Annotated in this window: 39 protein-coding genes; 22 read left to right on the top strand and 17 right to left on the bottom strand. The window is 45.9% G+C overall.

Going from position 1 to position 45,359, the window contains the following annotated elements; genetic code table 11:
• The 7 genes from JGK07_RS22165 to JGK07_RS22135 all read right to left on the bottom strand — a co-directional run.
• Positions 1 to 257 (bottom strand): hypothetical protein (locus tag JGK07_RS22165; protein ID WP_293225518.1); only part of this gene is annotated, 257 nt, incomplete at its 3' end.
• Between the two features lie 15 nt (positions 258 to 272).
• Positions 273 to 1,373 carry a saccharopine dehydrogenase NADP-binding domain-containing protein gene (locus JGK07_RS22160; protein ID WP_293225520.1) on the bottom strand — a complete coding sequence of 367 codons (1,101 nt, stop codon included), beginning with the start codon at positions 1,371 to 1,373 and terminating at the stop codon, positions 273 to 275.
• Between the two features lie 109 nt (positions 1,374 to 1,482).
• Positions 1,483 to 3,285, bottom strand: coding sequence for a hypothetical protein (locus JGK07_RS22155; RefSeq protein ID WP_293186004.1), 1,803 nt, complete (start codon positions 3,283 to 3,285; stop codon positions 1,483 to 1,485).
• Between the two features lie 27 nt (positions 3,286 to 3,312).
• Positions 3,313 to 3,519 (bottom strand): YgiT-type zinc finger protein, encoded by a 207-nt coding sequence (locus JGK07_RS22150; RefSeq protein ID WP_293186002.1) that lies wholly within the window; start codon positions 3,517 to 3,519, stop codon positions 3,313 to 3,315.
• Between the two features lie 140 nt (positions 3,520 to 3,659).
• The gene (gene crtO, locus JGK07_RS22145) at positions 3,660 to 5,354 is read right to left on the bottom strand and encodes a beta-carotene ketolase CrtO (RefSeq protein ID WP_293186000.1); all 1,695 of its coding nucleotides are present in this window, start codon (positions 5,352 to 5,354) and stop codon (positions 3,660 to 3,662) included.
• A 370-nt stretch (positions 5,355 to 5,724) separates the two neighbouring features.
• Positions 5,725 to 6,504 (bottom strand): class I SAM-dependent methyltransferase, encoded by a 780-nt coding sequence (locus tag JGK07_RS22140; RefSeq protein ID WP_293185998.1) that lies wholly within the window; start codon positions 6,502 to 6,504, stop codon positions 5,725 to 5,727.
• 192 nt (positions 6,505 to 6,696) lie between these two features.
• Positions 6,697 to 9,474, bottom strand: coding sequence for a COR domain-containing protein (locus JGK07_RS22135; protein WP_293291047.1), 2,778 nt, complete (start codon positions 9,472 to 9,474; stop codon positions 6,697 to 6,699).
• Between the two features lie 675 nt (positions 9,475 to 10,149).
• On the opposite strand from JGK07_RS22135, the gene JGK07_RS22130 reads away from it, so the two are divergent.
• The 3 genes from JGK07_RS22130 to JGK07_RS22120 all read left to right on the top strand — a co-directional run bounded on the left by JGK07_RS22130 (position 10,150) and on the right by JGK07_RS22120 (position 11,893).
• Entirely contained in the window at positions 10,150 to 10,596 is a 447-nt protein-coding gene (locus JGK07_RS22130) for a transposase (protein ID WP_293193289.1), read from the top strand.
• 559 nt (positions 10,597 to 11,155) lie between these two features.
• Entirely contained in the window at positions 11,156 to 11,326 is a 171-nt protein-coding gene (locus JGK07_RS33265) for a hypothetical protein (protein WP_325315344.1), read from the top strand.
• A 192-nt stretch (positions 11,327 to 11,518) separates the two neighbouring features.
• Positions 11,519 to 11,893: a signal peptidase I gene (locus tag JGK07_RS22120; protein WP_293185993.1), complete on the top strand. Its 375-nt coding sequence runs from the start codon at positions 11,519 to 11,521 to the stop codon at positions 11,891 to 11,893.
• On the opposite strand, the gene galK is transcribed toward JGK07_RS22120, so the two are convergent.
• Complete coding sequence (galK, locus tag JGK07_RS22115) at positions 11,883 to 12,962, bottom strand: galactokinase (RefSeq protein WP_293185992.1); 1,080 nt, start codon at positions 12,960 to 12,962, stop codon at positions 11,883 to 11,885. The two genes, JGK07_RS22120 and galK, sit on opposite strands and share 11 nt — an antisense overlap.
• Before the next feature lie 243 nt (positions 12,963 to 13,205).
• Here galK and rsmA point away from each other — a divergent pair, with 243 nt between their 5' ends.
• Positions 13,206 to 14,027, top strand: a complete 822-nt coding sequence (rsmA, locus tag JGK07_RS22110) for a 16S rRNA (adenine(1518)-N(6)/adenine(1519)-N(6))-dimethyltransferase RsmA (protein WP_293185990.1) — start codon at positions 13,206 to 13,208, stop codon at positions 14,025 to 14,027.
• 172 nt (positions 14,028 to 14,199) lie between these two features.
• On the opposite strand, the gene JGK07_RS22105 is transcribed toward rsmA, so the two are convergent.
• Positions 14,200 to 14,379 (bottom strand): hypothetical protein, encoded by a 180-nt coding sequence (locus tag JGK07_RS22105; protein WP_293185988.1) that lies wholly within the window; start codon positions 14,377 to 14,379, stop codon positions 14,200 to 14,202.
• Between the two features lie 93 nt (positions 14,380 to 14,472).
• Between JGK07_RS22105 and ispE the strand changes: the two genes are divergently transcribed.
• The 6 genes from ispE to JGK07_RS22075 all read left to right on the top strand — a co-directional run bounded on the left by ispE (position 14,473) and on the right by JGK07_RS22075 (position 18,926).
• Positions 14,473 to 15,450, top strand: a complete 978-nt coding sequence (ispE, locus tag JGK07_RS22100; protein WP_293147908.1) for a 4-(cytidine 5'-diphospho)-2-C-methyl-D-erythritol kinase — start codon at positions 14,473 to 14,475, stop codon at positions 15,448 to 15,450.
• A gap of 205 nt (positions 15,451 to 15,655) precedes the next feature.
• Positions 15,656 to 16,009 (top strand): DUF3082 domain-containing protein, encoded by a 354-nt coding sequence (locus JGK07_RS22095; RefSeq protein ID WP_293185987.1) that lies wholly within the window; start codon positions 15,656 to 15,658, stop codon positions 16,007 to 16,009.
• Between the two features lie 61 nt (positions 16,010 to 16,070).
• Entirely contained in the window at positions 16,071 to 16,697 is a 627-nt protein-coding gene (locus JGK07_RS22090; RefSeq protein ID WP_293185985.1) for a DUF488 family protein, read from the top strand.
• Positions 16,675 to 17,127, top strand: a complete 453-nt coding sequence (locus JGK07_RS22085) for a DUF488 family protein (protein ID WP_293185983.1) — start codon at positions 16,675 to 16,677, stop codon at positions 17,125 to 17,127. Before JGK07_RS22090 ends, JGK07_RS22085 begins: the two co-directional genes overlap by 23 nt.
• Positions 17,128 to 17,197: 70 nt before the next feature.
• Entirely contained in the window at positions 17,198 to 17,872 is a 675-nt protein-coding gene (locus tag JGK07_RS22080; RefSeq protein WP_293185982.1) for a hypothetical protein, read from the top strand.
• Between the two features lie 343 nt (positions 17,873 to 18,215).
• Complete coding sequence (locus JGK07_RS22075) at positions 18,216 to 18,926, top strand: hypothetical protein (RefSeq protein ID WP_293185981.1); 711 nt, start codon at positions 18,216 to 18,218, stop codon at positions 18,924 to 18,926.
• Between the two features lie 290 nt (positions 18,927 to 19,216).
• On the opposite strand, the gene JGK07_RS22070 is transcribed toward JGK07_RS22075, so the two are convergent.
• Together JGK07_RS22070 and JGK07_RS22065 are read right to left on the bottom strand one after the other, a co-directional pair.
• The gene (locus tag JGK07_RS22070) at positions 19,217 to 19,888 is read right to left on the bottom strand and encodes a Uma2 family endonuclease (protein WP_293185980.1); all 672 of its coding nucleotides are present in this window, start codon (positions 19,886 to 19,888) and stop codon (positions 19,217 to 19,219) included.
• Between the two features lie 238 nt (positions 19,889 to 20,126).
• Positions 20,127 to 20,693 carry a type II toxin-antitoxin system Phd/YefM family antitoxin gene (locus JGK07_RS22065; RefSeq protein WP_293185979.1) on the bottom strand — a complete coding sequence of 189 codons (567 nt, stop codon included), beginning with the start codon at positions 20,691 to 20,693 and terminating at the stop codon, positions 20,127 to 20,129.
• Positions 20,694 to 20,783: 90 nt separating this feature from the next.
• On the opposite strand from JGK07_RS22065, the gene metH reads away from it, so the two are divergent.
• Positions 20,784 to 24,398, top strand: coding sequence for a methionine synthase (metH, locus tag JGK07_RS22060; RefSeq protein WP_293225524.1), 3,615 nt, complete (start codon positions 20,784 to 20,786; stop codon positions 24,396 to 24,398).
• A 330-nt stretch (positions 24,399 to 24,728) separates the two neighbouring features.
• On the opposite strand, the gene JGK07_RS22055 is transcribed toward metH, so the two are convergent.
• Both JGK07_RS22055 and JGK07_RS22050 read right to left on the bottom strand, forming a co-directional pair.
• The gene (locus JGK07_RS22055; RefSeq protein ID WP_293185976.1) at positions 24,729 to 25,352 is read right to left on the bottom strand and encodes a hypothetical protein; all 624 of its coding nucleotides are present in this window, start codon (positions 25,350 to 25,352) and stop codon (positions 24,729 to 24,731) included.
• A gap of 253 nt (positions 25,353 to 25,605) precedes the next feature.
• Positions 25,606 to 25,932: a YbjQ family protein gene (locus tag JGK07_RS22050; protein WP_172184303.1), complete on the bottom strand. Its 327-nt coding sequence runs from the start codon at positions 25,930 to 25,932 to the stop codon at positions 25,606 to 25,608.
• A gap of 150 nt (positions 25,933 to 26,082) precedes the next feature.
• On the opposite strand from JGK07_RS22050, the gene JGK07_RS22045 reads away from it, so the two are divergent.
• Positions 26,083 to 27,183, top strand: a complete 1,101-nt coding sequence (locus JGK07_RS22045) for a tetratricopeptide repeat protein (RefSeq protein ID WP_293193293.1) — start codon at positions 26,083 to 26,085, stop codon at positions 27,181 to 27,183.
• A gap of 326 nt (positions 27,184 to 27,509) precedes the next feature.
• Here the strand turns inward: JGK07_RS22045 and JGK07_RS22040 are convergent, their stop codons facing one another.
• Together JGK07_RS22040 and JGK07_RS22035 are read right to left on the bottom strand one after the other, a co-directional pair.
• Entirely contained in the window at positions 27,510 to 27,746 is a 237-nt protein-coding gene (locus JGK07_RS22040; protein WP_293185835.1) for a hypothetical protein, read from the bottom strand.
• 220 nt (positions 27,747 to 27,966) lie between these two features.
• A complete protein-coding gene (locus tag JGK07_RS22035; RefSeq protein WP_293147923.1) occupies positions 27,967 to 28,179 on the bottom strand; it encodes a chlorophyll a/b-binding protein in 213 nt (70 codons plus the stop codon).
• 534 nt (positions 28,180 to 28,713) lie between these two features.
• On the opposite strand from JGK07_RS22035, the gene hflX reads away from it, so the two are divergent.
• Positions 28,714 to 30,360: a GTPase HflX gene (hflX, locus tag JGK07_RS22030; RefSeq protein ID WP_363319279.1), complete on the top strand. Its 1,647-nt coding sequence runs from the start codon at positions 28,714 to 28,716 to the stop codon at positions 30,358 to 30,360.
• 1,140 nt (positions 30,361 to 31,500) lie between these two features.
• Positions 31,501 to 32,103: a PEP-CTERM sorting domain-containing protein gene (locus tag JGK07_RS22025; RefSeq protein ID WP_293185837.1), complete on the top strand. Its 603-nt coding sequence runs from the start codon at positions 31,501 to 31,503 to the stop codon at positions 32,101 to 32,103.
• A 24-nt stretch (positions 32,104 to 32,127) separates the two neighbouring features.
• Here the strand turns inward: JGK07_RS22025 and JGK07_RS22020 are convergent, their stop codons facing one another.
• Positions 32,128 to 32,271: a hypothetical protein gene (locus tag JGK07_RS22020; RefSeq protein WP_293185838.1), complete on the bottom strand. Its 144-nt coding sequence runs from the start codon at positions 32,269 to 32,271 to the stop codon at positions 32,128 to 32,130.
• Between the two features lie 458 nt (positions 32,272 to 32,729).
• On the opposite strand from JGK07_RS22020, the gene grxC reads away from it, so the two are divergent.
• From grxC to JGK07_RS21980, 8 genes are all read left to right on the top strand, one after another.
• The gene (grxC, locus tag JGK07_RS22015) at positions 32,730 to 32,990 is read left to right on the top strand and encodes a glutaredoxin 3 (protein WP_293185839.1); all 261 of its coding nucleotides are present in this window, start codon (positions 32,730 to 32,732) and stop codon (positions 32,988 to 32,990) included.
• A 67-nt stretch (positions 32,991 to 33,057) separates the two neighbouring features.
• Positions 33,058 to 34,032, top strand: a complete 975-nt coding sequence (gene gshB, locus JGK07_RS22010; RefSeq protein WP_293185840.1) for a glutathione synthase — start codon at positions 33,058 to 33,060, stop codon at positions 34,030 to 34,032.
• Positions 34,033 to 34,465: 433 nt separating this feature from the next.
• Positions 34,466 to 35,584, top strand: a complete 1,119-nt coding sequence (locus JGK07_RS22005; RefSeq protein WP_293185842.1) for a Gfo/Idh/MocA family oxidoreductase — start codon at positions 34,466 to 34,468, stop codon at positions 35,582 to 35,584.
• 240 nt (positions 35,585 to 35,824) lie between these two features.
• Complete coding sequence (locus JGK07_RS22000; protein WP_293185844.1) at positions 35,825 to 37,663, top strand: CHAT domain-containing protein; 1,839 nt, start codon at positions 35,825 to 35,827, stop codon at positions 37,661 to 37,663.
• 160 nt (positions 37,664 to 37,823) lie between these two features.
• Positions 37,824 to 38,405 (top strand): hypothetical protein, encoded by a 582-nt coding sequence (locus JGK07_RS21995; protein ID WP_293147937.1) that lies wholly within the window; start codon positions 37,824 to 37,826, stop codon positions 38,403 to 38,405.
• A 929-nt stretch (positions 38,406 to 39,334) separates the two neighbouring features.
• The gene (locus JGK07_RS21990) at positions 39,335 to 40,570 is read left to right on the top strand and encodes a transposase (protein WP_293185846.1); all 1,236 of its coding nucleotides are present in this window, start codon (positions 39,335 to 39,337) and stop codon (positions 40,568 to 40,570) included.
• Between the two features lie 57 nt (positions 40,571 to 40,627).
• Positions 40,628 to 43,132: a glycosyltransferase gene (locus JGK07_RS21985; RefSeq protein WP_293185848.1), complete on the top strand. Its 2,505-nt coding sequence runs from the start codon at positions 40,628 to 40,630 to the stop codon at positions 43,130 to 43,132.
• Positions 43,133 to 43,373: 241 nt separating this feature from the next.
• A complete protein-coding gene (locus JGK07_RS21980) occupies positions 43,374 to 43,718 on the top strand; it encodes a hypothetical protein (protein ID WP_293185849.1) in 345 nt (114 codons plus the stop codon).
• 73 nt (positions 43,719 to 43,791) lie between these two features.
• Here JGK07_RS21980 and JGK07_RS21975 read toward each other — a convergent pair whose 3' ends face one another.
• On the bottom strand, positions 43,792 to 45,222 hold the full coding sequence (locus JGK07_RS21975; RefSeq protein ID WP_293193517.1) for an ABC transporter substrate-binding protein: 1,431 nt from the start codon (positions 45,220 to 45,222) through the stop codon (positions 43,792 to 43,794).
• Positions 45,223 to 45,359 lie beyond the last annotated feature (137 nt).

Here is a 45,359-nt window from a genome sequence, read left to right as displayed (position 1 = left end):
ATCTTGACTCCAGGCAAGTCTAATAGATAGTCTAAATAAAAGTCCATGACAGTAAATGTATTGTTTGTTACATTATACACCATAAAGTCAGGAGAGCCAGAAATCCTGAAATCCTTGTTCAACAAGGAGTCTCGCAAGACAAAAAGGTTTTTATCTTGTGCCAATCCGATCTGATTGCTATAGGTGGAACAGGCGTCTCGCCTGTCCTTCTTAGGTTCATCAAAAAAAGCCCCTTGACCAAACATCAAAACTTGCATAAATACCCGATCGAACTACAAGAAAACCTGCTCTATGTTGAGGTTTCGGTTCTGCATAGCTCCTTCAAACAGCTCAGTAGAAAGAGCCTGTTCTACCGACCAAACCCCCGGTTTTGTCAGTTTGCCCTCTAACATCAATTGAGCAATGCTGCCAGTACCGATGCCCGTTGCTGTGGCAGCATTCGGGTGTACCGCTGTCGATCGCACTTTTGCGGGTTGACCGTTTTTGATGCCGCTCACTTGCGATCGCACAGCCACGCCCACACCGCTAAAATTATTGGTAACAGCAGTCATCCCGTAGCTGACATAAGACAAAAACTCAATGACTGAATTATTTTTCAGCCAGCTATCCGGCCAGTATTTAGCAACAAACCAGGTAAGGTGATTGTAAAGGTCGGGAGAAGTGCCAAATTTAGTAATAACTGTTTTGACTGGGAAAGTTTCGGGCAAAGTAATTGCTTCCGGCATATCGAACCAGTAAACGCCTGTTTTGCCGTAGGGTGCTGGAAATTCTATCGTTTCGCGATCGGTGTAGGGTTTGATTTGCTGTAGTTTGCCATCAACCAAAACATCAAAAGGAGTTTGCAAACCCAAAAAAGTAGTACGCATGACGGTAACGCCAGCACCCCCAGAACCGCCGACAACATAACTCAAATGAATGTGTTCTGCGGTATCTAACTGCTCCACATCTCGGCGCACCATGCTGTTAGAAACCCCCGGAAAAATGCCCGTATTGATAATCGCTGTCACCCCGGCATTTTTAGCAAGTTCCCGGCAGTCTAAAGCTCTCCGAGTAAAACTGCGACTGTCGCTGACATCGGTATAATTAACACCTGCTTCGATGCAAGTTTTCAGCACGCCCGCATCTCGGTAGTGAAAAGGCCCGGCACAGTGCACGACGAGGTTAGAGGATGAAACCGCTTGGCGCAGAGCAGCACTGTCTGCTAAATCTAAAGCTAAATAGCGCGATCGATCCGACGGCAACTCTGCTGGAAGAGAGCCATTGGGATCGCGTCCGGTAACAGTAACTTCTGCGTCGGTGTGGGTAACAAGGTCTTGAGCAACGCTGTTGCCAATTCGTCCCCGACCGCCGACAATCAAAACTCGGTTTGTCATCGCTCAAAAAAGGGTAACGCTAATATAAGCTTCTCATTATTTGAGGCAGAATTTCCATCTACAAAAAGGAGGATTTATCTATTTTAGTTTTTCTGACTCATCAAAATTATTAGCTTTTTGTCAATTTCCTAATTTGAGAGTTCAGCTCTCGCAGTAATTCCAATTTCCTAAACTCATTCTCAATTGTTGAGACAATCTGAATAGCCTGAGAAAGCAGTTCCGCAGCTTGTGAGACTTGTCCGGTGCGAGACAAATTAGTAGCAATCACTTCTAAACTCGTAATTTTTAGATAAACATTCTCTAGAGAATGAGCTACTTCAACAGCTTCGGCAAACACTTCAGATGCTTTTTCCTGTTGTGCAGATTCCGCATAACTCAAGGCAACGTTTGCCAACGCCTGAGCTTTTTCATGCTTATCGTTAATTGTTCGGGCAATTGTGAATGCTTGGTCAAGCTGCCCCGCTTCAGCTACAGCGATGACATTCCTACCCAACCTGATTGATTGTAGATAATTCATATCATGTATTGTTTGAGCAAGCTGAACGGCTCGATCGTACTGCTTGGATGCAATCGCGCTTTCAACTTGCCAGCTCAACGCATAGGATGAAAGAGAGTCATCTGTTACCATTTCAGCAATTCTTATAGCTTGCTCGAATTTTCCGGCATCAGCATAATCGCAAGCACTCCAACCTAACATACAATTTCTGTAAGATTCATTTTCTATTGTTTGAATAATCTTTAACACCCGCTCTCGTTCTTCCGCCTTAGCAACAAAGTCAAAAATACATTCTAAAAAAATATCACATACTGAACTATCATTAATTTCATATATAGTCTGAATAACTTGAAAAGCTCGATCAAATTGTCCGATCTCAGCGCAACGATATGCAATTACTGATAATGCCTCGGTTTTGTTGAAATTATCATCTAGGCTGCCAGCAAATTGTATAGCTTGCTCAAATTTTTCTGCTTTAATGTAGCCGTCGGTGATGGCATTGAATGCTTCATATCGATCGTCATTATCTTCCGAGTATTCGATAGTTTCTGTAAGTTGCGTGGCCAGGTCAAATTCCCCAGATTCAGCATAATTTTTTATGATTTTAATCAGAGGAAAGGTTTTCCAATTATCGATTGTTGCCACAATTTTCAGCGCTTCATCAGATTGTCCTGCTTCGGCATATGCACTAGCTATCCCAGCCAGAGCTAATTCTTTCTGTTCGTTATCTATTATTATTTCAGCAATCTGGATTGCTTGCTTAAATTTCCCCGATCGAGCATATTTTTGGGCAAGCCGATTTAACACCAAGGCTTTGTCACAGTCATTTTCTACCAGTTGGGCAATCTCAAAAGCTGTATCTAGCTGTCCTAAATTTTCCTGGACATAGTAGGAAAGATGAGTTAACATCCAAGCTGGCTCTCGATCGTTTTTTATGACCCCAGCAATTCGGACAATCTGAGTCAATATTTCAGCAGCTTTGCTTGCTTGTTTGGCCTGACTGTAGCTGCAAGAAATATCGATCGAAGCCAGAGCTTTATAATAGTTAATTTCTATTGTTTGGGCAATACTGAGAGCTAAGTCAGCTTGTCCCGATGCTGCAACTTGAGACGCGATCGCACTTAACGCACAAGCTTGAAAATCCTCATCTTCTATGCCTCGTGCCACCCGAACAGCAGAACCGTAGTTTTCTACTTGAGCATAGCTGCGGATGAACGCATTTAACACTTGCTGTCTTACAGAAACTGAGCATTGAGGCAAAGCTTTAGGACTGTTATTCGGGAATGTTTGGGCTATCTGAAAAGCTCTCGCAAAATTTTCTTCGGCTTGCTCGATTTGTTCCAATTTGAGATGACTGTCGCCGATTTCAACCAACTCCAGAGCCTGAGAACGATCTTTTAAAAGTTGGGATGACATTACCTGCACTTCCTCTAGATTTGCTAACTACACAAAGTCATAAACTGGGACTTCCAGCGTGCGACTTGGCTGTTTTCCTTTCCAGATGATTTGCTGTAGTCGCTCTACAGTTTCTGGTGAGAAAAAACGCTCTCCTGTTTCTACACACAATCGGGCTGGCACATTTTCAATAATGATAAAATTTCCATCCATTTCAAGAGTATAGTTAACTCTTTGTTCAAGCTCGGGCGACATAACAGCTTACTGATTTTATTTTGATCTAAATTTTATCTAAAACTTAGTATTTAATTATACATAAAATTACCCTATTTTTCAACTAAGCTTACCAAAAGCAGTAAATCAATAAGGGCGGGGAATGCCCGCCCTCTTAGCTTCTAATTATTAATCCGAAACACCGACTTAGCCGTCGATTTCAGAGAATTAGCCGCATCGCTCAAGGTTTGCGCGATCGGCTGCTGCGAGTGCATGAACACGCGAGCAGTATTGCGTCCCGGCATCCCCGAAATCGAGCCGCCGGGGTGCGTGCCGGCACCGGTGAGGAACAAACCGTCGATCGGCGTTTTGTAATTCGCCAACTCGGGTAACGGACGGAAAAATATCATCTGATCCAGCGTCATGTCAACGTGGTAATAATTCCCCTTCAGCGCCCCCAAACGCTCTCCCAATTCCGCCGGACTTTCCACGCGGCGGCCGATAATTGAGTTCTTGATATTGGGTGCGTATTCTGCTAATTTGTCAATGCAGCGATCGGCAACTTTGTTTTTCAGCTCGTCCGTCCAACCCGTACCGTGCTGGCCGGTTCCTTCAGCATTTTCGATTTGGTAAGGAGCAAAAAATTCAATCCAAGCCGTATGGTGTCCGGGGGGAGCCATTGACGGGTCTCGTACCGTCGGAAACACGACATACATCGACGGATCGGAATCGGGGATTTTGCCGATCGCAGGCTGAGTATGAGCAATTTCCACGTGTTTCACCGAATCAGCAATCAAAACAGAACCCATTAAATATTCGTCTTTATGGTTCCAGCGATCGAACTTCGGTACTTCATTGAGAGCTAAATCTATTTTCAGAATTGTCTCATTGTTATTGACAATTTTGCGCTCCAATCTTTCCCGCAAATTCGGATCGGCACTGTCAACATCGCTATCATCCATCAAGTGCAGAAACAAACGCTTCGCATCAATATTAGAAATGACGCCTTTAGTAGCTCGATATTCTGTGCCGCCTGCAACTCTAACACCGACAGCGCGGCCATTATCAACTAATATTTTCTCGACGTGCTGGTCAGTAAGTATAACACCCGCATAGCTTTTCACTAAATTGACCAGCGCTTGCACCAATGCACCCGTTCCTCCGCGCGGCCTCGCCATCCCAGGATTGTGGCGCATTGCCATCATAATTGCGCCTACAGCAATGGTTTTTTGTGAAGGAGGCGCGCCCAACTCTGCGGCCAGTCTTGCCAAAGGTGCTTTCAAAAATTCCTCATCAAACCACTCGTTGAGAATGTCCTCAGCGCTGGTAATCATCGTGCGAATAAAGTCCAGCGTTTTGTCTGGAGAACCAATGACTGAAAATAAGTCTTTGAGTTTAGCAATATCGTAGTTGCCGGCAATATCTATTATAGACTTTGGCGGCGCGTTAAACATCGGAATCATCGCGCTTAAAGCGCGCTGCCAAAAATCTGTATATTCGGCATATTTTTTCGCATCGCGTTCGTTGTAGCGGGCAATTTCTGCACAAGTTTTTTCTACGGAACCGTGCGCCAAGAAATATTTGCCGTCTGGATGCGGACAAAACGCCACTGGATCGCAGTAAAGATATTCTAATCCGTATTTTTCCAGTTCTAACTCTTCTACAACTGGCCCTAAATGGATAAATTCGTGGTCGATCGCGCACAAGTTGAATTTAAAATCTGGTAATTCGGGAATCGCAGCTTCGGTAGTCGCGGCGCCACCGGGAACGGAACGTTTTTCTAACAAAAGAACGGTATATCCGGCTTTGAGGAGATAAGACGCACAGACAAGCCCGTTGTGACCTGCTCCTATGATAATCACGTCATACGTTTGCATAGATGAAGCTTTGGGATAGGATGTTTTTCTCATTTTACAAATGTTAACAACTTTGCGGGCTCTATCAATAGAAATAGATTCATCTTAAGAGATTAGTTTGAGCATCTTACAAAAGATGGAGTTCTTACCTAGTGCTGCTGTGCGATCGCCTTTATTTCTTCTTGAATTTACCAGAAAGAATTGGTTTAAAGCCGCAACCCCGATCGGGATAAATTAAAATCAGACTATTCATTACTCCAATCCTCTTCCTTCCAGGTAGAGGTAGCTGTCAACTGTCAACTGTCAACTGTCAACTGAACGAGCGATCGCCACGCCAATTTGCCCAGCATCATATCACAGAAATTTTCATTTATCGGTATTATATAAAAAATTAACAATCCGTAGGATTTCCCAGATAAACTATTGTTTTGTAAACCAATGAAACAAAGCCACGATCGCCACAGTAAGCTTGATAAAGTTCGGTTAAATCCGAGATAAGTTTCTGCAATGGAGGCCCGGAGTTCGGCATATAAGATGAGCTTTGTGCCCGCCCGATTAACCCTGCTAAATCTAAATCTTGTCTGTTAGCAAATTCGATCGATCGCACATCAGTAAAATCTGCACTCGCAAGCAAAGGTTCGATCGAGCGATCGTGCTTTTGGGCAGGATAGCTCTGGGAAGCGCTCTTAACAATTTGAGTGTAGCCCTCTGTCAGCGCATCCGTGCGATCGCGCAAATTCCAAACTACAGTCAACCTTCCCGATGGCTTGAGAATTCGCCGAAATTCTGGTAAAGTTAAAACAGGATTGAACCAATGGAAAGACTGGAAACACGCGACTAAATCGAGCGATCGGTCAGGCAAATTAGTGGCTTCGGAAGTTCCGTCTCTAAACTCTACCAAAGTATGAGGTGCGGCCGCTTGTCTCATCTCGGCATTGGGTTCGATCGCTAATACTCGAACCTCTCTTTCTGCTAGCAAACGGGAAGAAATTCCTGTACCTGCACCGATATCGGCTGCGGTTAACCGTGAAGGTTCCCCAAGTCCTGCTAAAATCGCATCGATCGCAGCGGCTGGATAACTCGGGCGGTATTTGACATAATCCGTAGCGCGATCGGAAAATCGACCTAGCGGATTCATCTCGTATAACGGCGGTTTGGAGTTATCAGTCATTAGTTATTAGTTATGTATGAGTTATGAGTTATCAGTCATTAGTTATTAGCCATCAGTAATCATACCAAATCCGGGTTTAGAGCGCCGTTTATTTTCTTAGTCCGCGAAGGCGGACTTCGTTTTTGTAGAAGCGATTTTAATCGCCGAATCATAGTTCGATCGTAGCGCGGAACGGGCGATCGGCGAACAATATTAATACTCACCTACAAACTGCTCGTGAACCCACAGGAATTCGCGCCGTCTGTTCTGCACCCGAACTAAGCCACCAAAGCCAGGATCTTTGGCTTTTAGCAGCGCGTGTAATTCTCGCAAAATCGAGCCTTTCGCCATGATTGCTGAGTCGCCCTGTTGCCAATCTGGGATGTCATTTTCGTCAGACAAATTAGTAGCTAAATCGCTACCTTTCAAGGTAGATTCGATGCTTTTTTGTCCTAAATCGAGTTCTTCTTCAATGCCTTTGTAGGTAGCTTCGTCTAGCATGAACTTGGTGGCAGAGGCTGCGACAGGTAAGACTAGACTCAGGGTTCCGGTCAAAATTTTGAGATAGGGGGCTGCTTTGGTAAACCATTGGCGCGATACTTCCAATTCATAAACTCCTTTCTGCTTATCGTGAGGATTTAAGGCGGGAAGCGGTTGACGAGAGTGTTCGCACCAGAGGGTTATTTGCAATTTTGTACTAATCCATTTTGGGCGATTGAAAAACTTGGGATCGACGGGCTTGAAACTAAACAGGCGCGGGCCATCTTTCGCTTCATCGGTGAGCATTTGCATCAGTGACGCAAATTCTTCATCGACTTTACTGAGAATGATTCGCTGATCCTGAGACAATGACTGATATCGTTCTTGATTTCGACTATCGAAAATCACTAAATCTTCGCGGATGATTTTTAGCTCGTCTTTGAACATATTTCGGAACTGCTGAATGCCGATTTCTTGAGATGGGGGTTGAGCAATCGGTGCGTTATTCAGCAAAGAATCGATGTTTTGCCATTTATTACAGAGTGAACATGGATAATCATGACGATTATCTTTTTTGCTTTCAATTAGTTTCTCTACTTCAAATAGCGCGTTTCCAGGCAGATTTTTACCACAAGGCGCAATACAAGGAACCATCACATTACATCGCAATCCTTCCCAGAAATTCTCGACTAGCCATTTAATCTCTGCCGTGAGATAAGACAAGAACCGTTCTGGATAAGCCGCCCGCACGGTGATTTTGACATCCGTATTAATATATTCCAGCAATGCCCGACCGTTGTAGTCGTCGTCAAGCATCAAACCGCGTTGCCAATGGATACTTTGTTCGTAATTGCATCGCCCCAGTGAGTATTTGTGCAAGCGCACAATTAACTGGTAAAACAATCCTTCTGCGACTGCAAGTTGTCCTCGATCGTCCACAATGCGGCAGATTTGCACTTGTTGTCTGTCTCCGGCTTCCGGTTGCTGTCCCCAATTGGGCAATTCCGGGCGTGTATCGGGTACGAGTTGAGCAATCAAACTGGTATTACTGGGTTTAGTTGGATCGAGTACCACGCGGTAGGACAAATCGAAGCGTTCCATCAGCTTGAGAAAGATGGGATGTAGTTCTTTCGGGTAGCCGTTTTCGCCTGGAAACGGGGGATTCCTCCATAATTCACCCAGATGCTCAAAGTCTACTAAACCGTTGCGGCGGCGGGTCGTTTCATCATCAAGTACGAAGCTAATTGCCTTGGCCAACCAGTCGGGTTTGAGGATGACAATATCTCGCAGTATTGGATCGTAATGGTAATGGATGATATGCCCCAAGGTATGGGAAATGCGAAGAAAAAGTTCTGCTTGTTCTTTATCGATTCCGTGTTTAGCGCAGATGGCAATAACTTCATCGTAGGGCAGATAGGCTTTGTCGTTTGTCTGCAAGATTTCCCGCACTCGCTGCCATTTGGCGGGAATCGAACGTCCCATTTCGGGAAGAGAGGCGGCGACATTAGCGATCGCACTTTTTAATTCTGCCACGCCGTTGCAGGAGTTCTGAGTGTCAGGTTTGCTGTCGATATGAAAGAAGCCAAGCACCGTATCGCAGCCGAATCGATCGCAAATTTCCTGTCTGTCAATGTCGGGTTGTCGCTGTCCGGGGCCGCCGTGGGTGGCGACTACTAGCACTTTGGCATCTGGTTCCCGATGCTTGATTAGGGTAATCCACTCTTTGACAAAGCCTTGCTGGGGGCCTTCCCGTGGCTTCCACACCACTAGATACACGGCTGGTGCACTGAAAAACAACTGGTGTGTGGGTCGATAAACCGGTTGACCGCCAAAATCCCAACCATTGAGGGATATTTCTGTGTCGGTTTCAGGATGGGTGACAATGACTGGCTTAATTTCAATGCCGTGAGTGGTGGGACGACTTTCTAGCCATTCGTCTTCTCGTAATGCTCCGAGGAGGCAACTTTTGCCTACCTCGCCTTCGCCGATTAAAATCAGCTTGGCTTCGTTCAGGGTGATTTGTGCTTCTGCCTTTGCTCGTAGGTATTGCAAAAGGGCTTTAGTGCCTTGTTCATAGGCGGCGGCGAGGTCAGAATTGAGAGGGTTGTTGTGGAGGTAGAGCAGTCGCAACTCGGTGAGGAAGACCATCGCTTCTGGTAGTTCCCTCAGTTGGTTACTGGAAAGGTAAAGCCCACGCAACTGGGTGAGGGAGGCGATCGCCTCTGGCAGTTTCGTCAGTTGGTTGTTGTGGAGGTAAAGCTGTTGTAATTCGGTGAGGGAGGCGATTGCCTCTGGCAGTTTTGTCAGTTGGTTGTTGTGAAGGTAAAGCTTTTCCAACTGAGTGAGGGAGGCGATCGCCTCTGGCAGTTTCGTCAGTTCCAGATCGCTAAGATTGAGTGTTTTTGCTCCCTCTCGCCGCGCTTTTCCAATGCGCTGATATGCTTTCCGATCGCCCTCAGTTCCTGACATTGCCAATTCCTTATTTTGATTTTTGTATATAAGTTCGATCATCGCCTTTTGAGATGAAAGGGCGATCTTGAGACATGATTTGATTTTGAATATTCCTTAATCTCACTACAAAATAACACGAATATTTTGGCGATTCGTGAGGTTTGAGTAAGGTTTTTGAATCTCGACGCGCCTAGTCCAAGAAACCGGGTTTCTACGGTAATTTACGCCTCCTCATGAGATTTTACGCAGAAACCCGGTTTCTGAGTCCCACGCGCTGAGTCCGAGAAACCGGGTTTCTACGAGAATTTACGCCTCCTCATGAGATGATCTGAAGAAACCCGGTTTCTGAATCTCGACGCGCCTAGTCCAAGAAACCGGGTTTCTACGACAATTTACGCCTCTTCACGAGATTTTCGCGAGAAACCCGGTTTCTGAGTCCCACGCGCTGAGTCCGAGAAACCGGGTTTCTACGAGAATTTTCGTATCTTCACGAGATTTTTCATAGAAACCCGGTTTCTGAGTTCCCGCGCTGAGCCCAAGAAACCGGGTTTCTGTGAGAATTTACGCCTCTTCACCAGATTTTTCGTAGAAACCCGGTTTCTGAGTTCCACGCGCTTAGTCCAAGAAACCGGGTTTCTGCGATAATTTAAACAACCTCACCAGATTTTTCGTAGAAACCCGGTTTCTGAGCCTCCCAGTTTCTGACTCCGGCTAGCCACTCACCTACCTTCTGATATGCCACGTCGCCAAGTTATCTTGCAAGCGGGTAATTACTACCATGTTTATAACCGAGGTAATAACCGTCAGTTGATATTTTTTGAACGAGAAAACTATATTTATTTTTTACGCCAATTAAGAAACCATCTGATTACTCATGGTGTCGATATTCTTGCTTATTGTTTGATACCGAACCACTATCATTTATTAGTTCACCTGAACACCAATCGTTTTTCCAACCTGATGCAGGCATTTACTCTGTCTTATACTAAGGCTATTAATAAACGCTATCAAAGAGTTGGTTCACTTTTTCAGGGACGGTTTGAGGCGATTCATGTGGGAGCATCTCAATTTTGTAAAAAGCATTTTTTTTATTATAGTGCTGTCCCCGCTCGCGTATTGTACAACTCGCGAGCGGGGACAGCACTATCTATATATAGCCTTTCTCAAAAAGATGAGGTATAACTGACAGCCCACACAACCCTTAAACCAAGAGGGCCCAAGCCCAACAACATCCGCGAATCTTTCTGAGAACCGCTATAAATGAAAAACTGAGATGCTCCCAGTTTCGATGGATCTGTTTGGGTTGCCCCTTTTGCTGCTGTTTTTCACGATTAATTGACCCGCCCAAAAACGGAAGTCCCCGCAGGGCTGTCGTGGGTATCCCAAGATTTTAGACCTTAGTTAGACCTCGCAGATTTATCTGTGGAGTAAATCTAAAATCTAAAACTGGTTCGATCGCGAAGTCGAAGAATCTAAAATCTAAAATCTAAAATCGACTGACGAGGTTTAAAGCAATCGAATCTACTTCGATCGCAAATTCTGACAAACAAAACCAAGCTAACACCAGCGATACCGAACGCTGGGCTTCGTTAATTGGTGGGCGAGCGCTGGTGCTGTTTGGTTTGTCGCAGCGTTCACTCAGAGGTGCTTTGCTGGCGGTTGCGGGCGGCAGTTTGGCGGCGCGCGGACTCGGGGTTGTGGAGGGTTTGCAGTCGGCTGCGGATGCGAATCAAAGGTAAAAGTGGCGATCGAATACAACCCTCCGGGCGGTGCGATCGGTGCGGGCGCTGCTAAACTATTTGGGGAAGATCCAGAACAGCAAATTGCTGACGATTTGCGCCACTTTAAGCAGTTTATGGAAGCTGGGGAAATAGCTACGACGGAAGGTCAATCTTCGGGCCGCAAGTTATAATTGCGATCGTGACATAAAGGTACGTTGTTGCGCTTGGGCGCTATGCTAGATCTATGAAAGAGCGCTGAAGCGCAACAACGTACCTAAAGATCGATTCCCAGAAGAGTGCCTGTTGTGTTTATGACTAAAGTTCTTACTACGAACCTTTGAGTTTGTGTTACTTAAAATATTTGTTTGTTAGATTATTAACTGATGCCACCTGAAGTGATTTTTGGAAATGCGGGTGCTGAAGGTGCAAGTCGCGGCGGTTGGTTTGCGGGTCACTTTATAATGCCCGAAGATGACGCGCGATCGACTTCTGCGTTAGAGGTAAAATGGGGCGTTCACTCGGCCGGAGATTGCAGGACTCAGTGGGCGGTAAATGCGGCAGCAACTACGCTTTCTATTCTGGTAAAAGGGCGGTTTCGCTTGCAATTTCCTTCGCAAGAAATCTTGCTGTGTTGTGAAGGAGATTATGCTCTCTGGCTGCCGGGAGTGCCTCATTATTGGTCGGCCGAGGAGGATTCGGTTATCGTGACTGTGCGGTGGCCTTCGGTGTCGGGAGATAGTTCTGCGATTAAGAATTAACTTGAACTTCGGGAACTAAAACGCGACCATTATAACCCGCGCGGTGGTAACGATCGATCGCCTCTGATGCAATAACATCGGCTTTCCCACTCTTAACCAGTGCAACACAAGCACCGCCAAAACCTCCGCCCGTCAGCCTCGCGCCGAAGACTCCGGGGATTGACTGCAAGATTGCCGCCAAGGCATCTACTGCAACCACCGAAACTTCGTAGTCGTCGCGCAAACTCGCATGGGAAGCATTCATTAAATCGCCGAAACGTTCGGCTGGCAAAGATTTTACAGCTTGCAGCACGCGGTTGTTTTCGGTGACTACGTGGCGCGATCGCCTTTTTAGGGGTTCTGGCAATACTTCCACTGCTTTGGGATCGCTGATATCCCTAAGGGCTTTAACTCCCAATATCCGGGCGGATTCTTCGCACTCAGCACGCCGCTGGTTGTAGCCACTTCCGGCTGCTAGGTTGTGGCTTTCACCGCTGTCAATGACTAAAATTTCTGTGCCTGTGGGAAAAGGTAGCGCGCGGTATTCGAGGCTGCGGGTGTCGATAAATAGCATCGTGTTGGTGTCTGCTAAACTCGACGCCATTTGATCCATGATGCCACAGTTCACCCCGGCATACCGGATTTCGGTTAGCTGTCCGATTTGAGCCAGCCGCACGTCGTCTAGGGGGAGGTTCAGCAGCGCGCGGATTGCTCTGAGGGTGGCTATTTCTAAAGCCGCGCTGCTGGACAAACCGGCGCCGATCGGCACATCGGAGGTAATGTAGAGATTTATTGGTGGTATTTTGTACCCTTCTTTTTCTAAAAGTCTGATGCAGCCACAGATATAACTGACGAATTTTTGCGGTATGGTATCGTCGTCTGAAAAATTTATGAGTTCGTCATATTCGGCTGAATAAAAATGGTGTCGGGTATCGCTGCTGAAGCCAATTTGTACTGTTGTGCGCTGCCCAATCGCAGTCGGAAGTACAAATCCATCGTTGTAGTCTGTGTGTTCGCCCAGCATATTTACTCTTCCGGGCGCGCTGGCTTGGGTTTGGGGTAATGTACCAAATACTCGTTGGAATTTCATTTTTGGGGAATTGGTAATTGGTAATTGGTAATTGGTAATTGGTAATTGGTAATTGGTAATTGGTAATTGGTAATTGGTAATTGGGAAGAAATAAACTTATTTTTTATCGTTAATTATTTTATGATGCCCAAGTTTTTTGCTGAATTCAACCCCTGTTTACAAAAATAAACATAACTTTAGCTTGGGAAAAAATATGGGGTTGTGATAGAATGGCAGGCTAAGATTTCTCGAAGAATTCAAAAAATGCGATCGACCAGACCCCGGAAACAGTTTGCTCAACATTGGCTCAAAAGCGAGAAAGCCTTAGATAAGATTGTCAAAGCGGCGAGTTTGTCGGGCGATCGCGTCCTGGAAATCGGGCCGGGCACTGGGATTCTGACTCGACCCTTGCTTGCTGCGGCTGAGTCTGTTGTTGCGGTGGAGATCGATCGAGATTTGTGCCTAAAACTCGCCAAGCAACTAGGCAAAAACGACAACTTTTTACTGCTACAAGGCGATTTTCTGGAAATGGATTTAGAGGCTGAACTAATCGCCTTTCCCAAATTCCAAGATCCCAATAAAGTTGTTGCCAACATTCCCTACAATATCACCGGCCCCATCCTGCAAAAACTGCTGGGAACGATATCTGTGCCGGTTGCGAAACCCTTCGATGCGATCGTCCTGTTGGTGCAGAAAGAAGTAGCCCAAAGGCTTTACGCTAAACCTGGTTCGACAGCTTTTGGCGCTTTGTCGGTGCGGGTGCAGTATTTAGCAGAATGCGAGTTAATTTGCGATGTGCCGTCTAGAGACTTTTATCCGCCGCCAAAAGTCGATTCCGCCGTGGTGCGGCTGCTGCCCCGAGTGATAGAAACGCCAGCAGTTAATCCGCGTTATTTAGAGACTTTAGTCAAGTTAGGATTTGGCAGCAAGCGCAAGATGCTGCGTAATAATTTAAAAGGATCTGTGGATTTAGATAAACTCGTTCAATTGTTAGAAAAGTTACAGATCAATCCTCAATCTCGCGCTGAAGATTTAAGCGTGGCGCAATGGGTAAATTTGAGCAATAATTTGTTTTCCGATGACTAGAATCCTTGCACTCCCAAGCTTTCTTATCTGGAAATAATCTGCGTTGCATCGTCGGTTGCATCTGTGGTTCGCCTATCAATCAAAGATTTATGCAATAAGTTTACTGATAACTGATGATTAATAACGTTCGCGAACTCTTGTTTACTCGCAAAACATGACTGATGAATAATGACTAATGACTTTCGCGTTTGGAAATAAAGTAAAGCAGTGTAATCGGGAGCGAGAAATAGGCGATCGCAATTATTGAATCTGAGGCTACGTGCAGCCAGACTAACTTGGTCTGCCATCGATAACAGCGCCCGTGGGGAATAAATGACCCCGAACTAAAAAAAGTTTTCCACATTTCCTGCATAATATTTCCTTTGAGTTGTGAGAAAATGTAGTCTGACTGGTGTCAATTAATTTCTTCAACCAGGGGTTTCTTTCACCCGCGGCTTAATCACCTATGCGTTCATATTCTCTGCTAGCTTCAGCAAAAATCAATCTGTATTTGGAGATAATAGGCGATCGCCCCGACGGATATCACGAACTGGCGATGGTGCTTCAAAGCATAGATTTGGCCGATCGAATTGACTTGCGCGCGATCGGAACGGACACGATCCGCGTGCGCTGCGATCACCCCCAAGTCCCGCCGGACAAGAATAATCTGGCTTATCGCGCGGCGGATTTGTTGGCGCAGCAATTTCCAGATGCTTTGGCGAAATACGGCGGAGTCGAGATTGCCATTCACAAGCAGATTCCGGTGGCCGCGGGGCTCGCCGGCGGTTCTGCAAATGCTGCCGCAGTTTTAGTCGGGATGGACTTGCTGTGGCAATTGGGACTCACTCAATCGGAGTTGCAAGAGTTGGGGGGAACTCTGGGTTCTGATGTGCCTTTTTGCATTGGAGGAGGTACGGCTCTGGCAACAGGTCGTGGGGATAAACTCTCTCCCCTGCCTGATTTGGGAGGTTTTTGTGTGGTGCTGGCGAAGTTTCGCAATCTCAGTATTTCTACTGCATGGTCGTATCAAACTTATCGCAAACAGTTCAGTAGTTCCTATTGTGCACCAGAAGATTTGGAATGTCGCCGCCAAAGGCTACATTCAGGGCCGATGGTGGGGGCGATCGCCCAAAAAGATCGATCGAAAATTGGTCAATTGCTGCACAACGATTTAGAAAAAGTTGCTTTACCCGTGTACCCGCAGGTGTTGCAATTGCGGGAGGCTTTTGAGTCGGCGGGGGTTTTGGGCGCGATGATGTCCGGTTCCGGGCCGACGGTGTTTGCGCTGTGTGAGTCTCCAGAGCAGGCTCAGCAGGTTCTGGAACGGGTGAAAAGTGCGATCGCTTCTCCCGATTTGGATTTTTGGGTAGCAAAGTTTAGCAATACTGGGATTCGGATTTTTTCGGAAGGAAATGATACGAAACCGCCGATTGTGAGGGTGTAACTCGCTGTCGGGTGCGATCGCGATCGTCGGTTAAATGTCAGTGGGGGCGATCCTCTCCGAGGGCTGCGCTAACGGCAAAAATGAATCTAACTTTGCGCGGAGTCTATTAAGATCGCAGAACTGATAAAATGACATGAAACACCGATTTTAGTTTTGGTAAATTAACCAGAAATCTAAAATCTAAAATCTAAAATCTAAAATCGCCATGGCTGATTTAACTAATCCAAATTCCACTTCTGAACCTCTAAGTTCGGCGCGGGATGCAACGCCTGCATCTCCCAAGCAGCCGACTGTTTTGCGGTGCGTGATTGGTTCGCTGATCGCGAGTGTGTTCGCTTTTGGTTTGTATTCGCTAACTATGTCGATCGCTCTAAATTTTGCTAGCAAGCCGCTGCATTCCACCAATATTACTGTGCTTAAAATTAGTGTCGCCGTGCGAACTTTAGTCGTGGGGATGGTGGCTTTAGGTACGGGCGTTTTTGGGCTGGCGGCAGTCGGCTTAATGCTGCTGGGTTTGCAAATTGGGATTCAAAAGTTGGTGAAGAAACCTGCTGGTTGAAACTATCAGACTACAGAAAATCTAGCCTGCAAGCTGAATACTTAATAGTAAGATCGAAGCAATGGAAGTATTTACGATCGGACACTCCAATCACAGTATTGAAGCGTTTATTTTGTTATTGGAACAACACGGAATTACAGCGGTTGCGGACGTGCGATCGCATCCTTTCAGCCGCTATTTACCTCATTTTAATAAATCAGAAATTACAGCTTCTCTGTCTGCTGCGGGCATTCAATATGTTTTTTTGGGGCAAGAATTGGGTGCGAGGCCGGAAGACTTAAGCTGTTACGATACTAGCGGTAAAGCTTTGTACGATCGCATAGCAGCGACTCCTCTATTTGCCTCAGGAATTCAACGCTTGCTCAAAGGCGCCACCAATTATAAAATCAGTTTAATGTGTGCGGAAAAAGACCCGATTACTTGTCACCGCACTATTTTAGTTTGCCACAAACTCAAAGAATTTAATTTGCAAATAAATCATATTCTGTCCGATGGCAGTTTAGAATCGCATCAGGATGTAGAAGCAAGACTTTTGAGCAAGTTTAACAAAGGTAAAAAAAATAATCAGCCAATTCAGTTAAGCTTGTTTGAATTAGAACCTCAAGTTAAAGATGAAATAGTTGATTTAGAAACAGCTTATTATCGTTATGGATTGGAAATCGCTTATGTCACCAAAGAAAGCAATTAATTTATTTACAATTGGTTTTACTCAAAAAAGCGCCGAGCAATTTTTTGATACTTTGATAAAAGCCGGAGTCCGCAGGGTGATAGATACGCGGCTGAATAATGTGTCCCAGTTAGCTGGTTTTGCTAAGCGGAAAGATTTAGAGTATTTTTTGCGGACAATTGGTAATATTAAGTATGTGCATATTCTGGATTTAGCGCCGACTCAAGATATTCTGGATGATTATAAAAAGAAAAAGGGAGATTGGGATGTTTATGAACAGCAGTTTTTGCAGTTGATTCGCGATCGACAAATTGAGCAAAAAATTTCGCCGGATATTCTAGACTGCGGGTGTCTGCTTTGTAGCGAACCACAGCCTCACAACTGTCACCGCCGTTTAGTTGCTGAATATCTCAACGATAAGTGGCAAAATGTCAAAATTAGTCATCTTTGAATTGCATAGCTGGCGGGGAGTGTACGCCATAAATACAGGAATCAATCTAAAATCTAACATCTAAAATCGAATGACTCGGATAATTTGCCTTGCTAATTCCTGGAAACGAGGTGACAGGTGCATCGCTGGAATTAATGAAATTAATGGTAACTGGGTACGTCCAATTTCCGACTTACCAGACGGCCAGATTCCTAAAGAAATACGGCAGATAAATAGACTGGAACCGGCATTATTAGATGTTATAGACATTCCTTTGGCAAATACGGGGCCGGATTTTGGTTTTGAGTGTGAAAATCTGTCTATTATTCCGGGAAAATGGCAGCACGTCGGGAAGGTTTCTTCTGCATATTTACTGAAATATTTCCGCGATCGGGCATATATTTTGCATAATGATTTGCGATTTGTGACAGTAGATTATATGCAGTCTTTGCCAAGGGAAGAGCGCATTACTTTACAATTAATAAAAGCAGTAAAATTTACCGTAAGAATGGTCGGCAAAAGATTTGAAAGTGGGAATAAATGGGAAGGATCTATTGTAACTGCATACAATCAAAAATTGACGGCAACAATTACCGATCCGGTGTTTACTAGAAGGTTGGATTTGGGTTATCGCCCGGAAAAAGCTTGTTTGCTAACCATCAGTTTAAGTATGCCTTGGCGGCCTGATGATTGGGAAGGAGACGATCCTTGTTGGAAGTTGATTGCGGGTGTGATTGAGTTGGAGGAAGATATTATTTATTATTGATTAGCAATACGAAGGACAGTTTTAGATCTAATCTAGTATCTCAAACCTCTTTAAGTCTCGCCCGCTCGTTTCAAAAAATCATTAAAAATGCCAGGGCTTACTCGCGATACGCTTACAGAGTCGTTAAAAAACTGTCCGAAGTATTGGATTAGCTGGTGTTTTGATTGAAATGGCGATCGATTATTGATTTTTGATTAATTTTAGCAACAACTCTTGACATCGCATACATTTGAAATTATGGTAGGGCGATCGGCGCGCACCATAGGTTTAGAGATTTTGTTCGAGATTTAACATTCTTCGTGCTATAATTCTGCGGGACTGTAGCAGAAAGGGGTGCTTTTTCATGAAAGCAGAATTTTATTATGACTGTCACAGATATATTTGCAGCTTAGTTCAAGTTGATTTTGTCAAAGAATTAAAAATTAAAAATCATCAAGGTTTTGTGTTGGCTGTTAAGCAAGGAGAAAAGATTGGACTTTTGGGGAAAAGTCGCCATAATGCTAAACAAGTTGATGTGTCTAAGCCGCATTTTTATAATGTAATTAAAGCAGCAATGAGCGCTTTGGAATTAGAAACTAGAAATGAAGTCATATTAGAGAGAAATCGAACTATTGCTGATGGGGAAGAAATGATTCAGCAGCAAAACCGAGAAATTCGCGTTTTGAATGAACAGCTTAGAATTCAATCGACTCAGATTGAGCATTTGTCAAGGGAAAACCAGCAGTTATCGGTGCAGCTAGTAGAGAAGGAAATTAGAGAAACTCAAATTAGTCAAGAAATTGAGGAAGATTTAGCGGCGGAAATTGACGATTGGGTTGGAGAATCTGAAATTAGTGAAGAAATCGATGAATTGCCGATTTTAGATTCTGGATTTGGATTGGAGTTAATCGAACATCAGCAGGATTTGCAGGATGTTGAGAAAGCTGAAGAAATCAGCGGAGGCGAGGTTGAAGTTTTGGATTTAGAAATTGTAGAACAAGTGGATGTTCCAGCCGACAATGAAATTAAGCACCTGGCTAAAAGAGGTTCACAGAGAAAGATGCGAAAGAAATAATCAAAAAATTTAATATTTTTTAAGACTCACAGGTTTGTAGTGAGGACTTCAGTCCTTCTTAAAGGTTCGTAGTGAGGACTTCAGTCCTTGGATTGGATGCGGACTGAAGTCCTGGCTACGAACCAATTATAGGGTGCATCGGGTTTTTCAAGAGGGCGAAGCATGACCGTATATGAGTTATTAGTTATAATCTCATATTGACTGCGGTCATGCTTCGCCCCTACAATCATATTTACCAAACTCAGATCCACCCCAATTATATTTTATTATGGGTTGGAATTTTACATTTATTATAGGTTGGAATTTTGCAAAATTTCTCTAATTCTTGTCCGAAATAGACGCACGGCCGATCTTTGTCCGATCGCCCTGCTTTGTTCGATAAATCCTGGTATTTCTGCGATCGGCAAAAATGGAAAAGCTACACTTTGACCAACACTCTCGTATTTGTCATCGACAAGTTGATAAACTTCTAGAGTTTGGCGGCGGTATCTCCAAATTTCTGGAACGCCCAAAGCTGCATAAATTGCGAATTTGTTTAGAGAAGAATTGGTGTAATCCGACTCGACAGCCAAATCCGGCGGCGGATCGGTTTCCAAGTCAATATCTCTGCTTCTTACTAAAGCTTCATTCTGGATGTAGAAACAGGTATCTGGTTCGATCGCGCGACTTAAATCTTCTCGTTTAAGCAGCAGAGATCGGAGTTTCATTACCTCAATTTCTAGCTCATCTGCTAGGGCTTCAATAAAACTTTCTAACATCCCTGTAGGCATTTCATGTTCTTGGTAGGGCATTCTGATTTCTAATACTCCATTGTCATAGGCAATTCTCCACGCACGATCGTCTCCAACATCAGCAAGCAACGCTTGAAAAGTTTGCCAGCTAACGCCTTTCAAAACAACTTTTGACTCTCGGATAATTTGCTCTTGTACGGGAGGAGACGGGGTTATTGTTTGCGGATTCATATTGCGAGTCCTCTGTATTGGTTTTGCGATCGAAGGTGAACAAACTTATAGCAGTTATAAACAGCCGTGTTAGGAAAGAAGTGTTGTTTAGTATTTTGTCCGGTGCGTCGCTATGAGATTGTCGATCTGATGCGAGGTATTTCAATGGCGACACACCCTACTAATAGTCAGGTGCGTCGCTATGAGATTGTCGATCTGATGCGAGGTATTTCAATGGCGACACACCCTACTAATAGTATTATGATAGCATTTTTAGTCGGGATTTCTCGGCGATTAGGTACTCCGGTACCCAAAAACGATCGATCGACATGAGAATAGCTACAGACATGAAAATATCAATATTTTCTCCCATTTCCTCAGTGGGCAATAAGCCAAATAATTCGTCGAATTCCTTGACATCTGCTAAAATATTATCAAAGTCTTCTACAAGTTCGTCCGGGTAAATGCAGTGGATTCCTCTCTCATCTTCATAATATGCTTCTTCGTCAGGAAAGAATTGTGAGGGTTTGAGTTCTTCCATGAGATAATCTATCTTGTGAAACTCTGCTTCGGGAACGATCGCAGCTAGATCCTTCCCTGCTTGCTGTAAAATAAAACGATCGCCCTTTTGCATCACTCGTTTCACGATCGCGATCGCATTTTCGCAAAATTCCTCAACAGTTAAGCGAAAAAACCCCTCAGAGTCGATCGCCAGTTTAGCCCCCACAGCCGCGCCCACAGCAGAATTTTGACAATTATCCAGGGCGATCGGTAAGATCGTAGGTGCGATCGAACTACCGTCAGCAGCATTAAATCCTTCAGTCATCAGTCGTTCCCCAACATACGCATAATTGTTGACAATATTGCACAATAGATAAAATTGTAAATATATAGCACCTACGTCTTTTTACCGCTGATGAATAGCAAATTTCTCGATCGACTCCACCACCCCTCGCGCCCAGTCATCGTCTTCGACGGCGCCATGGGAACCAACCTGCAAGTCCAAAACCTCACCGCAGAAGACTTCGGCGGTAAAGAATACGAAGGCTGTAACGAATATCTCGTGCACACCAAGCCGGAAGCCGTCGCCATCGTGCACCGAGGATTCCTCGAAGCAGGCGCCGATGTCATCGAAACAGACACCTTCGGCGCTGCTTCCATCGTGCTCGCGGAGTACGATTTAGCCGACAAAGCCTATTATCTCAACAAAACTGCCGCGGAACTTGCCAAGGGTATCGCGGCGGAATTTGACACGCCCGAAAAACCGAGATTTGTCGCAGGATCGATCGGCCCGGGTACCAAATTGCCAACCTTAGGACACATCGATTTTGACACGCTAACCGCCGCTTTTACCGAACAAGCCGAAGGACTTTATGACGGCGGCGTTGACTTATTTATAGTCGAAACTTGTCAAGACGTGCTGCAAATTAAATCAGCATTAAATGCCATTGAAGAAGTATTTAAGAAAAAAGGTGCGCGGATTCCGCTGATGGTATCAGTCACAATGGAAGCCACCGGCACAATGTTAGTCGGTTCCGACATCAGCGCCGCTTTAGCTATTTTGCAGCCGTATCCCATAGATATTTTAGGATTAAACTGTGCCACCGGGCCCGATCGCATGGCGGAACACGTCAAATATCTATCCGAACATTCGCCCTTCGTGGTTTCCTGCGTACCAAACGCTGGTTTACCCGAAAACATTGGCGGCCACGCACACTACAAACTGACGCCGATTGAATTAAAAATGGCCTTGATGCGCTTCGTCGAAGACTTAGGCGTGCAAGTCATCGGCGGCTGCTGCGGTACTCGCTACGATCACATCCGCGAACTGTCAGAAATTGGCACAACTCTTAAACCCAAAATTCGAGAAATTACTTGGGAACCAGCCGCTGCTTCAATTTATAGCGCCCAACCCTACGAACAAGAAAATTCCTTCTTAATTGTCGGGGAAAAACTCAACGCTAGCGGTTCCAAAAAATGCCGCGATTTGCTAAACGCCGAAGACTGGGACGGTTTAGTAGCAATGGCTAGAGAACAAGTGCGAGAAGGCGCGCACGTTCTCGATGTCAACGTCGATTATGTCGGGCGCGACGGCGTGCGCGATATGAAAGAATTAGTATCCCGGGTTGTGACTAATGCAACTCTGCCTTTAATGCTGGATTCCACCGAGTGGGAAAAGATGGAAGCTGGTTTGAAAGTTGCGGGCGGCAAATGTTTGCTGAATTCTACTAACTACGAAGACGGAGAACCGCGTTTTTATCAAGTTTTGGAGTTGGCGAAAAAGTACGGCGCAGGGATTGTGATCGGAACGATTGATGAAGATGGGATGGCGCGCACTGCTGATCAGAAATTTGCGATCGCCCAACGCGCCTATAACGCCGCCGTCGCCTATGGAATTCCCGCCTCAGAACTCTTTTTTGACACCCTGGCTTTGCCGATTTCTACCGGAATTGAAGAAGACCGAAAAAACGGCAAAGCTACCATCGAATCTATCCGCCGCATCCGCCAAGAATTGCCGGGATGTCACGTGATTTTGGGAGTTTCTAACATTTCCTTCGGCTTGAATCCGGCGGCGCGCCAAGTTTTGAATTCCATGTTTTTGCACGAAGCGATGCAGGCGGGGATGGATTCGGCAATTATCAGCGCCAATAAGATTTTGCCGATCGCCAAAATCGACCCCAAACACCAGGAAATCTGCCGCAAACTGATCTACGACGAACGGGAGTTCGACGGCGATATTTGCATTTACGACCCCTTGGGCGACCTAACAACGGTGTTTGCGGGCAAAACTACCAAGCGCGATCGTACCCAAGACGAAAACCTCCCCGTCGAAGAACGATTGAAACGCCACATCATCGACGGCGAACGCATCGGGCTCGACATCCAACTCGCCAAAGCCTTAGAAACCTATCCGCCGCTGCAAATTATCAATACCTTCTTGTTAGATGGGATGAAAGTAGTCGGAGAATTGTTCGGATCGGGACAAATGCAGCTACCATTTGTATTGCAATCAGCCGAAACCATGAAAGCGGCAGTTGCTTATTTAGAACCGTACATGGAAAAGTCCGAATCAGGGGACAATGCTAAAGGCACATTTATCATTGCGACTGTCAAAGGCGACGTTCACGACATCGGCAAAAACTTGGTTGATATTATCCTATCAAACAACGGCTACCGAGTGATTAATTTGGGAATTAAACAGCCAGTTGATAATATCATCGAAGCCTACGAAAAGCACAAAGCCGATTGTATTGCGATGAGTGGCTTGCTGGTAAAATCCACCGCATTTATGAAAGAAAATTTGGAGGTATTCAACCAGAGAGGCATTACCGTTCCAGTGATTTTGGGCGGTGCAGCTTTGACTCCCAAGTTTGTCCATGAAGATTGCCAAAATACTTATAACGGTAAAGTTGTTTACGGCAAAGATGCGTTTTCTGACTTGAACTTTATGGAGAAACTGATGCCAGCCAAATCTGCTGGAAACTGGGAAGATTTGGCTGGATTTTTAGATGAAGTTGGGAGTGAGAATGGGGCGGTGAAAGCAGCTAAAACTTCGGCAGAAACTGCGGTTGAGGATGCGAAGAAGGCAGACACTCCGGTGATTGTTGATACCAAGCGTTCCGAAGCAGTTGATGCAAATATCGATCGCCCGAATCCTCCTTTCTGGGGTACAAAACTGTTATCGCCCGAAGAAATCCCCTTTGAAGAGCTTTTCTGGCACTTAGATTTGCAAGCCTTAGTTGCTGGACAGTGGCAATTCCGCAAGCCAAAAGACCAATCGCGGGAAGAATACGATGCTTTCTTAGCTGAGACAGTTTATCCAATCTTGGAAGAATGGAAACACAAAATTATCACCGAAAAGTTACTGCACCCGCAAGCAATTTACGGGTATTTCCCCTGTCAAGCTGAGGGAAATTCCTTGTATCTGTATGACCCAGAAATTATGAAGGGCGGGCAAGATGCCCACCCCACAGCAGAAAATAGTGGCACAGGCATCTTGCCTGTGAATGCCAATAGTGGCACAGGCATCTTGCCTGTGACAACATTGACATTTCCCCGGCAAAAATCGGCGCGCCGGCTGTGCATTGCCGACTTCTTCGCGCCGAAAGAATCGGGTAAAATCGATGTATTTCCGATGCAAGTAGCGACGGTGGGAGAAGTTGCTACGGAGTACGCACAAAAGCTATTTGCTAACAATCAATACACCGATTATCTCTACTTCCACGGATTGGCGGTACAGACGGCGGAAGCAGTAGCCGAATGGACTCACGCGCGGATTCGCCGGGAATTGGGTTTTGCTAGCGAGGAACCGGATAATATTCGGGATATGCTGGCGCAGCGATATCGCGGTTCGCGCTACAGTTTCGGCTATCCTGCTTGTCCGAATATGGCGGATCAGTACAAGCAATTGGATTTGCTAAAGTGCGATCGTATAAACCTGTATATGGATGAAAGCGAACAACTTTATCCGGAACAGTCAACCACTGCAATTATCACCTATCACCCAGCCGCTAAATACTTCACAGCTTAATTTATTAGTGCGCGCGGAGTACCATTAGTGTCAACTTAACGTCAAATGTACTATCGATTTACTGTTTGACGACTAGGCCCAGATCTCCCTGGCACCCCCCTTAAAAAGGGGGGAACCGGAAGATATCAAAGTCCCCCTTTTTAAGGGGGATTTAGGGGGATCTAGACTCAGCAAAAAGCGCATTATACAAATAAAACTCGGCGGTTGAAACCGCTAGTACACAAACAAAGTCCGCCTTCGCGGACTGAAGAATACACAAATTCACCCAATAAAAAAGCACCTTGAAAAAGTGCTTTCATGAACCGGAAGTTTGATTGTCCCACCAAACTTTTACAAGTGATTCCGGGGAGTGCGGGCGCCGGCAGATGCTCCGGCCATTGAAGCAACCAAACCCAATAATGAGCCGAACAAAAATGACCAACCAGCTTTAGCGGCATTTTCAGCAATATTCCGAGCATCCTGAGCAGAAACGCTAGGCGCTTGGTTGGGTAGATTTACGCCGCCTTGTTGGGCTTGATTAATCGCTGCTCCGGCATTCGCTGCTACTACGCCAAAAGTCCCAGCTACGCCATTTGCTAACAGCCAAGAGCCAATTGTTAAGGTAGTTGCCCACAAAATTGCTCCGTTCAAAAGCGCGGTGCTGCGGTTCATCGGGCCGCAAGCGCGAGCAGTTACCCAACCGCCAACGCCCAAGCTTATTAATAAACTGATAATTGACCAAATTCCTACTCCAGTACCGACGTTGCCTGCAATACTGCGCGGAGCTCCTGAATTAGCAATGTTGCTCAACCCGATCGCAGCACCCAACGCACTTAACACCAGTTGTGTGCCGATCGCAATTACCAAACCTGAAAAAATTGGGCCCCACCGCACTAAATCGTGATATTCCATGACCGGCTTAACTAGAGTCTGCTCGGTAACAACGTTGTCTACTGGTCTATTTACGTATGCCATAGCTTTTCCTTTCCTTTGAGAGTTGGTTTTATTTTTAACAATCTTTCACCTAAGCATTGATTGTGGCTGAGATTGATAGAAACCATATCTGCCTGGGGAAATAACCAGTATCTATGTCTGAAGAAATAAACTCAAAAGTCATCAGTTTTCAGCCAGCAGCTATTAGCTAATGACTGATGACTGATGGCTGATAACCAATAACTATTTTATCCAGTTAAAAAAGTTCGCTGATGTATAGAGGAAAAGCGGCTTATTAACGCAATCTGACAGCAGTCCCAACAGCAGTAATCAACAGCAAAGCCCCCGAAGAGTCTACATTAATCGTGCCGGTGTCAACTTCCACCCCGATCACGGCATTAGCACCCAGGCGCTGGGCCCGTTTTTCCAGTTCCGCGAGGGCATCTCGCTGTCCTTTGAGAAACACTTCCTCGTAACTGCCGGTGCGCCCGCCGATGATGTCGCGAATACCCGCGAAGAAATCTCGCAGGGCGTTTGTGCCGTAGACAACCTCGGCAGTTACAATTCCCAAGTAAGATTGAATTTCTGCTCCTTGGATGATATCAGTTGTTGTTACAATCATCAGTTGGCCTCAAGTGCGAAAATTTTGAGTTGGTCGATTTCTGTAGGTTTACTACATCTCCCCGCTCAAAGATTCCAGGCAAACCCTAAGCTGTAAGCTTGTTAAGCTGACAGCAATTCGCTCTTTTAATCCACACACTCTTTGAAAAAAATGGCCGTCCACAAACAAAGTCTCTTGGTATTCAGTACACTTTTGGTAGCGGGATTCGCGATCGCAACGCCCCAGATAGCGCTCTCAGCAGACACACCAGAGGAAGTTCAACCTAAAAATAATGCAAATTTAGATAGTCTGCTGCGGCAAGGACGCGAGTTGGTAGATTTAGGAGACTACAGTAAGGCGATCGCCATTTATCAACAAGCAGCCCGTTTAGATGCGGAAAACCCGCGTATTTTTTCCGGTATTGCCTATCTACAAGCACGTCAGGGCAACTATCAAGCCTCAGTAGAATTTTACCAACAGGCGATCGGTCTGGAACCCAAAAATGCTGACTTTCAATACGCCTTAGGATATGCTATGGCGAACCTGCAAAACTATCCCGCAGCAGCAGCAGCTTACCGTCGCGCCGCTGTGCTCGATCGCAAAAATGTCAACGCCCGAATTGGACTCGGAGTGGTGCTGTTTCAGCAAAAAGATTACAGCGGTGCATTTAAAGCATACCAAGAGGCGATCGCCCTCGATCCCAAAAATTGGCAAGCTTATTCTTCATTGGGTTTAGTATTGATCCAGCAGGGAAACTTTGCCAGTGCTGTCACCGTGCTCAAACAAGCAGCCAAACTCGCTCCCAAACAAGCCAGCATTCAGTTAAAATTAGGTACTGCTTTGCTGCGTAGCGGCAACACTTCCGAAGGGCTAGCAGCTTTTGAAGAAGCGTCAAAACTAGAGCCGCGGAATCCCGAAGTACAGTTAGAAATTGGCGAACTTCTCAGAGCTCAAAACGACTTAGAAGGAGCGATTATAGCTTACAAGCGAGCGATTGACGTGCGACCGAATCTAGTGAGCGCATACGTTGCAATCGGGGAAATTCAACTAGAAAAACAAGATTTTTCAGGAGCAATTATCACTTTTCGGCGAGTGATCCAGCTCGATCCAGCCCGAGGAGAAGCTTATTACAACATGGGTCAAGCATTCAAAGCGCGCGATCGCAAATCCGACGCAATTCAAGCTTTTCAACAAGCCCTAGACACTTACCGCCAGCAAGGCAACAATGATGGCGCACAAAAAGCCGAGGCGGCGCTCAATGAACTAAAGTAATTAGTCAGTTGATAGTTGATAGTTGATAGTGTTTCTGATGGGTCAGAATCAACAATCCCCGATCGCGCGATACTCAGAAACCGGGTTTCTTCGGAAAATCTCGTGAAGAGGCGTAAATTCTCAGAGAAACCCGGTTTCTTGGACGCTTGCGCGTGGAACTCAGAAACCGGGTTTCTTGGATGCACGTAGGTTCTTTCTATTCTTCAAAGGTTAAATGCTGGATTAATTTATCGCTAGTTAAATCTTCTAAAAAGTAACGATAAGCATCTGCTGACTGAAATTGCGATCGCACTCGATCTATTTTAGGCAAACTACCCTGGCGCAAATCAATATATAGCCTTTCTCAAAAAGATGAGGTATGGCTGACAGCTTACATAACCGCTGAAATCAAGAGGGCCCAAGCCCAACAACGTCCGCGAATCTTTGTAAAAACCGCTATATTCTTGATAGCTAGAAAACTCCCAAGCCTCGGCTTTTTTAACTATATTAGTAGCACAAACTGGATTTAAGTGAATATAACGAGTTAGGTGTAATAAATACTCTTCTGTATCTACATGAAACATGAAACATGAACAATATCTGTTTGTCTATCAATATTCACCGCGCCACTCCTCTCGCCCCTACGCAGAATCATCGCATCAGAGCAAGAAGTCTGTTAATGCCATTCAAAAGTAACGAAAAATACAAAGGGACAAAATCCTACTCGCTGCCATTTGTAACTTTTAGGCTGTCTGGCAGTTGTGGCATTTCCTCATACTACCAGACAGGATAGAATGCTCGTTATTAGTGAGCGATGTAGGTAGGCAGAAAGTGAAGTATGTCGCGCAGAACGCTATATCCAGCCATGTCCCAAAGCAAATAAGCTAAGAAACCGATCATCGCTAAGCGACCGTTCCAAAGTTCTGCTTGTGGGTTTAACCCAAACAAAAAGGCGTTCCGATCTTTGCCGTTGTAGGCATTAGCGGTAGGAGGTAAGTTAGTAGGGCGAGTTTCCATTTTTTTACATTCCTTAACAATGTTTCGCTTATCATGGTAGCGACCTAATTTCTAGTTTGCTATCTGTCGATAGGTGCAAAATACATACAAGTCTAAAGGAGGATTTTGAGACAAAAATGACGTGTTAAATTTTGTTAAAAACCATTTTTTCAGCGATCGCCTGTATCGGTAGATACTAAAGACAACTGCAAGTTGAGATGGCTGCTGTGAAAAGCTTGCGAAGCCCTGCTGCGACAAACAACGGCCGTTGTGACTCGACAATACTGAAGTCGCGAGAAGCTACAGGAAAAAAAAATAGTCAATTTCAACCGCAAAACAGAACACGATCGCCCTTAACTTAACTAAAATAGGAAATAGACAGAGCGCGAGGGAGAAACAGTTATCGAAACCATCTACGGCAATCTTCAGGGTCTCAAATCCAGCCAACTCAAACAACTCGAAAAGCTTTACCACCAGAGACTACCGGGCGATCGCATCACCACGGCAGAATTCGCACAGCGCGTCGCCGCCATCAGTACCGAAATCGACAAGCCAATCTGCACCTACATCAACCGTCGCGGACAAGTAATTCGCGTCGGCGTCGGTACGCCCCGCCAAACCCAGATTGCACCCCTAGAATTGCCCCGCTACGGGGGAGGTCGCCTCAGTGGCATTCGCTGCATCGCCACCCACTTGAAGCCCGAAATCCCTAGCGAAGCAGCCATCACCGCCATGGCAATTCAGCGCCTCGATGCCCTGGTTTGGCTGACTCTAAGCGGCGGAGGATTTCAGCGCCGCGGCGGCGGTGCGGCCGGTTACATCCAAGACACTTATCTGGTTCACCTCATACCCCAGGGAGACCGACCAAATTTTGAGTTCTCTGTGTTGAGCGCTAAGTTAGAACCAGCTTCAACTAAAACAGAGGAAATAGAAGAGCCTTTAATTCAAAACTCACCAATCAAAACTCAAAACTTTCCCTGGAAAATATCAGAACCACTGAGTTTGGACGACCTCGCAGACCAAGACTTTCTGGAGTTGGTGGAAGGACTCGAAGCAGATTTTCAAGCAGAATTTGTCGCCAAACAAGTAGATGCAGACCAAGACAAAGTGCTGCTGGTTGGTGTGATGACTCAGCACATGACTCTGCTGGATTTTGAGGACGGACTCGCAGAAATCACGCGGCTGGTGGAAAGCGCCGGAGGTCAGGTATTGCAAACAGTGCGTCAAAAGCGATCGAACCCCCACCCGCAGACAGTCGTCGGCGAAGGCAAAATTCAAGAAATTTCCCTCACCGCTCAAACGATTAGCGCTAACCTCGTGGTATTCGATCGCGACTTGTCCCCCGCACAAATACGCAACTTGGAAATTCAGATTGGTATTCGTGTCGTCGATCGCACGGAGGTAATTCTCGACATCTTCGCCCAAAGAGCGCGATCGAGCGAAGGTAAATTGCAAGTAGAACTCGCTCAACTACAGTACAGCCTGCCCCGCCTGACAGGTCGCGGTCAAGCAATGTCGAGACAAGGCGGCGGTATCGGTACCAGAGGCCCCGGGGAAACTAAACTCGAAACCGAACGCCGGACGATCGCCAAACGCATTTCAAGATTGCAGCAAGAAGTAAATCAACTCCTAGCCCACCGCTTCCGGCTGCGGCAGAACCGGCACCACATGGACGTACCCTCAGTCGCGATCGTCGGCTACACCAATGCAGGTAAATCGACTCTGCTCAACCTGCTCACAAATTCCGAGGTCTACGCAGCCGACCAATTATTTGCCACCCTCGACCCCACCACCCGAAAGCTGACGATTCCTGGCGCCCTCACAGGAGAACCGCTGTCGATCGTCCTCACAGATACAGTGGGCTTTATTCGCGAACTTCCCCTCTCATTGATCGACGCTTTTCGGGCTACCCTCGAAGAAGTTACAGATGCCGATGCTTTGCTGCACCTTGTCGATCTTTCGCATCCCGCGTGGCAGAGCCAAATTCGCTCCGTCATGAATATTTTGACAGATATGCCCGTAACTCCCGGGCCTGCCCTTGTAGTATTTAACAAAATCGATGCCGTAGATGGAGATACTCTTGCTCTCGCCCGAGAAGAGTTTCCTCAAGCCGTATTTATTTCGGCCGCCAAAGGTCTCGGCATGGAAAGCCTGCGCGATCGACTAGCCCAGCTCATTCAATACGCCCTCTACCCTCGGTAAATACTTAAATATTCCTTTTCAGTAGTTGACATTCGGGAATACACGTACATATACTGAGGACAGATCTCGTCGAAGCATGAGACTATAAAAGAATAGTCAGATTGTGGATTGCTAATTAGAATACAGCAGATATAGTTTGCGATCGGTTACATACTTAACTTCAGGAGGCGGCGCTCAAGGTTGATTAACAGTAAGACTTTTTCGGACATTTGCACGGACGATCGCTTACATTTGTCATAGGTCTTCGTATCATATAGAGTCAGTAACTCTAGGCTCAAGCCACTGAGCTTGTTAGAGAGATCGAGCAAGCTGTACTGACGGGCCTCAGACCTTCGAGGTCTACGTTATTTGGGTCACGACACCCTGTGGATGCGAAGCTAGTCCCTTGCTCTGTCGAAGCGTGGTTAAACAGTTCTAAAGTCACGCTTTACACTGCTGCTAGCCGGAAAAAGCCCTTATAACTTTGGCGAAGCTAACATTACCCGAAAGGGATTTGGAGACAACCATATCGACCTAGAGCGGCAACCATACCCCTCTAACCCCGCAAGGGGATTCAAGGCGGTTGAAACCGCGCCCGTCGTTTCCCTCTCAGGACTAAAGTCTCGCTCGTTTCCCACTTACCGAGCTATTTTATGAATTTACCCACTCAGATGTAGGTGAAAAACCTTGGTAGTACGCAACCGCTATATAAATAAGTTGCCTCTACAGTATCAAAGCAAATAATCAGATTGGCTAATAGCGCTAAGCGATAACCAAGCTGAACGCAAGAATATAAGTGCTTGTAGAAATTTTTACGGGCATAGGTTGATAGGCCTTGGTTGAGATCCGATCTCAACTTATGTATTTGTTAGCAAATGTTAGCAAAAAAGTATCGGTAAAAACTCTCTTTTAATAGCTGTAAGGGCTGTTAGCTCAGAGGTTGCCAGACGGTGCAAACCACCCTAGGCGACTAGGGTCAAATAAAATAAGACGACCAAAGTGTTTGGGCGATCGCCTCAAGCGCTATACTATCTTTTACAGGCGTCCGGGAGAGAAAACATCAATTTATGGTAAGAACTCTAAAATCTATGCCCGCCGTGCAGCGCTAATCTCTAGCACTACTTCTATTCTCCGATTTTACCACTGTTTAACTAAATAGTTATGTGTACGCCACTGGCAAAACTAGCAATTGGACTCTCTGCCACAATGGCAACAGGGTTCTACTATCTAGCTGCCGCCCCTCCGGCTTCAGCAGCAGTCGATGTGTGCGGGCCCGGAAACTATTCAAGTGCCTGCGTCCCTGATAATTCCCTCAGCCCTCAATCACCAACACCCGTACCAGTCGAAGTACCGACATCACCTGCACCCGTGCGAGACGCGGTACCGGAAGCGCTGGTAGATCCAGCACCGATACCGATCGTACAACCTGTAGTGCCGGAAGTGCCGGTAGTCCAATCACCAGGCCCTATAATAGTAGAGCCCGCAGTACCGGAACCACCGGTAGCCTCACCACCACCATCAACCCCGATACCGATATTACCCACGCCGGTCATACCACCGGTCATACCACCGGTATCACCATCGCCATCGCCAGTTCCGCCGATACAGGTGCCATCGCCGATATTGCCAAACTACATAAACCCCCCCGTCATTAGAAGAACAACTATCCCAGAACCCGGTACTGTGGTAGCACTCCTGCTGACAGGCGCAGGAATCATCTGTTCCACCAGAAAACGAAACAAGCAGGTCGGTCAGCAACGGTAAGCAGGCCCAAGCTGCTGCTTGTTTTCAACATCTCTCCGTTTCTTGAAGCGCGAGTGTTTTTTTGTTTTTAGGTGAAATCATAAAAAATGTATAGATAATTACCTTACCAGAAATAATTGGTTGAAAGCCGTAACCCCGATCGGGAGAAATGAAAATCAGACTATTCATTACTCCAATCCTCTTCCTTCTAAGTAGAGGTCGCTCTTAAACTGTCAAGCGGTCAACTGTCAACTGTCCCAGGTCAACTGTTGAAAGCTTGCAGGGTGCACTTGGAGCAGAAGGAAGAAGAGTTTAGCGCTCGAACGCCCTGAAGTCAAAAGCAAGAGATCCCATGGGGAAGTACAACGCGAAAAGTTCGCAACCGTCGGGCGGGGTTGCTATATATAAAAATTAAAATAAGATTAGTTAAGCAATACTTCGGACAGTTTTAGATCTAGTCGAGCCTCCGAAACCCTTACTGACTATATGCTGGACTATTTTTTCAATGTTTAAGTTCAGCCCTAAGTTTCAGAAAATGCGTAAAAAATGGCAGGGCTTACTCGCTCTCGGCTTACACGGCCGTTAAAAAACTGTCCGAAGTATTGTTAAGATTACAATAAAAAATATTGTTATTGTGTGAGCGTCCGATGACACCTAAAGTAGAAATTTACACTTGGAGAACCTGCCCGTTTTGCATTCGTGCTAAAGCACTGCTGAAGCAAAAAGGGGTTGAATTTACAGAGTACGCGATCGACGGAGATGGAGCAGCACGCGATCGCATGACCGATCGAGCCAACGGAGGCCGCAGCCTCCCCCAGATATTCATTAACGACCAACACATAGGCGGCTGCGACGAAATGCACGCACTAGATGCTCAAGGCCTACTAGATCCGTTGCTAGCAAAATAAGGCATTTCCCGTTGCATTTTGAATTTGCCTAAATTTTCATTCGACCAATTTTTAATTGTAACTGACCATGAAATTTGCATTCATCATCGATCCGCTCGATCGACTAATTCCAGGACATGATACCAGCGTAGCGCTGATGGAGGCAGCTCAAGAATTGGGTCACGAAGTGTGGGCGACTCAAGCCAACGAATTAAGCATCATCGGCGGCAAAACCTGGGCAATGTTGACTAGAGTAGCCCTCACCCCAGTCAAACAAGTAGAAGGGCGCTGGGAGGCGGCTGAGGCTTGGTATCAGGTGGAACAGCCTGCATTGGGCCCACTCGAAGCAATGGACGCAGTATTTATGCGTACCGATCCCCCAGTCAACGTTCCCTACCTTTACACGACTTATCTTCTAGACGGCATCGATCCCGCTAAAACTTTGGTAGTTAACAGTCCCAAAGGATTGCGAGCGGCTAATGAAAAGATGTATGCTTTGCAATTTGAGGGAGCGATCCCCGAAACAATTGTTTCTCAAAACAAGCAGGTAATTCGCCAATTTGTGGAGAAAAAGGGAGCGGCAGTTCTTAAACCATTGGGAGGCAAAGCTGGCGAGGGGATTTTGTTCTTGGAACCGGGCGATCGCAATCTCAACTCCATGGTTGAAATTAGCACTCAACAAGGCAAAATTCCAGTGATGGTGCAGACTTATCTGCCCGAAGCAAAAGACGGAGATAAACGAATCATCCTCTTGAACGGCAAGCCCATCGGCGCAGTCAATCGCATTCCCACCGGCAATGAATTCCGAGGCAACATGGCTGTCGGTGGCCGAGTCGCAAAAACAGAAATTACCGATCGCGAACATCAAATTTGCGCTCAGTTAGCACCTGTGCTGCAACGAGACGGACTGTACTTTGTCGGCATTGATATCATTGGCGGTTATCTCACCGAAGTTAATGTCACCAGCCCTACAGGAATCAGAGAAATCGATTTGTTTGATGAGGTGAGTTTGGGCAAACAAGTAATTGAATGGACTGTCTCGCAGGTAGGAACTAGACGCTAAAATCTAATAACCCAGAATTACTCATCGGTCAATTATTTTTTTTGAAAAATAACAAAAAAAATCGCCTTTTTTTTAGGGTAAAAAGCTTGACTTTGAGAATTTGAAGAGGTATCATGTAATAATGGGAGTGGTGACAAAATTTAAATTTAAGTCACCACTCCCATTATTAAATAATAATATCCCGATCGTCCCAAAAAATCAATAGGTAATAGCTACTTTTTTAGGACAAATTTTTTAACAAAATCACAAAAAACTCAGTGTATTCAACAATATTGTCAGAAGTTCATATCTGGGCCAGCTTGTCTAGGAGCAGAAAACATTGCACTCCGAAGCTTTCCTATCTTAAAATTATCTGCGTTAATCTGCCTTCAATCTGCGGTTGACTTCTCAATCAAAGACTGAATCCCCAATCCCAATCCCCAATTATTAAATCATGTCAAAAATTGGCGTTGCAGTAGTCGGTACAGGTTTCGGTCAAAAAGTGCACCTGCCCGGATTCGAGACCCACCACCGGACAGAGGTTGTGGCTGTCTATCACCGAAATTTAGACTCATCTCAGGCGATCGCCACCGCCCACAACATCCCCTACGCTTGCAACTCGATCGCAGATATAGTAGCGATCCCAGAAGTAGCGGGCGTCAGCATTTCCACGCCGCCATTTTTGCATTTTGAAATGGCAAAAACAGTCCTAGAAGCAGGCAAACATTTATTATTAGAAAAACCGACAGCCCTGACAGCTAATGAAGCCCGGGAACTTTACCGATTAGCGAATCGCGAATCTCAAACCCAAGCAATTGCCACCATGGACTTTGAGTTTAGGTTCATTCCCGCATGGCAAATGCTAGCAGAATTATTAGCAGCAGGATATGTAGGAGAAAAGCGTTTAATTAAAATTGATTGGTTGGTGCCCGGCCGCGCTGATGCTACTCGCCCTTGGAATTGGTACGCACAAAAAGAGCGAGGCGGCGGAGTTTTGGGCGCGACAGGTTCCCACGTTTTTGATTATATTAGCTGGCTGTTCGGCCCCGTGCAGAGGCTTTCTGGGCAATTGATTACAGGAATTTCGGCGCGGCCCGATCCGAACGATTCGGGAAATTTAAAACCTGTTGATGCCGATGATTCTTGTACGTTGATGTTGGAATTGGCCGGGGGAACGCCTTGTCAAGTTTGTTTGAGTTCGGTTACTTATCAAGGGCGGGGACATTGGGTCGAAATTTACGGCAGTCAGGGTACTTTGGTTTTGGGAAGCGACAATCAGCAGGATTACGTCCACGGATTTCGCTTGTGGGGTTCCCAAGCTGGAGAACCTTTAGCTGAAATTAAGATTCCTCAGAGATTGGAGTTTCCTCAAGTTTATCCAGACGGGAGAATTGCACCGTTTATTCGAGTAGTAGACAGGTGGGTTGAAGCAATTGATGCGGGGAAATCTTTGATACCGTCGCTCAAAGAAGGAGTTTACTCGCAGTTGTTGATGGATTTGACCCAGGAGTCAAATGCTACGGGAACTTGGGTGGATGTACCGAATTTAGATAAATTTTTGGGCGGTAGATAAGATTAAAAATTTACCTGAAAGAATTGGTTTAAAGCCGGAACCCTTGTAGGGAGAAATTAAAAGAAGGCTATTGATTACTCCAATCCTCGGACTTCCAGGTAGAGGTCGCCCTCAAACAGTCAACTGTCAACTGTCAACTGAATGAAAAAGCAATGTCGCCCACTCGATCGCACCCCAAACCCGATAAACTACTAATAGAGAAACTCGATCAATCCCTATATCCAGATTCGGTAGTTGTGAATGGCGCGCCCTGAAAGTCCTTGCCTCAGTATAGCGATCGCTCGCCTGAGAACCGCTGGGGCAAACCATTTTGCCACTTGGGTTCTACAAGCTCCCTATCCCAGCGGGTACGTTCACCACGACTGTATGTGGCCGCTGGCCCTGTCCCAATCTTGGAAAGCTTGGCAGGAAATGTTTTCCCCGTCAGGGACAATTCACGAATTGCCCCTAAATCCTGATGGCAGTTTCGTCTCGCCGGAAAACAACCAGAATCTACTGACAGAAACTGAAAAACGAACTGCTCAATCCCTACAAATCCCTCCTATTATCCGCTCTGTGCCGCTCCACCTCAGTCAAGGGGGGTTGGTGGAGAGGGGCGAGCAGAATCCGCTACCGCCACCTCCTAGCTACAGCAGTCGCCTGATGCAGCATTTGGGGATCGATCTTTGGCAGTGGCTGTTTGAAGGGCCGATTCAGGGCAGTCTCCAGGAAAGTAAAGGTATCGCGATCGGGCAAAATCTACCCCTGCGAGTCCGCATAGACTTGCGCGAACCGTATTTGATTGCCCTACCTTGGGAAATTATGCAGCCTCAAGCCGGTCAACCGGCTATTTCTCTGTCGCAGCAACTGCTTTTCAGCCGCACTACCAGCAATGTTGAGCCTTTACCGCCCCTGCGTCCTGCCGATTCCCTCAGCATTTTGCTCGTTTTGGGACAAGCAGAACCTGGCCGCGGTGCTAATTCTGAATTTTCCAGGGGCAATAATCGTCATTTGCAGTTGGAAGCAGAAGCAGTCGCCCTAGCTGGGGTTCTGGAAAATGCTTTTCAAACCGACGACAGCGGTAAATATTTCGACATCAGCGTTCCGACTCGCGTCGATACTCTGATCGAACCTACTCCGGCGGAACTAATTTCTCGGCTGGAAACTCAAGCTTATAACATTCTGTTTTACGCCGGCCACGGGATACCTGGCCCTGACGGTGGCTTACTGTTTTTGGGGCCGGACACGGCGATTAACGGTACTGAATTGGCTCAGGTTTTGGTTCGATGCCGCGTGACGCTGGCAGTGTTTAATGCCTGCTGGGGAGCTCAGCCGGCGGTGGAGAGGCTGCATTCAAATAACGGCCAGCAACAGGCGATCGCCCGCAGCAGTTTGGCTGAGGTGCTGATCCATCACGGGGTGCCGGCGGTGTTGGGGATGCGGGACTCGATCGCCGATCGCGAGGCCCTGAGTTTTATCCAAACTTTTGCCCAAGCTTTGGCAGGACGAATGTCGATCGATCGCGCCGTCGCCGTCGCCAGACAGCAGCTACTGACACTGTACAAGTTCAATCAACCGGCTTGGACGTTGCCCGTACTGTATATGCACCCAGAGTTTGACGGTCAACTGACTGAACCGGTAGATGACCTGAAAACTGAATTGCCTTTGAATTCTTCTACTTGGCTGGGACGTTTGCCGTCTTGTGCTTACTTGCGGGGGCGCGATCGACCAAATGTCAAATCTAGCGAATCTGGCAATCAGGTTTGGCCCATTACTGCTGGTATGGTTCGAGTCGGACGCTGGGAAGAAAACGACGTAGTGATTCGAGAACAGTGGGTTTCTCAAAAACACGCGGAGATTTTCTGTCGCAACAGCATCGGCGATCGCGGGGGCGAACCTAGCTACTTCCTGCGCGATTTTTCCCGCTACGGGACTCTAGTTTTGGGTACAGACGGATGGGTGAGAGTTCACCACCAAGAACTGCTGCTGCAATCGGGTACTCAGCTAAAATTTGGCAGTTCTCAAGGTCAGATTTTTGAGTTCACTATTGAGGTTCCAAAAACTTCGGGCTACAGTGAGACTGATTGCGGAACTAATTAAGGTGCGGGTGTAGCTAATGAAGGCAATCGGCGATCGGGACACCAAAGTTCTCGACGCCCGTGTCTCAAGTCTGAAGTTAAAACAGTTACTCACCACTGGCAACTAGCACTTGGCAGAGTCCACCTTCTGTATTTTACTTGAACTACTTAGGTATTACATCATGGCTACCCAATCTCCTGATTCTCAATATTTTCGCGACTCACAAACTCAGGCGCAGATGGAACTTCTCACCACAATAGTTCAGACTGATGTTGCTTATCCTTGGAATCCCGCACAGCTTGAATCAGAATCTTATTTAACCGATCTAGAGCAAGAATTTGCCCTGTTTGATTCCTTCAGCGACAGCGATATAGCGGAGAAGTCGCAAGTTTTATTCGGACAACTAGAACAAATTTGGCTGGCGACTTCTCTACAAAAGTCTTTGCGCGAAAAATTTGCTCGGGTTCCTCAAGATTTTCTAGCCTGCATCGCTCAAAGCGTCCAAAACGCAACTGTTAAGTATCAATCTTTAGCTGACCAAATGGTTGAGTGCGTGTTAGATATTTTGCCTCAGTGGGCTGAGGAAGATTTGCAGGTGTTGGCGCGTCCTTTGGCTTATGCGATGCGAGAGGCTGATTCGTCCGCAGTGGAAGTGGTGATGGAGACTAGAAGACCTTGGGCCCAATTGTCGGAAATAGAACAGGCGAGAGTTGGTTTGGCTGTCGCCCGCTATGCAATCTCGCAATTAGAAATTTCTGATTAGTTTTTGACGGCTAGTTTTTTAGGCTGCGATCGCGGTAATTTTTTAAATTAATATAAAATCAATCTACCTTTAGTTAGATGTCACATTCGTCTAATTATTAGCCCCTAGGGATTGCTATCTCAAACGATAGCAATCCTATTTGATTTGTAGACATGATATTTTTTGGTTGAAATAACTGCAAAAAGTCGAAGAAGGCTGGCAGTAAACAGGAAAAACCATCAGAAATGGGGCAAAAAATTTGGTTTATAGGGCAATACGGTTTACTTAACACTATTTATGCGCCGGAGATCCCCCTCGCATCCCCCTTAAAAAGGGGAGTAGGGGTTGACTTTGAGAGCATTCTTGTCCCACCCCCTACTCCCCTTTTTTAACGGGGGTTAGGGGCGATCTGTCTTAAGTGAACAGTATTGGTTTATAGGGAGGCACGTTTGTAGTGTGAACTTTAGTCCGCAGAATTTTATGAGCACGTGCATTCCGAAAATCCAACCAGGTTTGTAGTTGTGCGATCGCACACAATCTCAAGAAGCTCTTGCTATACTTTGCCTGGACTGGATATTGCTGAGCAGTTTGCCACTAAGCAGCGAGTGAACTATCATCGGAACCTCCGAGAAACCCCGTCGCTTTTAGCGCGGGGAGGGATAGGAGGCGAGTGAGGAGTCTCACCCCAACCGAAACCGACAATCGTTAGGTATCGGTAGGGAGAGGTGAGCGACGAATGAGCAATAAATCTATGCATGGCAAAAATAACTTGTTGTTGGTTAACTTTCGCTATATAATGGTGATATCAGCGAAAGCAATGTTTATGTACTCTACTCAGAAAAACCAACTACGCGACCTTGACAAAGCCGAATTCTTGGCGCTCAGAGAGTTGTGCAGGCTGAGTAAGAACCTCTACAATGTGGGTCTTTACACCGTTCGCCAATACTTTTTTGAAGAACGTAAACACTTGCGCTATGAGTCGGCTGTGCGATCTGTGCAAAGAGAATGAGAACTACCAAGCCCTCAATACAGACATTGCACAGCAAACATTGAAGGTGGTAGATCGAACCTTTAACAGCTTTTTTGGACTGATTAATGCGGTTAAATCTGGCACTTATCAACAGAAGGTAAGACTTCCTCACTACCAGCCCAAAGATGGGTATTTCGTGTTAATAATCCCTCGGATTAAAGTCAAAGATGGAAAGTTTAAAGTACCGATGTCCTATGCTTTTAAAAAGGAATTTGGAGATATAGTAATTAACTTTCCACAACGACTCGACCCCGCTCAGCTCAAAGAGGTTCGGATTCACCCTAAATACGATGCTCGATTCTTCGAGGTTGAGTATATCTCTAAAAGGGCAAATGAACCCTCCGAAACGATTGCTGGTAGTTCTCTGGCGATCGATCTTGGATTGGACAATCTGGCAACTTGTGTTGACACCAATGGGGCATCCTTTATTGTGGATGGTCGCAAACTTAAATCTATTAACCAGTGGTTCAACAAGGAAAATGCTAGACTGCAATCTATCAAAGATCGACAGAAGATAGAAAAACTGACCGAGCGTCAGGCTCGGCTGTATATCAATCGTAGCAACCAAATCAGGGATTACCTGAATAAAGCTGCAAGACTCATAATCGACCATTGCGTTAATACTAAAATTGAATGCTTGATTGTCGGATTCAACCTTGGGATGAAGCAAGATATCAATCTTGGTCGTCGCACCAATCAAAACTTTGTCCAGATTCCCTTTTATACCCTGAGAAATAAACTTAGAACTCTCTGTGAGCGATATGGGTTGAAATACAAGGAGCAGGAAGAATCTTACACATCTAAATCCAGTTTGTTGGATGGCGATGAGTTGCCCCTCTACAATGCCGATCGGCCAGCTACTTACCAGTTTTCGGGTAAGCGAGTTAAGCGTGGATTGTATCGGAGTAAAGAAGGACATTTGATTAATGCTGACGCACAAGGCGCGGCCAATATCGGACGTAAAAGTAAGCAGAATGGTTTTACCGGACTGTCTAGAGGCTGCGAGAGCCCAGCCGTTACGAATGAAAGTCTACTGAGGCTTGATTTTCTTAAGAATCCCCGTCCGTTTTACGGCGGGGAGTGTCAAAAAATTGTCAGAATGTTAAAAAATGTAAATATCGTCAGTGGGGTGTGTCGGAATTTTCAACGGGATTAAAAAGTGAACAGCAGGAAACCTTGACAGTTGCAGATACGATCGGGAATTGCAAATTTTATGAGAAATTCAAGATGTGACCTTCAAGACTTGAAACGCCGCTTTTTTAGGTGGATTTCGCACGTACAGATGGCAACGCTAGTCGTGTTGGGGGTAGTTGCTTTCGCAGGTGCGATCGCCGCAGCCTGGTTTAGCGGTGAAGGTACAGTCAGCGGTATTTTTGCCACAATCAATACTTGGCAGCAAAACCCGCCTGTGTGGCTGCAAGTACCTGCTGCGAGCAAGATGTATTTGTTAGTGCCGACTTTCGCCCTCGTCTCGGTTGCTTTAGCTACCATTAAAATTTCGCCTCAACCACAGAAATGGTCGCGGGCTGTGGTAGTTGGCATAGTTTTGGCTTTAACCATTCGCTACGTTTTGTGGCGATCGCTAGTTACCCTAAATTTAAGCGATCCCCTCAACGGTATCTTTAGTTTGGGACTGTTTTTCCTAGAAATGCTGATGGTTGTCAGCAGCAGCATTCAAATGTATTTAATGCTGAGTATGAAAGACAGGCATCGAGAAGCCGATCGCATGGCTGTTGCAGTTGCAGAGGGAAACTTTGCCCCGTCCGCAGACATTTTCATCCCAACTTACAACGAACCAATTTTTATTTTGAGGCGCACAGTCATCGGCTGTCAAGCTTTAGATTATCCTAACAAACAAGTATATTTGCTTGACGATACAAAGCGCCCTGAAATCCAATTGCTAGCCAAAGAACTGGGATGCAAGTATATAACTAGACCAGATAACAGTCACGCCAAAGCTGGTAACATCAACCACGCCACAAGCCTAACAAATGGAGAACTCATTGTAGTTTTTGATGCCGACTTCATTCCCACTAAAAACTTTTTAACAAGAACAGTTGGCTTTTTTCAAAATCCAGAAATCGCCCTCGTGCAAACACCGCAAAGCTTTTACAACCACGATCCCATTGCCCGAAATTTAGGTTTAGAAAATGTGCTGGTGCCAGAAGAAGAAGTATTTTACAGGCAAATTGAAATCATCAAAGATAGTGCAGATAGCGTAGTTTGTGCTGGCACGTCTTTTGTAATGAGGCGCAGCGCGCTACAAACAGTGGGAGGCTTTGTCACAAATTCAATCTGCGAAGATTATTTTACCGGAATTCGGTTGTCAGCCACCGGGTATCGTTTAGTTTACTTAGATGAAAAATTGAGTGCTGGTTTGGCGGCTGAAAATATAGAAGCCCATCTAACTCAAAGATTGCGCTGGGCGCGAGGCACCCTTCAGGCATTTTTTATTGATTCCAATCCTTTAACGATTCGCGGTCTCAGATTCGTACAAAGGCTGTGTCACCTGGAAGGATTGCTGCACTGGTTTACCAGTTTAAGCAGGATTGTGTTTCTGTTGATGCCTTTAGCTTATGCGTTTCTTGGGGTACTTCCTTTGCGGACAAATGCGCGGGAATTGGTCTACTTTTTCCTGCCTTACTATTTGGTGCAAGTTACTGTGTTTTCTTGGCTGAACCGCAAATCGCGATCGGCTTTGCTATCAGATGTTTACTCGTTCGTCCAGTGTATTCCTTTGGCGGTGACGGTGGTGAGTGCCATGCTCAATCCCTTTCAGAAAGGGTTTAATGTGACGCCAAAAGGAATTGCGACCGATCGCTTTAGTTTTAACTGGAATTTGGGATGGCCTTTGATTTTATTGTTCGCAGCTACAGCATTCGGTTTGTTCCATAATTTAAACATTCATTTAGTTAAAAATATGGGCAGTTGGCAGGGAATATCAGCAAGTGCTGATTCGTTAAAAGGTGTGAGTGCGGGCTGGATTTGGAGCGCTTACAACCTGCTGATGCTGGGAATTGCGCTGCTAATTTTGGTGGATATTCCTAAGCCGGATATATACGAATGGTTCAATTTGCACAGGGTGGTGCAGTTGAATGTGGGCGGTCAAAGTTTTTGGGGAATAACTACTGTAATTTCAGAAAGTGGCGCTGAAGTTGCTCTGACTGAACGGCCGAGTTTTGCGGTCAAAGGTAAAGGGAGCAAACAGAGTTTTACCGCAGCAGAGATGTTACCCAAATATGCCGCTGAGACAAGTTTATCGCAGGGTAAAATCAGAGCGATAGCTCGCAGCGTAGCAGTCAAAGCGAGGATATCCGTAGCGCCGCCTGTGATGGAGTTGGACACCGAAGCTCGTTTTGGCAACTGTTTGATTGATTGCGACTCGGCGACTCTGGAAATTATGGAAGAGAAATGTTTGATTCCTGTGGCTAAGATTGAGTTGGTTAGCGAGAAATCTCACTTGGAGTCGAATTTTCGGGATGCAGCAGGGTGCAGTGTTGCGGAATTTCCGACTGTGCGAATTGCGTTCGATCGCCTAAACATGAGCCAACACCGCTGTTTGATCGAAATGCTGTACTGTCGCCCCGGCCAGTGGAAGCGCCAGGAAACGCCCGGAGAATGGCACTCGCTGTGGCTGTTGTTGAGAATTGCTTTGAAACCGAGGGCTATTTTTGAGAGAAACAGGCCGGTTAGGGCGATCGCAGTTTCCCAAGTTTAAAACTCATATCAAATCCGGTAGCATGGGAATTAATATTACCATAAATCAGGACACGGCATTGCCGTGTTCCTATTCCGATCAATTGTCTAAAAAAGACATTCAGATATCCTATCTATTATTTTTCCACAGTCAAAATTGATTGACAGAATATAAATGTTTTGATAACATAAATCTAGTTATATTTGTAAAATTTTGCGAACCTATGAAACTCAACTCGTCTTTGTTTTGTAAAGCGGTTTTAGTGACAAATTTACTCCTGGCATCTGTCACTACTTTCGGTATCGTTGCTCAAGCCCAGACAAGTAGCTCCACTAAAAATTATAAAGGTGTATGTAGTTTTTACGGACAAAATCAACGACAGGCACAAACAATCGGCTGCTCAGTCAAGCAGAGTCTCACCCAAATTACAATTACCTGGGAGGATGGATTCATAACTAATGTGGTGTCTTCAGAAGACGGTGTTTGGCAATCAATGCCATCTCGCTCGCTCGCCGGAGTTACATTTTATGCCGGTAGTGGACAAGTCTCTAGAGTTGAAATTTACGAAGGCCCTGGTAAAGGTATTCTTGTTGTCAATCCTCTTTGAAGAAAGACCAAAACAACCCCATTTCTTTTATTATGAAACAGGCTTTCCGGCCTATTCATAAAAGGTAAAGATCTCATAAACCGGATATCGGCACAAATTCATAACCGTAACTGGTGCGATTTCCCGGTTTAACAATTACTAATTGAACTGCTCGATTGCGATCGCCCGAAGGTAAAAAGCGAATCGGCCCCGATGCTCCTGTTGCCGAAAAATCTGACGCAGATAAAGCTTGTTGAATGCCTGTGCGAGTCGGATTGCGCCCTAATCCGACAATTAGCGCGATCGCCGCATCGTAAGCTAAAGCTGTGCGCCAACTGACTTCAGCATTCCAAAGTTGTTTCGAGGTTTGGGGAAAGTTTGACTGCGGATCTGCGAGAATGTGCCAAGGAACTGCTAACACCATATCTGTGGCTCCTGCGCCACCAATTTGCAGTGTTTTAGCACTATAAGCGCCGTCTCCTGCTAGTAATGGCAGCCGTTTGGCGTTGACTTGCACTACTTGCAAAGCTTGGTCGATAGTCGCCGAATTGGACGCTAACATCATGACTTCTGCTCCCTGGGCGATCGCACTTTTAACGCTTTCGGCAGCATTAAAATTCCCCTTAGCAAAGTCAAATTCCGATACGATTTGTCCGCCATCTCCGTAAACAGCAGTAGTAAATTCATCTTTTAAAGATTTGCTGTAACTGCTGGCAGAATTAAAAAATATAGCAACTTTTTGCTTTGGCAATTTTGTCAGCATATAGCGGGAAAGAGCATTCGCCGCAAATCGATCGCTCGGCACTGTCCGAAATATATTGCTGCCAACTCCTGAAAGCTGCACAGAGGTACTTGTCGGAGAAATTGCTACTAATTGATTTTGCTGGTAAATCTTGCTCGCTGCTAGGGTGGTGTCCGAACCAAAATGCCCGATTACTCCTAAAATTTCTGAGTTATTGGCGATCGCACTGGCAATTTGCGAGGCAATCTCTGGGTTGTTGTCGTCGTTAGCAATTAGCACTTTTAAGGGAGTCCCGTTAATGCCGCCCTTTTGGTTGATTTCATTTTGAGCTTGAGCGACTCCCCGCAAAATTTCTTGAGCAGCATTGATATCGGTGCCAATGGGAACCGCTGCGGCAATTGTGTAGGATTTTTGATTGCCGATACGGGCGTTGTTGAGGTAAATTAGTGCTTCGGGATCGTTGCGATTGGTTTGCAGTGAAGCTTGTAAGTCTGAAATAGCCGCGTTGTAGTTGCCAGATGCGATCGCCTCTACTGCTGATTCTTTAGTTGTTGTTGCTTTTTCAGAAATTAACAGTTTTTTTCCGGCACTCAGACGCTGCTGAATTTGCTGCTCTGACTGCGATGAATTCCCCGTCGGGGGCTTAGAAAACGTCTGATTTTCGGGTGATAAACCTCCAGGAATGCCGCCGCGGCTTGTCAGCCACCAAATACCTGCACCGGCTAGCCCGATCGTAATTAGGAGTGATAATACCAAAACAGCGGTTTCGTTTTTTTGGGACATGGCTGCACAATTTTAGATTTTAAGTTTTAGATTCAGTCATTAGTGCGAGCGTCCCCGCTCGCGAACGTTATTAGTGCGAGCGTCCCCGCTCGCGAACGTTATTAGTGCGAGCGTCCCCGCTCGCGAACGTTATTAGT

This window comes from Microcoleus sp. PH2017_24_DOB_U_A (assembly GCF_020738205.1).
Taxonomy (GTDB): domain Bacteria; phylum Cyanobacteriota; class Cyanobacteriia; order Cyanobacteriales; family Microcoleaceae; genus Microcoleus.
Note: the sequence above shows the minus strand (reverse complement) of the source record. Positions and strands in the feature narration are given on the sequence as shown.

Coding starts and splice junctions, on each gene's coding strand:
- JGK07_RS22160 (WP_293225520.1), bottom strand. CDS start 1,373: ATGACAAACCGAGTTTTGATTGTCGGCGGTCGGGGACGAATTGGCAAC.
- JGK07_RS22155 (WP_293186004.1), bottom strand. CDS start 3,285: ATGTCATCCCAACTTTTAAAAGATCGTTCTCAGGCTCTGGAGTTGGTT.
- JGK07_RS22150 (WP_293186002.1), bottom strand. CDS start 3,519: ATGTCGCCCGAGCTTGAACAAAGAGTTAACTATACTCTTGAAATGGAT.
- crtO (WP_293186000.1), bottom strand. CDS start 5,354: ATGCAAACGTATGACGTGATTATCATAGGAGCAGGTCACAACGGGCTT.
- JGK07_RS22140 (WP_293185998.1), bottom strand. CDS start 6,504: ATGACTGATAACTCCAAACCGCCGTTATACGAGATGAATCCGCTAGGT.
- JGK07_RS22135 (WP_293291047.1), bottom strand. CDS start 9,474: ATGATCGAACTTATATACAAAAATCAAAATAAGGAATTGGCAATGTCA.
- JGK07_RS22130 (WP_293193289.1), top strand. CDS start 10,150: ATGCCACGTCGCCAAGTTATCTTGCAAGCGGGTAATTACTACCATGTT.
- JGK07_RS22120 (WP_293185993.1), top strand. CDS start 11,519: ATGCCACCTGAAGTGATTTTTGGAAATGCGGGTGCTGAAGGTGCAAGT.
- galK (WP_293185992.1), bottom strand. CDS start 12,962: ATGAAATTCCAACGAGTATTTGGTACATTACCCCAAACCCAAGCCAGC.
- rsmA (WP_293185990.1), top strand. CDS start 13,206: ATGCGATCGACCAGACCCCGGAAACAGTTTGCTCAACATTGGCTCAAA.
- JGK07_RS22105 (WP_293185988.1), bottom strand. CDS start 14,379: ATGCAGGAAATGTGGAAAACTTTTTTTAGTTCGGGGTCATTTATTCCC.
- ispE (WP_293147908.1), top strand. CDS start 14,473: ATGCGTTCATATTCTCTGCTAGCTTCAGCAAAAATCAATCTGTATTTG.
- JGK07_RS22095 (WP_293185987.1), top strand. CDS start 15,656: ATGGCTGATTTAACTAATCCAAATTCCACTTCTGAACCTCTAAGTTCG.
- JGK07_RS22090 (WP_293185985.1), top strand. CDS start 16,071: ATGGAAGTATTTACGATCGGACACTCCAATCACAGTATTGAAGCGTTT.
- JGK07_RS22085 (WP_293185983.1), top strand. CDS start 16,675: ATGTCACCAAAGAAAGCAATTAATTTATTTACAATTGGTTTTACTCAA.
- JGK07_RS22080 (WP_293185982.1), top strand. CDS start 17,198: ATGACTCGGATAATTTGCCTTGCTAATTCCTGGAAACGAGGTGACAGG.
- JGK07_RS22075 (WP_293185981.1), top strand. CDS start 18,216: ATGAAAGCAGAATTTTATTATGACTGTCACAGATATATTTGCAGCTTA.
- JGK07_RS22070 (WP_293185980.1), bottom strand. CDS start 19,888: ATGAATCCGCAAACAATAACCCCGTCTCCTCCCGTACAAGAGCAAATT.
- JGK07_RS22065 (WP_293185979.1), bottom strand. CDS start 20,693: ATGACTGAAGGATTTAATGCTGCTGACGGTAGTTCGATCGCACCTACG.
- metH (WP_293225524.1), top strand. CDS start 20,784: ATGAATAGCAAATTTCTCGATCGACTCCACCACCCCTCGCGCCCAGTC.
- JGK07_RS22055 (WP_293185976.1), bottom strand. CDS start 25,352: ATGGCATACGTAAATAGACCAGTAGACAACGTTGTTACCGAGCAGACT.
- JGK07_RS22050 (WP_172184303.1), bottom strand. CDS start 25,932: ATGATTGTAACAACAACTGATATCATCCAAGGAGCAGAAATTCAATCT.
- JGK07_RS22045 (WP_293193293.1), top strand. CDS start 26,083: ATGGCCGTCCACAAACAAAGTCTCTTGGTATTCAGTACACTTTTGGTA.
- JGK07_RS22040 (WP_293185835.1), bottom strand. CDS start 27,746: ATGTTTCATGTAGATACAGAAGAGTATTTATTACACCTAACTCGTTAT.
- JGK07_RS22035 (WP_293147923.1), bottom strand. CDS start 28,179: ATGGAAACTCGCCCTACTAACTTACCTCCTACCGCTAATGCCTACAAC.
- JGK07_RS22025 (WP_293185837.1), top strand. CDS start 31,501: ATGTGTACGCCACTGGCAAAACTAGCAATTGGACTCTCTGCCACAATG.
- JGK07_RS22020 (WP_293185838.1), bottom strand. CDS start 32,271: ATGAATAGTCTGATTTTCATTTCTCCCGATCGGGGTTACGGCTTTCAA.
- grxC (WP_293185839.1), top strand. CDS start 32,730: ATGACACCTAAAGTAGAAATTTACACTTGGAGAACCTGCCCGTTTTGC.
- gshB (WP_293185840.1), top strand. CDS start 33,058: ATGAAATTTGCATTCATCATCGATCCGCTCGATCGACTAATTCCAGGA.
- JGK07_RS22005 (WP_293185842.1), top strand. CDS start 34,466: ATGTCAAAAATTGGCGTTGCAGTAGTCGGTACAGGTTTCGGTCAAAAA.
- JGK07_RS22000 (WP_293185844.1), top strand. CDS start 35,825: ATGGCGCGCCCTGAAAGTCCTTGCCTCAGTATAGCGATCGCTCGCCTG.
- JGK07_RS21995 (WP_293147937.1), top strand. CDS start 37,824: ATGGCTACCCAATCTCCTGATTCTCAATATTTTCGCGACTCACAAACT.
- JGK07_RS21985 (WP_293185848.1), top strand. CDS start 40,628: ATGAGAAATTCAAGATGTGACCTTCAAGACTTGAAACGCCGCTTTTTT.
- JGK07_RS21975 (WP_293193517.1), bottom strand. CDS start 45,222: ATGTCCCAAAAAAACGAAACCGCTGTTTTGGTATTATCACTCCTAATT.